Origin of the sequence: Arenibacter certesii DSM 19833 (genome assembly GCF_000429545.1) — a bacterium.
Classification (GTDB): domain Bacteria; phylum Bacteroidota; class Bacteroidia; order Flavobacteriales; family Flavobacteriaceae; genus Arenibacter; species Arenibacter certesii.
The window spans coordinates 57,672-115,342 of the sequence record NZ_AUCB01000004.1 but is presented as its reverse complement, the minus strand read 5'-3'; the positions used below and the strand labels follow the sequence as shown (position 1 = coordinate 115,342).

Below are 57,671 nucleotides of genomic sequence, written 5' to 3'. Positions count from 1 at the left end.
GCGACCCAAAAATATATTGGAAAGTCTGCAATTCCTACGGTTAGAGGTGCCTTTAACCTAAGTACAGGTTACAAAGGATGGGATTTAAGTGCACAGTTCCTATATAGCGTAGGAGGTTATGCTTATGACGCAGCTTATGCAAGATTAATGGGCAATGATCAAGCAGGTGGTAACAACTGGCATACAGATATCTTAAACAGATGGCAAAAGCCTGGTGACGTTACCTCTGTACCGCGTATTTCTAGTGACTACGACAAAAACGTGACTTCATCTTCAACTCGTTTCATCACTAAGTCAGATTTCTTAAACTTGAACAACATTAGATTGGGATATACTATTCCAAAAATGTATGTTGAAAAAATAGGGATGTCTAACTTAAACTTATGGGTTTCTGGAGACAACTTATGGTTGTTATCTAAAAGAGATGGTTTTAACCCATCTACAGATGAGGCTGGTACATCTGATATGTACCGTTATTCTCCATTATCTACCTTTACCTTTGGAGTCAGAGCTAAATTTTAATTATAAAAATTGAAACAACTTATGAAATCTAAATTATATATAACGATACTCGCTACAGGCCTATTAACATTAGGCTGCAGTGATGATTATCTAGAAACGAAACCTACTGAATTTATTTCCACTGAACAGATAAACGATGCTTCAGAGCTAAATCCAGATGTACTAGAAGCTAGTTTACGAGGCATATATGCAACCATGTACCAAACAGGATCAGGTGGAACCGATTTAGACCATGACGATTTTGGCCATAAGGGCTACGATATTTATGGCGACATGTTGTCTTCGGATATGGTATTGGCCGGGACTACCTATGGATGGTACAGTAGTGTGGCTGATATGACCTCTACGGTAGACTACACTAATAATAACAATTATAAAGTTTGGAGATTCTACTATAGAATTATTCTTTCGGCTAATATTGTTATTGAAGGATTAGGTGGAAACGATGCTGAACTTGAAACAGCTACTGAAAAACAAACAATGGGACAAGCGAAAGCATCTAGAGCCTTTGCTTATTTTTATTTAGCAAATTATTTTTCTAAAGGTTTTGAACCATCGGAGCCCATACTACCAATCCACATAGATATTGAAGCACCCAACCAACCTTTGAGTAGTGCTGAAGAGGTTTATAAAATTGTTATAGACGACCTTGGCAATGCAATAAATTTATTGGAAGGATTCTCTAGAAGTGCTAAACATGAAATCAACCAAGATGTGGCTAGAGGTCTTTTAGCCTATGCATATGCAGCTACAGGACAAGATGCAGAAGCTGCAATATTAGCTAATAAAGTGATCACCGGTGGCAACTTTAGCCTTATGACAAAAGAGGAAGTTACTGGTGGATTTAACGATGTAAACACCAATGGATGGATGTGGGGCGTAGATATTACCCTAGACAACGACTTAGACCTTGTATCTTGGTGGGGACAAATAGACCTATTCACCTATAGCTACGCTTGGGCAGGAGATCCTAAAGTTATTGATGTAGATCTTTATAATGCTATTCCTGATAATGATGTTAGAAAAGACCAGTTTGAGGATCAAGATGGAACAGAAAACAACAATGTATTATACCCTACTGGTAAATTTTATGCTCCTGAGCGTGAGATTGGTGGACAAAGAAGTGTTACAACAGACTACGTTTATATGAGAGTAGCAGAAATGTATTTGCTACATGCTGAAACTGCTGCTAAATCTGGAGACGAACCTGCTGCTAAAGCTTCCTTAAAAGCGTTATTGGAGGAAAGATTAGAATCTGCCTCAGATGCTGCTTATGTAGATCAGTTGGCCGGACAGGATTTACTGGACGAAATTTACCTACAAACCAGAATTGAACTTTGGGGGGAAGGAAAAAGCTACTTGGCTATGAAAAGGAACAAGGCAACCATTACACGTGGAGCTAACCACCTTTCGGCTGTAGGGGAGCCAATTCCTTACAACGATAGTAGATTAACGTTTGAAATTCCACAGAGTGAAATTCAGAATAACCCTAACATCAACTAAGTAGTTAAAAGTTGAGTTAATATTATAAAAGCCTGTCAAAATTAATTTTGACAGGCTTTTTTTTTAATATCAAAATAAGGATTAAGCAACTTTAACTCTTCATGTAACCACTAGAATACTTTGTACGTGAAGCCCACTTTTATATCACAAATTTTAACTCTTATCTAGCCAATAGATATTTAATAACGGTTTCATTAAAGAACAAGGGCTGCTCTACATTTACCACATGCCCACAATTCTCAACTACAACTAAGGAAGATACCCGGTGTTTTTCTACCATTTTCTTTACAGCAGGCAAGAACAAGTAGTCTTCCTCCCCCATTAAATATAAGGTAGGGATATTAATATCTACGCTTCTAAAAAATCGCAATAAAGGATTTATCTCTGAAGTTAGTTTAAACCATCGGATAAACTCCTTTTGATAAAGCTTTTTAGCTTCCCGAACAAATAAGGTGCGAGACTCTTTATGGTTTTTATTGGGCATAATAACAAATGCGAAGAACTTGTACAGCCATAGATAAGGAACTATGGACTTAAAAACAACCCCTAACCTTATAAGTACCTGAGACCTGAAGTTCAGCTTCATGATGGCACCACCCAAAATCATACTCTCTACTCGAGAAGGGTATTTTTCGGCCAAGTTCCGAATAAGAATAGTTCCCAAGGAAATGCCTACAAAATGGGACTTCGGAATCTTCTCATGGTCTATTACCTCAACTATATCATTAGTTATGGTATCAAAGGTATATTTATCTAAAAAGGCATCTTTTAAATGCAACTTGGAATTTCCGTGACCCCTAAGATCCAATAGGAGCACATTAAAGTGTTTTTTAAATTCCCGTAACTGTTTGTACCATATAGTAGAACTGCCTCCGGCTCCGTGCACAAAAGTGACCCATTTGTTAGACACCTTATGAAGGTGAGTAGTATAACTAATCAATGCTTATCGTAGTATTAAAAGAGAATTAAAGAGACACCTATGCCCTCAAAACACCGCAAAGATAACCAAACCCACATCACTAGTTTAAATAAAGGTTGCCAAAAGGTCAAATTATCTGATTTTTAACCACATACAACTAATTCACACTTTATAAACCCTCAATAAGAAGTATATTTGGGAAGAGAATATTAATATGTAACGTAGATATGAAAAATCAAAATTGCAAAGTAGGCTCCGTCACCCAGATGGCTAATGGCGTTGATACAAGACCCCTTTTAGAGGAACAATACCATAATTTTATGGAGAAGGCAGCTAATATAAAATACACCGATTCCAGACTTGCGGAATTCTTTGAACGAAAAGCGACAAAAATTGATAAAATATTGAAAGACCTATCCCAATAGGAGGTTACTGATGCTGCAACGCTAACCTCATGTGTAACTGCAGTTCTTTTGCCTTATCCGCAGCTGCCTCTGCAAAATCTACACCCTCGGAGGCATAGATAATACCTCTAGAGGAATTAATCAACAGACCAACATCTTTGGTCATACCATATTTACAAACCTCCTCTAAACTACCTCCCTGCGCCCCTACCCCAGGCACCAGCAGAAAACTATTCGGAATTATGGAGCGTATACCCTTTAGATATTCGGCTTTCGTAGCACCAACAACATACATCAGGTTCTCCGAGTTTTCATAGGTCTTGGACGTTTCTAACACGTGCTTGTACAACTCTTGCCCTTCTACCATTTTAGTCTGAAAATCAAAGGCTCCTTTATTAGAGGTCAATGCCAATAGAATGGTATGTTTATCTTTAAATGCCAGAAAGGGCTCAACGGAATCCTTGCCCATATATGGAGCTATAGTAACTGAATCAAATCCAAGGTCCTCAAAAAATGCTTTAGCATATCTTGTAGAGGTATTCCCGATATCTCCACGTTTTGCATCGGCTATGGTAAATTGTTCTGGAAAATGCATATTAAGGTACTCAATAGTCCGCTCCAAGGAACGCCATCCCTTTATACCATATGCTTCATAAAAGGCCAGATTTGGCTTATAAGCAACACATAAGTGATGAGTAGCATCTATTATTGCTTTATTAAAGGCAAAAATAGGATCTTCTTCTTTTAAAAGATGATTAGGCACCTTATCTAGGTCCGTATCCAATCCTATACAAAGAAAGGACTCCTTTTTACGAATTTGTTCAATTAAAAACTGGGTGGTCATTTATTTTAGAATGTCTCGGAAGCTTCTTTTAATTTTTCTGTATTTTCTACCATACTCAACTCATCTATAATACGCTGGATATCCCCGCCTATTATATTTTGTAGATCGTATAAGGTTAACCCTATTCTATGGTCGGTAACCCTTCCCTGAGAGTAGTTATAGGTTCTAATCTTTGCAGAACGGTCACCGCTACTGACTTGGGAGTTTCTTTTAGCAGCATCTTCCTCCTGTTTCTTGGCCAACTCCATATCGTATAAACGGGAACGCAATACTTTAAACGCTTTTTCTTTGTTCTTGTGTTGCGATTTTTGATCCTGGCATTGCGCTACCAAACCAGTTGGAACGTGAGTTAATCGTACGGCAGAATAAGTAGTGTTCACCGATTGTCCACCTGGACCTGAGGAACAAAAATAATCAATTCGCACATCCTTAGCCTCTATATGCACATCAAAATCCTCCGCTTCTGGAAGCACCATTACGGTGGCAGCACTAGTATGCACCCTTCCCTGAGTTTCTGTTTGTGGTACACGTTGTACACGGTGTACCCCTGCCTCAAATTTTAAGGTACCATATACATCTTCTCCGGTTACCTCAAACTGAATTTCCTTGTAACCACCATTGGTTCCTTCACTAAGATCTATAACATTGGTTTTCCAACCCTTGGATTCGCAGAACTTGGTATACATTCTGAACAGGTCTCCTGCAAAAATACTAGCCTCGTCCCCTCCGGTTCCGGCACGGATTTCAACCACCACGTTTTTAGAGTCTTCGGGATCTTTAGGTATTAGTAGAAATTTAATTTCTTCTTCCAGCCCAGGTAGTTTATCCTTGGCTTCTTCCAGTTGCATTTTAGCCATCTCGGACATCTCTGGATCACTTCCATCTGCCAGTATTTCCTCGGCTTCCTCAATATTATTGGTGATTTCTAGATAAAGCGTTCTTTTATCTACCAGCTTCTTTAGGTCTTTATATTCCTTATTCAACTCCACATATCGCTTCTGATCGGAAATAATCCCGGGCTGGATGATAAGGTCCGAAACCTCATCAAATCGCTGTTTTACTATATTTAATTTATCAATCATACACTAACTTCTATCGTTACGCGAATTTACGATAAATTTGTACATTTAACCATATCCAATTTGATTAGATGAAATCATTTCATCAGATTTCACACTACGTTTCCTATTTTTTTTACTATCAAGTCCCTTATACCAAACCGCTATATGCTTCTATAAATTCTTAATTATAACATACATAAAGCTATTTAAGGGGATATTGAATCCTCCTAAACGCCCATAAGTGTGATATTAGAAATTACTTGATCATAAAGATTTAAAGTAATTTTAGAGAATATACTTAGTGATAAGTTCAATAAAAGACCAGGAATTATATTAGAGAAATTCAAATCGCAAACTGATACCTTCCACTATGCACCTAATTTTAATATAGAAGAACAAAATTATTGGAAGCGTTGATTAGTCCAACAAAATACCCTCCGTTTTGTGCATCACATTATTGTTATCTACAATAATAACCTCTGTTCCATCCAATTGGCTAATTATGGCTAAGCCTCGTTCCACCCCAAGAACAAAAACCGCTGTAGACAAGGCATCACAAAGCTCTGCACTTTTAGAAAACACAGATACCCTATTAACCCCCACAGCAGGATAACCCGTCCTGGGATCCAATACTGATGAGAATCGAGTATTTTCAAGGGGGACAAAATCATTGCAACTCTCGGTGGTAGAAACCGAAGACTCCAATACGGGAATCCATGAGAACATTTTCGCAAAGCCGACAGGATTTGCTATCCCGATCATCCATTTTTCTCCATTTGCCTTTACTCCCCAGGTTGTAAAATCGCCAGCGCCATTAATTGCTCCGCCTAAGACTTGTTTTCTCACTAGAAGTTCTTTTGCCTTATCTACTGCATATCCCTTAGCAATGGCTCCAAACCCAATTTTAACCCCTTTTTTCTTTAAGAATACAGTGAGATCCTTGGCATTGAGGACAATATTTTGATATCCCACATTAGTTAAGCTCAATGACAACTCATCCTTAATAGATTCATTATCAACGTTGCTTTTAAAATCCCAAACCACGTCCATTCCCTCTTGACTTATATCAAATGCTCCATTAGTAAGCTTTGAAATCTCAATAGTCCGTTCTATAAGCCTAAACATCTCATAGCTCACCTTTACAGGCTTAATACCTGCATTGGAATTGATTAAATGTGTTTCAGAATTTTGGTCACCCGCATAAAGCATTTTATCTATTCGCTCTATTTCCGATATAGCTTCCTCTATATTGATATATCCCATCTCTTCATTATCCGCCACAACAGTAATATCGAATTTACTTCCCATTAAATTCACGGTACGATGTGCTGTAACGAGCTTTCTCCCCTTTAAAGGATTAAAAAAAGTAAAAAAGCAGAAAAGAATACCAACAAATATTTTCACTAAAGATATAATTAGGCAATGATTACCAAACTAATGGAATTGATCCTATATTGATGACAAAAGTCTACAGTAGCATCAATTTAATCTACCAAAGAATAAAAATCGACCTTAAGGGCTAGCGAACATCATGAATAAGAAGCTAATATAATGTATAAATTTGTTTAAAAGACTTAATTTAATTTCCCTCCGCTGATTTTTAAAACTTCAACAGTATATTATTGATAAACATACCGCTTAATTACTATTGAGAACCACCAGTTCATATCGAAAAAATCACCAATTCCACTAAGCGGCTTTTTTAACCTACTCAACAAAAAATGGTCTATTTAATACAAACCTTATGCCTCCTTAGCGCCTTAGTCAACAATTACATCTAACTGTACAAAGCTTCCATAATTAATAAGAGGCGAAACCTTCATGTAAAATGAAGCCCTAGGTTAGAGCGATAGGAACTCTCCCCCCTAACCTAGCGTTCCCGAAAATTAGATTTTTGCATTACCACCATACTTTATTATAAATTTAAAAAAGCCAGAAATAAGAGAATGCTGCTACCTAATAATCAAAAGTGCCAAACTCGCTTTTAATCGTGAGTTTTTTATCGGAACTAGCCTCTACCCTTCCTACGATTTTAGCCTCTACTCCAAAACTTTCCGAAATAGCAATAATTTCCTTCGCACTGTTTGGGTTTACATAGAGTTCCAATCGATGACCACAATTAAAGACTTGATACATTTCTTTCCAATCCGTTCCTGATTGCTCTTGAATTAATTTAAAGAGCGGGGGAATGGGAAACATAGTATCTTTTATAACATGTAAACTATCTATAAAATGAAGAATTTTTGTCTGCGCCCCTCCACTACAATGGATCATACCATGAATATCCCGAGCACCGAATTTATTTAAAATCTTTTTTACTATTGGTGCATAAGTACGTGTGGGCGACAATACCAATTTCCCCGCATCCAAGGGTGAATTGGGCACGGAATCCGTTAGCTTCACATTTCCAGAATAAACGAGCTCTTCAGGAACAGAAGCATCAAAACTTTCTGGATATTTTTCCGCTAGGTATTTAGAAAACACATCATGCCTTGCAGAGGTGAGTCCATTGCTGCCCATCCCTCCGTTGTACTCATCTTCATAAGTTGCTTGTCCAAAAGAAGCCAAACCTACTATAACATCCCCTTCCCTAATATTGGCGTTATCTATTACCTCACTTCTTTTCATCCTTGCGGTAACTGTGGAATCCACAATAATAGTACGCACTAAATCGCCAACATCAGCGGTCTCCCCTCCAGTAGAATGAATAGTAATTCCGTGGTTTGCCAAATCAGAAATCAATTCTTCTGTACCGTTGATGATTGCAGAAAGCACCTCCCCGGGGATTAAGTTTTTATTTCTTCCTATGGTGGAAGACAACATAATATTGTCCGTAGCCCCTACACAGATCAAATCATCTATATTCATGATTAAGGCGTCTTGGGCAATTCCCTTCCAAACGGAAAGGTCTCCTGTCTCCTTCCAATACATATATGCCAAAGAAGATTTTGTGCCCGCTCCATCCGCATGCATTACCAAGCAATGATCTTCATCATTAGTAAGATAATCGGGAACTATTTTACAAAAAGCCTGTGGAAACAGTCCTTTATCTATATTTTTTATCGCATTGTGCACGTCTTCCTTGGAGGCAGAAACACCTCTTTGACTGTATCGTTTACTATTAGATGAACCCATGATCAAAAGTTTGGGACAAAAATAGCAGATTCCACAAAAAAAAGCCCATTAATAATGGGCTTTTAATTCAACTCCTTTAAAAAGAGGTATTATTTAATAAAAAGAAGCTCTCTATATTTAGCCAAAGGCCAATATTCATCGCCCACTAATCGCTCTAATTTATCGCAATGGTAACGGATTTCATCAAAATGAACCCTCACTTTATCACAATAAGCATAGGCTTTTTTGTTTACGTCCACCATTTTATTAGCTTTCTTACGCTCTTCAACCATGGCATCCGTCTTTTCTTTTATAACCTCCATATGTTGAGATATACGTGAAACTATATCCAATTGACTCGCCGCCATTTTCTTATAGCTATCCCCATAAATTGACTTTAAACCGTTTATATTTTGCACTAATTTATTTTGATATTTCACGGCTGCAGGAATAATATAACTGTAAATCAACTCATTAAACACCCTACCTTCTATTTGGATATGCAGAATATACTCTTCCAACTCCACCTCTTGGCGCATTCTCACCTCCACATCACTCAGCACATTCATGGATTTAAAGAGCGAAATACTTTCTTTAGAAGTTAGCACCTGAAGAGCACTTGGGGTATTCTTATTGTTACTAAGTCCTCTTGCTTCGGCTTCTTTTTCCCAAGCTTCGCTATACCCATCACCTTCAAACCTAATTCTCTTGGAAGTTTTTATATATTCCCTCAATACATTAAATATAGCCTCGTCTTTCTTTAGCCCTTTCTTCTCTATTAAGGCATCTACTTCTTTCTTAAAGATTTGCAATTGCTTAGCCACTATAGTATTCAGCACCATCATTGGTTTAGCACAATTGGCTTTGGAGCCAACTCCCCTCATTTCAAACTTATTACCGGTAAAGGCAAAAGGAGAGGTACGGTTCCTATCGGTATTGTCTAGCAATATTTCTGGAATTTTACCCACTACGTTTAGCTTGAGGTCAGTTTTTTCTTCTGGCGATAATTTTCCATTAGTAACCCCTTCCAATTCATTAAGCACTTTATTTAATTGATCTCCTATAAAAATTGATAGAATAGCAGGGGGTGCCTCGCTAGATCCTAATCGGTGATCATTACTAGCAGAAGCAATGGAGGATCTCAACAATTCCTCATAGGTATCTACCGCTTTAATAGTATTCACAAAGAAGGTTAAGAACTGTAAATTCTTCATTGGGGTAGACCCAGGGCTTAAAAGATTTACACCAGTATTGGTAGCCAAGGACCAGTTGTTGTGTTTCCCAGAGCCGTTAATTCCTGCAAATGGCTTTTCATGAAAGAGCACTTTAAAGTTATGCTTATCAGATACTTTCTCCATTACATCCATTAGCAGAAGGTTGTGGTCTACCGCTAAATTGGTCTCTTCAAATATTGGAGCAAGCTCAAATTGATTTGGAGCCACCTCGTTATGACGAGCTTTAACTGGGATTCCCAATTTAGTACATTCCTTCTCCAATTCTTTCATAAAGTTTAGCACCCGAATTGGGATAACACCAAAATAATGGTCGTCTAACTGCTGCCCTTTAGCCGCAGACTGCCCTATAAGTGTCCTTCCAGTAAGACTTATATCTGGACGAGAATACCCCAATGCCTTATCTACCAAAAAATATTCTTGCTCCCATCCTAAGGTAGCATTCACTTTGGTTACACTCTTATCAAAATATTTTGCTACTGCCGTCGCTGCCTCATCCATGGCATTCAAAGCCCTTAATAACGGTGCCTTGTTATCTAAAGCCTCTCCGGTATATGCCACAAAAATAGTCGGGATACATAATGTAGCACCATAAAGGAATGCCGGTGAAGTAGGATCCCATGCCGTATAACCCCTAGCTTCAAAAGTATTTCTGATACCACCATTAGGAAAACTAGATGCATCGGACTCTTGTTGCACCAATTGTCCACCGCCAAACTTCTCCATCGCCTTTCCATCTAACGTTAGATCAAAAAAGGCATCATGTTTTTCTGCAGTAGCATTGGTTAAGGGCTGAAACCAATGTGTATAATGCGTAGCCCCCATGGAAATCGCCCAGGCTTTCATGCCCTCAGCAACCTGATCTGCAATTTTACGATCTATCTTAGTACCTGAATTTACCGATGCTTTAATTTGGTCAAAAGCTTCCTGAGTTAGGAACTGCCTCATTTTCTCCTCATTAAAAACATTCATTCCAAAATACTCTGAGCGTCTTGCCTTCTCCTTAATCTCTATCCTATTCCGCTTATTACTACGGCCAATGGCAGTAAACCTTTGTTTTGACATCTATTATTTTTTTTACAAAAATAGCAAATCCCTAAAATAAACCACCTAAAAAACAAAATATAATATTACACCCTTAAAAAATAGGGGGTCAAAATAAAAATCGTGTCTTTTTTTAAAATAACCCCTCCAAATAAAAGGGTGTTTTAATAAAAAACGTAAATTTGATAATCTAATTAAAACCAAAAAAAGATATTATGGGCAAGTCTAAATTAGAATATATTTGGCTGGATGGGTACGAACCCACCCAAAACATGAGAAGTAAAACCAAGGTAGTAGAAGATTTCAATGGTACGTTAGAAGACTGCCCAATTTGGTCTTTTGACGGAAGTTCTACCAGACAAGCAGATGGCAATTTGTCCGACTGCGTACTACAACCGGTAGCCATCTACCCAGATCCAGATCGTACTGACGGCTGGTTGGTAATGACCGAAGTTATGAATCCTGATGGCTCACCACATGCATCCAACGCGAGATCTAAAATTGACGATGACAATGACGATTTTTGGTTTGGGTTTGAGCAGGAGTACTTTATTATGGATGTAAAAACAGAACTTCCTTTAGGATTCCCAAGAGGAGGATATCCAAAACCCCAAGGAATGTATTACTGTTCCGTAGGCGGATTAAACACCCATGGTCGGGAACTCGTAGAAGAACATGCCGATGCCTGCATAAAAGCGGGTTTAAATTTCGAAGGCATTAATCAAGAGGTGGCTTGCGGACAATGGGAATTTCAATTGTTTGCCAAAGGTGCCAAAAAAGCCGGAGACGAAATATGGATAGCACGTTATTTATTGGATCGCCTAACAGAGAAGTATGATTACTATATAGAATACCACCCCAAACCTCTTGGCGACACCGATTGGAACGGTTCTGGTATGCATGCCAATTTCTCCAATACCACCTTAAGAACGTGTGGATCAAAAGAGGTATACGAAAAAATATGTGAAGCTTTTAGACCCGTTGTAAAAGAACATATTGCCGTATACGGGGCATTTAACGACCAACGTTTGACTGGAAAACACGAAACCGCATCCATTCACGATTTTTCCTATGGAATATCTGATAGAGGTGCTTCTCTTAGAATTCCGATTTACACGGTCTCCAACGGATGGAAAGGGTATTTGGAAGACCGTAGACCAGCATCTAACGGAGATCCATATAAAATTGCAGGAAGAATTATCCAAACAGTAAATTCTGCTGTTCTAGAGCCTCAATTATCCTAGTAATAAATATATATAAGAGAGCCGCTATTATATAATGTAGCGGCTTTATTTATGCACATTTATAAGGCTTTCTGGCCAATACCTACAAAAACCTTCACTATCTATTCCTGAAAATTACTTTCCAACTGTAAAAGTTACTATCTTAAAGAAGATTTGAAAATTCACCACTAAAAACCATGAGAAGATTTTAGATAAGGGTGACATACAAAAACACTGCATAGCTCCCAAGTAGAATTACTCCTTCTTTCCACCCCAGTCGCATTCTTTGAGGAAAAAATACTAATGGCAACAATAGGAACGATATGCCCAACATCCAGAAAATATCACTAGACAACAATCCCTGATCCATAACCTTAATAGGTTGTATCATTGCTGTAATCCCTAACACTGCCAAAATATTAAAAATATTGGAACCGATTAAATTACCTAAAGAGATGGCTTTTTCCTTTTTTACAACTGCAATTACCGAGGCTGCCAGTTCCGGAATACTGGTCCCTACAGATACAATGGTTATCGCAATTATTCGCTCACTAACCCCATAATATGTAGCCAGACCTACGGCTCCTTGGATCAACAACTCAGATCCTCCCCATAAGGCTGCACCTCCAATAACCAAGTACAAAAGCAGTTTATAAAGTGGCAATGGCAAATCATCTTCTGGCATTTCATCTACCACTGCAGTTTTCTGAAATCTCAATAGATATAACAAAAACAAGAATAGCAATACCATCATTGCAAGCCCCTCATAACGTTGAATTTCACCATCAAAATAAATGAACCCAAAAAACAAGGCAGAAGCGAACATCATAACGGGCCAATCCGTGACATAAAAACTCCTATTAACATCTATATTAGACAAGATTATGGTTATCCCTAGCACCAGTCCCAGGTTAGCGATATTAGAACCGACTACATTTCCCAGAGCCAAATCGGGGAATCCCTCCAAGGCAGCGTTTATACTCACTATTAATTCTGGGGCCGAAGTGGCAAAAGACACCACGGTCATCCCGATTACAATTTTAGGGATATTCAATCGCAACGACATAGCTACCGCCGCTTTTAAAAGCCAATTACCACCGAGAATCAACAATACTAAACCACCGATTATAAAGAGAATATCTTGCATCCAAAAAAATTTGACACAAATATAATAATCTCATTATGTTTTGCCCGTGTTTTATTAACCCAAACAAATATTAAAATTACGCCAATCCAATTGAGAATTCTAGAACAGGCTGTTTTGTTCCATCTATGTCACTATATTTGCAACTAGCTAGTATACAGACTATATAGTTGATGAAACAATACGTACCCTAATTAAGCAATGATGAAGAAGAATTTATTTAAGATTTTGGCCAAAATCAATAAGGTTATATTGCCTTCATTTACCAGGAAAAAATTAGATCTTGCCAAAGCCAGCAAATGGCAAATGGCAATTATTGGATGGCGGTATTATGTTACTACCAATGCATTGGATTAGGGCGCTTTCTCCTTTTCCCTAAAATTTCATCAGAGAAGCAATGGGGTAACCTGCTAACTTTTCGGCCCCATTTAAAAATTGCAGTTCCAATAAAAAATTACATTGCACAATCTCTCCCCCTAACCGCTCCACTAGTTTACATACTGCACTGGCAGTACCGCCAGTAGCCAGCACATCATCGTGAATAAGGACCTTATCCCCTTTTGAGATGGCATCTGAATGCATTTCTAGAACATCTTCCCCATATTCCAAGGAATAAGTTTCGCTAATTTTAGAAAAAGGTAATTTCCCTGGTTTCCTAACTGGCACAAATCCGGCATTTAAATCAATGGCAAGCATTGGAGCGAAGAAAAACCCTCTACTTTCCATTCCCACCACTTTATCGACCGTATTATCGCCCAGCATTTGCAATAATGCATTCTTGGCTGCAGCTAATGCTATAGAATCTTGCAATAATGGTGTTATATCCTTAAAAACAATGCCTTTTTCGGGGAAATCGGATACGTTTCTTATATAATTTTTAAAATTCATTTTTTTCGTGTGGGTTATTTTGCTGTAAAATTAAAAAGAAATATATTTGCAGCCCGAAACAAAGCAATTTAGTTTTATTTCAATCGGCCTCGTGGCGCAACTGAATAGCGCATCTGATTACGGCTCAGAAGGTTACAGGTTTGAATCCTGTCGAGGTCACATCACTTAAGAAACCACGCTCCTAGAGCGTGGTTTTGTGTTTTTAGGAACTTCAAAGCAAAATGCTTTCGAAAGGGAATAAAACCGGATCAAGTCCAATTTTTGGGTATTTGAATATTTATGCAAATAGTTGAGTGAACCTAAAGAGGAAGAATTTCGTATTCCTTACGCCTCTGAACTGTGCCCTAAAAGCTTTTATTTTTGCATTGAAGGATTATGCCGATGCATTTGTTATCTTTTGGTGATTTTCAAAGCGGAGCTTTATCAGGAAAGACAACGTCAACACTGTCGAGATCCCGGATAGATCTCAAAAAAGTAATGAGCTTTTTTTTATATCTTTCGAAAAGAACTATATAATTATGAAAAACCTTTTTCAGGCCTTATTCACCTTATCAACTATATCATCCATCTACGCACAAAGCACGGATGTTGTCTCTACCCTCGAAATTTACGATATTGAGACCAATAAACGCTCCGTTGTTTTATCTGAAGATGCTCATTTTGAAGCTCCGAACTGGAGCAATGACGGGAATTACTTCGTCATCAACCAAGAGGGCAGTCTATTTAAAATCTCTTTGGATGGAGAAAAAGAGCGAATCAATACAGGCTTCGCCAATAGATGCAATAATGATCATGGTATTTCGCCAGATGGTAAGACATTAGCCCTGAGTCATAATGTGGAAGATGGGAAAAATGGATGGCTTACTTCTTGCATTTTTACGGTTCCGATAGAAGGAGGAGAACCTACAAGGGTAACTGAAAACACCCCTTCGTTTTGGCATGGATGGTCACCTGACGGAAAAACACTCATCTATACAGCTAAACGCGACGATCATTTTAATATCTATGCGATCCCTTCTAATGGTGGAAAGGAAATTGCGTTGACCGATTCGGCCGGACTTGATGACGGTCCCGAATATTCCCCGGACGGAAAGTATATCTATTACAATTCCGTACAATCGGGAAAAATGGAAATTTGGAGGATGAGGGCCGATGGAACCTATAACAAACAACTTACAGACGACCCCTTCTCTAACTGGTTCCCTCATCCCTCCCCAGACGGAAATAACCTTGTTTTTATTTCCTATTTGGAAGACCAAGGAAGCACCCATCCGGCAATGAAAAATGTGGCATTGCGATTGTACAACATCAAGACTAAGACTATCCGAACGCTCTGCGAATTTATAGGCGGTCAAGGCAGCATAAATGTTCCCTCTTGGGCACCCGATGGAAAGCGTTTCGCGTTTGTCAGCTATACCTATAAATAAGGTTGTTTTAAACTTATTAATCCAGTACCACTCTACCAACTCTAACAAATACTATAATTAGTGATTCTTGCCTGGCAAGTTTAGAACAATATTGCTCCTGCCGCCCCTAGTATGCTCATAATGTATTAAGATGTTTTAAGCCGATCCACAATTAATTCGACAAAAGTGGAGAATAGCATAAGCTGTAAAACACAAGTCGATGTCATTTTATTTTGATGCAAAACGATCTTTTCTTGCTTTTAAAAATAAGCCTTTCTTAAAAAGATAAAATTATATGTACTTTTATTATTCAAGATAGCAAATGTCTTTTTTGTAGTACAGATCATATTACTGGAGCTTAGTTGAAGGGGAATACTTTTTACAATATAATTTCCAAAACCTAAAGAACAGCTACACCTAAAATTAACCACATGAAAAAAACATTACAGATATCAAATGCAATAGCTTTACTCATAACCATAGTGGTTAATTATCTTTCCAACACCGGGACCATCAATGGAAATACAATGAAAACCGTATCGGATATGTATTTTAATTATTTTACTCCGTCGGGATATGCTTTTTCTATTTGGGGCTTAATTTATATGGGATTGATAGGTTTTGTCATCTATACAGGACGCAGTCTTTTTAAAGGGGATTCTGATGAAGAAATAGTAGAAAAGATAGGATGGTGGTTTGTTATTTCCTGTATAGGAAATTCCCTTTGGGTTATAGCTTGGCTAAATTTGTATACAGGTACTTCTGTATTACTCATGAGCATTGTTCTTTTCTCCCTATTAAAAATCATAGTAAATACAAGAATGGAATTGGATACTCATCCCTTAAAAAAATATTTGCTGATTTTTTGGCCCTTTGCAATATATACTGGATGGATTTCCGTTGCCTTTATAGCCAATGTTGCAGCCTACCTCACCAAAACTAACTGGGACGGTTGGGGAGTTTCAGAAATTAATTGGACTATTATCATGATCATTGTTGCAGGCCTGATCAATATATTTATGATTTTAAAGAGAAATCTACGAGAATATGCCCTAGTGGGGATTTGGGCCTTAATTGCCATTGCTGTTTCCAATAAAGAAAATAGCAACTTATCCATAGTCTACGCTAGTTATATTGTAGCTGCCATAATTCTTATATTCATCAGTATTAGCGCCTATCGGAATAGCGCTTCATCCCCATCCGGAATGTAGATAAAGCCCCGAAATCCTGAAATAGCACGTCTATATATGTTTGAAAAGCATTAATTGAGGATTCGGTCTATAAAGGAAGTCTATTGTAATGAAAAAAAATTACACCGTATGCTATACTGTTGTAGACTATAAAATGTTATTGTCGCCTTATATTTTGATATCCATTCTCAAATAAAAATTCGGGACCTGAGTTTTTATAAAACCAGCCCCCGAATGATAGTTATAAGGCAAAAACGCTTACTTTACAAAAAGAGCAACCTTAAATTAATTGAACCCCAATTGTTTTATGCCAGCATGGCTAATTTTAATTGCCTCCAAAGGCTCTAAACCGTCAAAGGTCTGATCTTGCTCCACCATATAGTATTTCATGCCGGAAAGTTTCTTTTTCGCCAAAATCCGAGCAAAATCGATTGTGCCCTTTCCTACGGGAGCAAATCTCCCTTGGTCATCCATATCCTTTACATGCCAGCTTATAAAACGACCTGGGTATTTCTCAAAATAAGCAATTGGATCTAATCCAGCCTTGGTCACCCAATATAAGTCCATTTGAAAATTAACGTATTTAGGATCGGTATGTTCCAACAAATAGTCTATCGTAACAATTCCATCTTTATCTTTCATGAATTCGAAATCGTGATTGTGATAAAGTAACTTAAGTCCCGCTGCATGCGCCTTTTTACCCAATGTATTTATTATATCCGCCAGATTGGCTGCTCCGCCCGTCATCCCCAAGGACTTGGTTTCAGCGTCATATTTAAATAGACCCATTGGCGGTATGGGCACCACAAAATATTTAAATCCTGCCGCTTTTACATCTGCCATCATAGCATCAGCGTTCTCCAAGGTAACACTACCCTGATGCGCACTAAGGGGTCTTAAATTTATTTTCTTTAGGTACGCCTTAAAATCTGCAGGTGACATATTATAGAATTTACCGTCGGCATATCCTGCGGCCTCTATATTCTTATAACCGGCATCTGCTACAGCTTTAAGCGTAGCTTTAACATCTTTATTCATGTCGTTTCGCACTGTGTAAAGAGCCAACCCTCCAAACTTCTCTTGGGCATTGCCCATAAATATCCCAAGTAAAAGAAGAGACAATAAAAAGTTGTTTAATCTAGTTTTTATCATAGTAAAATGGTTAAAAAAATGGTTAATTCAATTATATTTTATTTTCAAATTTAATCAATTAAGATCTACAATCATCTAATAGTTGAATTATCCATAGGATGCGCATTAATATTTATTTTGAGTATGGTTAGCCCACAACCACATTTTTAGAAACTAATTAGCCTCCCGTCTTCTATCGCTATATTTGTTTAAATCTTCCTAACACCCTAGAACCTCATCTATCTCTGTCAAAACACTAAAATGATATAAAAAAAACTACCCCTACTCCTTTAATCTCATAACATCAAAAAAATAGATACCTAAGATTGTTGATATGGAGCTAATAGAAATAAAACACAATATAACCCATATTAAGAATTATTTCTCGTTATTTTAGCTAAGAGCAATAGCTATTCGCAATAGCCTCAAATTAGTATCGACTTAAAGTTGTAAGACTTCCCTTCCAATATCTTATCTAGATACCCCACTTTTATAGCCATAGTGCCTTTAGTTGATACCCAAGGCACAGTACGAGGATTATTATCGGTATCGGACTATAAATGTAAAAACTTAAATGCCAGGTGTTTAAACGGATTAAAACTACTAGCATAAAATACTGTTGCCTTTCTAAAGCATAAAAAAGAAGGGATAATTTCGCAAGGAAAATTAGCATCACAAGAAAATAGCAGACTAGGTACCTCTCCCTTTCTGGAAATTAATACAATCGGAGCGCCAACTAAAAAAATCGAACGACATTGCCAAATCAGGATAATACCACTTTATCACTTGTTGCCGAATATTCAAAAAATGATAAGGCAAAAGCCTATTTAAATAAGTGTAGCAAGAAAACTATTTTTAAAATATGGCGAAGGCCTTCCGAATATGGTTTGCAAAAGATCAAGCAATTGTAGTTTGGGATAGTATAGACCAGAAAGCAACCTTTAAAACAGACCCAGCAGTTGATACCTTTTGCCAACAAGCTTTATTGGGTATTTCGTTAATACATAATAATAAGGTTAAGGGCGTACTTGTTCTAGCTAACGAAAACAGTTCCAAAAGCCCCAAATTCTATGGGAAATTGTTCGGCTATGGATAATCCGAAAACAACAAGATGGGAATCAGAATACAGATACTTAAAAAATACGGGAGAGTATGCCCCTTTATGGGACAAGGGAACGGTAATACGAAATAAAGAGGGTAAAGCAATTAGGATGGTTGGGTCTATGGCAGAAATTACCCTCCGCAGGCGATATGAAGAATCTTTAAGACAGCTAAATCAAGAGTTAAAAGAACATGCCCTCAATGTAGAAACACAAAATAAAAAACTTAAGGATATCGCTTGGACACAGTCTCACGTCGTGAGGGCTCCATTGGCAAGATTTATGGGACTGATCTACCTTATTAAAGATGAGATAGTACCAGAGGAAGAGAAAAAAGAATTATTAGATCATATTTACACTTCAGCAATAGAATTTGACGAGATTATTAGAGTAATTGTTGAAAATTCACATTCCGTGATTTCAGATGTTAATTAATACAATTAAATTTCCCTAATAAATAAAACCTCGAGCGTATTTTCCCGAGGTTTTACAAATTAAAAAGGTAAGTAAGATAATTTATGCCTCACAACTTGCACAATCCTTTTTCTGCCTAAATTTCTGGGCGGCATTCATACTATGCTGATAATACAGCGATTTTAGACCTAATTTCCACGCTGTAACATGAATTTTATTAATATCCTTAACGGGCATATCCGGGTGAACAATAATGTTCACCGACTGACCTTGGTCAATATGGTTCTGACGATTGGCCGCTTGGTATATTATATCCATTTGATCAATTTCGGAATACGTTTTAAATACATCTTTTTCCAACTCTGTTAAGAAATCTAAATGCTGAACAGAGCCATCAAAATCCCGTATACTGCGCCATACTTCCTGGGTATTTTTCCCTTTCTCTTCCAACAAAGCTTCTAAATACGTGTTTTTTATAGTGGTTTTTATCTTAGCTATGTCCTTAACATATATATTGGACCAAATAGGTTCTATCCCTTGAGAGACCTGTCCAAGAATAAACGCAGACGACGTTGTTGGCGCTATAGCATTTAAAGTAGCATTACGTCTACCATATCCCTTAAGTACTTTTGGCTCCCCAAATTTAACAGCCAATTCACCTGAAGCTGCATACGATTTTTCCTTAACTAGCTTAAAGATCTCACTATTTAGGTTATAAGCTTCCTGACTGTTAAATGGCAGCATTTTAGACTGCAACAATGAATGCCATCCCAATACCCCTAGGCCTAAAGCCCTATTTTCCTTTGCAAAATTATAGGCACGCTCCATAAAAAGGAATGTTTGCCTATCTTCTCTTTCTTCGGAATCTCTAAAGGCTTCTAATTTATCTATAAATTCTGTAATTACTGCATCCAGAAAATAAACCATCGTTTCAACAGCATCGGTATCTTTCCATTTATCATAGTGCAATAAGTTCACCGAAGACAGCACACATACAAACGACCACTCGTCATTAGAAGGCAACATAATTTCCGTGCACAGATTACTTGCATAGATCGTATGGTTTTCATTTCGATATACATCTGCTGCTCCATTATTAGCATGGTCTTTGAAGAAAATATAAGGATACCCCATTTCTCCTCTTCTCTGCAATACTTTTGCCCAAATGGTTCTCTTATCCGTATCTCCATCTATCATCTCTTGCATCCATTTATCGGTTACAGTAACTCCATGAGTAAGCTCTTGGATAGGGTTTCCTTCTGTACCGATTTCCAAAAACTCCATGATATCTGGATGCTCTACTGGCAAGTAGGGTGAAAAACGACCACGTCTTACAGATCCTTGGCTCACTACGTCTACCATAGATTCAAAAAGCTGCATAATATGAACGGCCCCGGATGCCTGACCATTATTTTTAACTTCTGCACCACGATGACGGATCTTGCCAAAATATCCAGAAGTACCCCCTCCTAGCTTGGACATCATCCCCACTTCCGATTGGGTATACAATATATTCCCCATATCATCGTCTATATGAGAACCAAAACAACTTATAGGCAATCCTCTTTTCTTCCCAAAATTTGACCACACCGGAGAAGCTAATGAATAAAAACCTTCAGACATATATCCGTAAAATTTATCGGAGAATCCAGGAATCTGAAGTATCTCTTCTGCTCTATCCGCAATTTCACGAATTCGCTCTTCAGCACTCATTCCATTAGACAAATAGCCCATGGATAAGAAATTTCTGCTGTGCTCCGTTAACCACTCAAAGCTTTTACTCGCGTTTTGCTTGTTCTTCCCAAGCGCTTCTTTTCTTGAATCTACAAGCAAATCTGCCTCATTATTGTTCTGGACTTCGGGATCTAAAGTTAATTTATTGTCGTTCATTTTAAAAAAGGTCATCACTGGTTATACTTTGGGTTCTTTTGCTATAATTTATAGATCTCTTTACGAAGAAATCTCCGTGTTTGGTGCCTATAATTTCATCATCAAACCACTCTGTCTCTGCTAAAAGGGTTTGATCTATTTCAAATATTTTATTAATCCCGATACTTTCTAGCGATCTATTAAATCGGTCCTTAATAAATTCGTTTACCACTTTTTTCGGTAAAAAATCTAATTCTCCTTCCTCAAAGATCCAATCTACAATCTTGCTCTCTGCCTCAAAAGACTCACTACACATGTGTTGAATCATTAGTTGGAAATCTTCATCGAACCAATCTGGGTTCTCAGCCTTAATGATTTTTATAATATCAATACCAAAATCCCCATGGATCTGCTCTTCTTTAGAAGTAGCTTCAACTACATTGGATATCCCTTTCAACATGTTTTTATGCTTATTGAAGGCCATGATAATTAGAAACTGGGAGAATAGCGAAACATGTTCTATAAACAGAGAAAAAAGTAAAACAGATTCGGCATATTCCTTATTATCCTCACTTTTTGCGTTTTTAAGTGCGGACTCGAGATACTGCACTCGCTTCATGATTGCAGGTTTCTTTTTTAGATTTTTAAACTCTTCGTTTAAACCTAAAATCTCTAGTAAATGTGAATATGCATCATGGTGCCGCACCTCACTTTCCGCAAATGTTGCCCCCACAGAACCAATTTCTGGCTTAGGCATCCTATGGTAAATATCACCCCAAAAGCTTTTCACAGCTACTTCTATCTGAGAAATTGCCAACATGGTGTTTTTTATTGCACTACGCTCTGTATCGGAAAGCAAGGCCTTAAAATCTTGAATATCACTTGTAAAATTAAATTCGCTATGGATCCAATAGGAATGCCTAATTGCCGGAACATATTCATAAAGATCCGGATATTCGTAGGGTTTTAAATTGATGCGCTTCTCAAATATATTGCTCTTACGCTTTTTTGCTTGTTCGTTCCTATATAGAATATACGCTTTGGCCACATCAAAGAAACCATTTTCCATTAGTTTCGTTTCAACAAGATCTTGCACCTCCTCAACTGTGGGTATATAATCCTTATCCTGCTCTTTTCGCTCTAAAAGAAAAGCATGTACTTTAGTGGTTATGCGTTCTGCATCTACAGCATCTCCATGCTTTACAGCTGTCATAGCTTTTAATGTGGCATTGCTAATCTTCTTTAAATCAAACGATTCTGTCGCAAAGCCTCTTTTTACAATTGAGGTAATTTCCATGTGTATTAAATATTTAAAAATCTAAAATCATGTTAGACTATAAAGGTCTCCCTTTATTGCTTACGTTTATATATTCTGTTATTTGATTGTCCACAGGGTTATCAACATCTTGAATTTAGTGGGTATATTATAAACGCTCACAACTGATGCGACTATAAATACGTCTTCTATCCTTGTTAAAAATGCATCTCTCCTACAAGAAGAATAGCTGACCTTTTGCATGAAACTCTTTAGGATCAGGCAAAACACCTTACTTTTTTTCCCTTAGAATGGACTTAATCCATTAATCTGATTTATTCTTTTTTTTTCAACTTTTACTACCAATTCGCGGATAGCAAAATTATTTTATAGCCGCTTCTTTTAACTATTTAAACTAAAATAACACTTCGTTAAAAGCTCTTTTTTCGGAACTTCGCAATAACTTTATTGGATAAGAAATTTGATGAAATAAGTGACGTTAGAAAAACAAAGGGCCACCTTCGTAATTATAAGATAGTAACCTTGTTAAATACGTTCCCATTCGACTAAAACTTCAATCGCGAAAGCATTGTCAATTCGGAATAGGCAGGTCTCCTGACTTGTAACAACTTTCATCGTCCTTCCCGCTAATGCAGTGGATTCTCTTGGATGAAAGCTTTTGGTGTATTACTTACAGTTGCGCGACAGTCCGTGATTTTCACACGATTCCCTATTACTTACAATTAAGTAAAACCTTTTCCGGTTGATGAAGAATATTAAGAACTTACAAGGGCCAAATGTAGGCATAAATTTTACAATAACTAAGCTCCTCGATTGAGTTAACCCAAATACTTTTTTAAAGAATTAGCTATAAATAATCCTTATAATCCTATAACTTCTTTAGAGTTAAACGTATATTTATAATACACCGCTAATTAACAAGGGATTAAAATTGCTTATAGAGCTGTGATTATATTTCCCTCCGTTTATCATAGCTAAATTAAAGCTATCAGGTTTTTAATTTAGAGGCTTTTCACTAGGCAATTATCTTTTTATCGGAACATTGGACCAAAGAAATACAAAACCCAAGTTCCATTCACTGTTCAATAGCACCTAACAACATAGATTATGGCACAAATAAATTCGGTTGAAATCAAAAATGTCCCTGAATATATAGATGTAGGCGATAATGAGAGCGACATTGACGTAGAGGTGAAAATCACCTTTCATAAAATTGATATTAAATTAGAAATGGCGTATATTTTGGATGTTATCATTTATGATATACATGGCCCATTAGATGTCCCTGTGGTCATGGCAAATTGGAAAGATACCAAAGTGATTCCTATAACTCAGGGTAGAAAAGATAAATATATGGGCTTCGCCAAATTGGAATTGACTGTCAGTAAGGAAATTGAGATATTAATTCTTCCTGTCACCCTAAAATTAGGGAAACTAACCGAAAATGATTCTCATATTCTACGACGCCTAGATGTCTTTGCCACTCTCACCCCAGCAGTGGGAAGGTGCTCCAAATGGTCCGCGGAGTTTGAGTCTTATTTATTGCATTAATGGTCATCCCTACATTGCTATCATTACAGAAGTTCTAGTACAAGCAGGATATTTAAAAGGAGTCTAACAATTGTTTAAAATTAAAGAGGTATCCGTAGAAAATGAACTATACTAATTTCATAGGTTTTCAACCTATTTTAAATCCACTTTATAAATCACTCCATAAGCCTTCTTTTTCCCTTCAGTAGCTATATAGAGCGCTCCATCATCACTAAAATCAATTCCCTCTGGCTGAGGAAATTGGCGACTATCCAATGGATAAACTCCTTTAATTTCGCCATTATCCTTCATAATCATTAATTTTGGTCTAGTCGCTTCCAAGATATATAGCTCACCAGTATCAGGATGTATAGCCATACCTGAAGGTCTAAAAGTTTTATATTTTTGTTTTTGAATAAAAGGGGTTAGCTTGTCATCATCCAAGTATATTTTCAAGATAGGATCCGAAGCAATATCATAAGTATCCAAGGAAAAAGCATAGATCCCTTTATAGTTTTCAGATTTCATGGAACGGTCTTTAGGCAGTAATAAAAGGCTATTGCGTTCCTTATCGAAAACTAACGTTTCCATATTGTTCTTAGTTGAGAAGAAGGTGTTGTGAACAAAAACATTAGGCAGGGGCTCTTTAAACTTCTTCACTTCAAATATAGTTCCATCACTACGAAGCACATAGGCATCTTCACCATGGACCGCCAAGCCCTCATAATCTCCGGGACCAGCAAATTTAACTTCATCCACTATTTTGCTCTTTTGCAGGTCATATATAAAAATAATTCCCTCCTCATCCTGCACGGCGGCAATTTTGTCATTACCCAACCATGAAATTGCCGATATCTCGCGCAATACAGAAGGTAGCTCCCATTTCTGCACAATTTCAAATGGAGTATTAGTTCTTGTAACGGCTGTTCCTTTTCCATTAAACCCCACAAATATTACCACTAGCCCCAAAAGCAATCCTACTACTGTCAATATTTTAATCGTACCTATTTTTAGATTCTTGCCCATAACCCCATCTTCGTATTAATTATTACCTAATAAACTCTCCTATTGGATTAAAATTAAGGATTAAAAAAGAAAAAACTAGATTGCAAATAAATTAATCTGAGGAAGGCAGATACTAAAAACCGAAAACTTCCATCCTAGCAGTAATGAACCTTGGATGGAAGCTTAAAGTTAATATAAGATGATGTTTATAGGCTACCGTTAATAGACAATCCTAACCAACATTATTTCATTATTCTCGTTAATTTATAGTACCTTTTATAGTGCTCTGGAATAGTGTCAATTTTCAATAAGGAACCTTCTTCCATATAAGGATATATCTCATCATACGTACGCACATTATACATACCTATTCTTTTACTTATATGCTCACGACTTAGCTCATAAGGGCCATCCAAACCGGCAGCTGCAACCAATTCCAAGAAACTATGAATTGTTGCTTCATGATAATTCCTTACTCTAGGTGCCTTATCTGCCACAACCAATCCCTTCTCCAAGGATTTATTCTGCGTGGCTACCCCTACGGGGCAAGTATTTGTATTACATTTCAAAGCTTGGATACAGCCAATAGACAACATCATCGCACGGGCACTATTACAACCATCGGCACCTAAAGCAATCGCACGCGCCATACTAAAGCCAGTAATTATCTTTCCTGCAACAATTACTTTTATCTCTTTCCTTAAGGCAAAACCTACTAAGGTATCGTGTACAAATACAAGACCTTCCCTCAACGGCATTCCCATACTATTGGAAAACTCAACCGGAGCGGCACCAGTCCCTCCTTCACCACCGTCTACCGTGATAAAGTCTGGAGTAATCCCAGTATAAACCATGGCCTCACAGAAATCCATAAACTCCTGTTTCCTGCCAATACACAGCTTAAATCCAATAGGCTTACCATCGGAAAGATCGCGTAATTTTTTAATAAAATGCATAAACTGAATGGGATCGGCAAACGCGCTATGCGCCGGTGGTGAATGTACAGCTACATGAGGTTGAATGTGCCTAATTCGGGCAATTTCCTCGGTGTTCTTCGCGGCTGGCAGAATACCTCCATGCCCAGGCTTAGCACCTTGGGATAGTTTTATCTCTATCATTTTCACCTGTGGCCGTAAAGCATTCTCCCTGAAAGTTTCCTCATTAAAAGTGCCATCATCATTTCTGCACCCAAAATACCCAGTACCTATCTGCCAAATGAGGTCTCCACCTGGCTCTAAATGATAATCACTTATACCACCCTCTCCTGTATTATGGGCGAAATTCCCCATTTTGGCACCTTGATTCAATGCTAGAATGGCATTTCTACTCAACGAACCAAAACTCATTGCAGAAATATTTAATAAGCTAGAAGAATAGGGTTGCAAGCAATCTTTACCCCCAATAATCAATCTTGGGAATTCCCCAATTTCCTTGGGATTATGCTTGGCATACATGGAATGTTCCATCCATTCATAACCCGAGTGATAGAGATCCATTTGGGTACCAAATGGTTCTGTATCATTTTGTTTTTTAGCCCTTCTATAGATTAACGACCTCAATATTCTATTTAAAGGTCTTCCTTCTGTATCTGTCTCCACGAAATATTGCATGATCTCGGGTCTTACGGACTCTAACATATATCGGAATCTACCAATAAGAGGGAAGTTTCTTCTAATGGTGTGCTTTTTCTGAAAAATATCATACACACCCATTAAAATCAACGGAACAAATAACAATAACGTCCATAGAATAGGGGGCCAGAAAAAAGCAGTACCAGCAATAATAGCAATTACGATCACTGAGATAACTATAAACAGTTCACGAACTTTCATAAATTTTATTTAAGAGTTATTTATTATTCATTTGAATACCGAATCTACTATTCTTCGGCACCTAATTCAATTTTGTTAGCCCACAATTCAGGGAATAACAATATCTATTAAAATCAGGCTCTTTCCACCTTTATCACCCTTTCAAACTATCTTTTTCAATCTTTATTAAGGAGGATTAAAAACCTATCGAATTATCAATCCCTTAATTTTTATATTCTAAAATTCTTCGAGATTATGACATCCTTGATTAGCCGCCAAAATTCTTACAAATATCACATCTTTTTTGATTTCCTAAGAATTTTTAACGCACTTTTATCCATTTAACTATAAAATACTGAACACCACCCAATTTCAATGATTGCAAACAACCTCTTTTTCTATATTTAATTAATTGATGTGTTTTCATCTAGCCCATAAACTTATTTGCAGCCACGCCTACATAGCCACAATTACGAATTACAAATAGGGAGCCAGCCAAGGGTTGTTGCATTAATTTCTCATTATTAAGCCCCTTCCTTGCAGAAGTAATATAAAGATCATTTAATTTCTCACCCCCAAAAGTACAGGAGGTAATATTGGAGACAGGAAGTTTAAAGGAGGTTAATTGTTTCCCTGTTTTAGGATTCCACCTAGTCACTTGCCATCCTCCCCAATGCGCTATCCAAAGCATTCCTTCACTATCGATCGTCATCCCGTCTGGAAAACCTGCTTCTTTTGGGATACGGATGATCGTTCTTTTGTCTGCAATGGCCCCTGTAGCCATTTCATAATTGTACTGCACCACTTCTAAAGTAGGGGTATCTATATAGTAGAATGCCTTCTCCTTTAGATCCCAAGCCAATCCATTAGAAATAGTAACATTGTTTTCCCTCTTTTCTATTGATCTATCTTTGTTTAGCACATACAGGCTACCTGAAGGTTTATCTTCGGAAAGTGGCATGGTTCCTGCCCAAAACCGTCCTGCTGGATCGCATTTCCCGTCATTAAATCTATTCTCAGGCAAGTGTTCTTCGGGATTTGCGATTACATTTAGTGTTCCTGTTTTCCGATCAATAAATACGAACCCGTTGTGTACAGCAGCCACATAATTCCCATCGGCAGTAACCGCCATGGCACCGATCATTTGGCCTACATTTATGGTGTTCATAGTTTTATTTTCAGTTGCCCATTCATGGATATGCCCATTCAAAATATCTACCCAACAGATAAGTCCTCTTGCCTCATCCCATATGGGGCCCTCACCAAGTTCGCTTATATGGTCACAAACAACCTCAACTGATTTCATGTTTTTTTATTTAAGAGTGATTTATTTCTGATAGGGTGATGGACTTAAAGAAGTCCAGCCTCCATCCACGATAAGAGTTTGACCCGTTATATGTTTGGCATTATCCGATACCAAAAATAAAACGGCCTGCGCTATATCGCTAACATTTGCCGCTCTACCCATAGGAGTTAATCCCTGCCAGGTTTCAGAATAGTTCTCTTCTTGTAAAGTCCTTTCTGTTAAGGTAGCTCCTGGAGCAACTGTATTGACATTTATATTATAGGGCGACAATTCGATCACCAGATTTTTCGCCAACATCTCCAAAGCTGCTTTACTCATCCCGTATGCGGCCAAATTCTTATGTGCTTGATGTCCCGTTACCGAAGACATAAATAGGATGGCACCTCCCTTTCCCTGCTCCTTCATTTGTTTTGCCGCCGCCTGAGCCAAGAAAAAACTCCCTCCCAAATTAACTTCCATCACCTTAAAAAAGGATTCCGGCGAATAGGTGAAAAAATCTCCAAAATGGGTAATTCCTGCATTTAGTATTACCACATCTAGTTTTCCATAGGTATTGACCGCCTTATCTACCATTTCTTGGATAATGCCCATATTACTAGAATCCCCTACCACCGCCGTACAGTTTCCATTTGAACCCAAAGAGAGAATAGCTTTTTCTGCCAATTCCCCATCAATATCGTTTATGATTACCTTAGCGCCATGCACTAACAATTGCTTGCTAATCTCCAATCCTATTCCCTGCCCTGCTCCTGTTACAATGGCTACCATTTCCTTAAAATCCATACCCTAATATTTTACTCACTAAGTGAGATATGAATGCTACAACGCTTGTCTGCCCGTTACTTTTGAGCCGGCGTGATTTATTGTCCGTATTTTTCGCACCTGCCCCATGGACCTGCCCTGAAGTAGTTGACTTTAATGGGAGTCCCGAGGCACCTCTGCTCCCGATTTACCTTTTAAAAAATCCATATCGGCCCCTAGATGTGCCTGTTCTACATGATTTATATACAAGTTAACATACCCTCTCTCCGTTAATGGCGGACTTAATGTCTTATTGCTTTTACGTAATGCCAGGTCCTCATCTGAAACTGCTAGATGAAGGCTACGTTCATATACATTAAGGGAAATGATATCACCATTCTGAATAACCGAAAAATTACCTCCCATAGCAGCTTCCGGAGAAACATGGAGGACTACGGTACCAAATCCAGTTCCACTCATACGTCCATCTGAAATACGCACCATATCCCTAATTCCTTTTTCCAGAAGTTTTTTGGGCAAACCCATATTACCAACTTCCGGCATTCCTGGATATCCTTTGGGTCCAACGTTTTTTAGCACCAAAATGCTACTTTCATCAACCTCCAGATTATCGGTATCTATTCTAGCCTTATAATCCTCAATATTTTCGAAAACGACGGCCTTTCCAGTATGCACCATTAAATGAGCACTGGCGGCAGATGGTTTTATAACTGCACCATTTTCGCAAAGGTTACCGTGTAAGATTGCCAAGCCTGTAGCACTATTAAACGGTCTATCTATACTACCAATTACCTCTCTGTTGTAATTCTCAGAACTTTCATAATTTTCTCTTACTGTTTTTCCGTTAACGGTAATACTGTCATTGTTTAAACTATTTTTAAGCTCTTTTAAAACCGCTGGCAGACCACCTGCATAGAAGAGGTCTTCCATAAAATGTTTCCCGGACGGCTGTAAATTCGCAAGTAGCGGAATATTCCTGGAGAGGCTATTAAAATCATCTAGTTTTAGGGGCACCCCTACCCTTCCTGCAATCGCTAGAAGGTGGATCACAAAATTTGTAGAGCCACCAATAGCTGCATTAACCTTAATCGCATTTTCAAAAGCTTTAATGGTTAAAATATCTGATGGTTTTAAATCGTCACTTACCATTTCTACAATCCTTCGTCCAGAGAGCTGTGCCAACACCTTTCTACGAGCATCTGCAGCAGGGATAGCCGCATTTTCTGGCAAGCTAAGACCAAGAGCCTCTACCATACAAGCCATAGAAGATGCAGTACCCATGACGGCGCAATGCCCATCGCTCCTACACATAGCTGCTTCAATGTTGCGCAGTTCAGAAGTTTCTAGCGTACCTTCTCTAACATCATCATGATATCTCCAAACATCGCTGGTCCCAATATTTCTCCCTCGGTATTTCCCTGTCAACATTGGTCCACCAGATACCACAATGGTAGGAATATCTACACTACATGCGCCCATAACCAATGAAGGGGTAGTTTTATCACATCCGCACAACAGTACAACGCCATCTAAAGGGTTTGCCCTTATACTCTCCTCCACATCCATGCTAGCCAAGTTTCTATATAACATGGCGGTGGGTTTCATTAGGGTTTCACCCAATGACATTACAGGAAATTCTACTGGAAAACCTCCTGCTTCCCATATTCCTTTTTTAACTGATTCGGCCAATTCCCTAAAATGACCATTACAGGGCGTCAGTTCGGACCAAGTATTGCATATTCCTATAATCGGTTTCCCATTAAACTCAGAATCCGGGATTCCCTGGTTTTTCATCCAAGCGCGATATATAAATCCATCCTTACCACTACGGCCAAACCAATCACTGCTTCGGAGTCTTGTCTTTCTATCTTTCATACCGTTAAAAATTATAACCCACCCTACCTCTCGGACTTACAACTGAGGGTCAACTAACATCTCTCCAAGATAACAAACTTTTTTTGTAAGAAAGGAGCATTTTATAAAATGCCTTAGGACTGCAGTATTTCTTTAGGAAGCACTATTTTAGTAAGGGAAAGAATTTTCCCTGCATTTTTTCTCCCTTGGGTATGGCAGGCACACCGTGTAGCAGTTCCTCATCGGTATTGCTTAAGGTACCGTCTGCAAAAACGTTGAGCACAAAGGCACGTCTACTTCTTTCGGATTTGTTGGCATAGGAGCCATGGACCATTAACGGGTGATGAAAAGTGGCATACCCTCTTTTTAATTCTATAGGTACAGGTTGAAAAGCTTTTTTTTGTGCTGGAGAAAGAAATTGTTTTAGTCCATCCATCTCGCCAGCCAGAGCAGGTTTTTTCAACAAGCCCCATTTATGGCTTTTAGGAATATAATGAAGACATCCATTACTTAGGTTCGCATCATCCAAAGCTGTCCAACACGTTAGGTGCTGCATGGCCACGGTTCTGGTCCAGTAAGAATAATCCTGATGCCATGCGACTACCCCACCATGCAGGGCAGGTTTACAAAAAAGTTGATCGTGCCAAAAACGAACTGCCTTGTTCTCCAAAAGTTGATGAGCGGCCATTACAAAAGCGGGATTCCATAATATATCATGGAACCCCTTCGAAATTCGCCAATGCCCTAAAGAATGGAACAAAACAGAATTGGGATCTTCGGATTCATTACTGTGAAACTCGTAGAACAGATGATGGGCAGGATTAGTAGGATCCATTACCTGATTCAACTCTTCCCGAAGCACATCCACTTGCCACTCGTCCAGCATTTTAATGCCCGACACATATCCAAATTCACGATAATGGGCAATCTGATCATCTGTTAACTTGTACTCTTCCCATTCATTGGCATTTTTAGGCCATTGAAAAAGGTCTGATACCAATTGATGATAATCTGCAAGATCTTTGAAAGTTGACATGGTTTTCGGGTATTATAATTTTAGACTCTCAATTACTATTTTACTGAACTTAAAGGATTAGATTAAACAATTTTCTCCATCTAAACATTTTTATTTTAGTGTTAATTTAAACAAATTATAGAGATAAGCAAATTGAAAAAATTTAAAAAGGCTGCCCCGAAAAGGACAGCCTTGTTTAAAACGTAATCATTAAAACTTAATTCTTCGGTCCTTCCCCATAATTAGGATTATTTTTATCGAACCAAAGTCTTTCGGCATTTAAAATATTTGGATCGTTGGTACCAGTCGTAAAGCCTTGATCTTCGATAGCTTTCTTTACATTCGCAAAATTAACATTGTCCTCTGTAGGAGCACCAATTTCAAAACGTCTTGGGACTGTTAATGGAGTCCCTGCTGAAAGTATGGGTTCCCATGCTAAAATTGAACTACCTAGCATTGGTACACCTGAACGCCTTACGGTGGTATAGGTGTCATTAGGAGTTATAGCGAAGTTTATATATTGTTGAATATATACCTTTTCTATACCGTTGGTAGAAAGATCGTAATCTGGCAGTGCCAACAAAGCAGCAATTTCATTAGCTTTTAATTTAGTTGACGCCATATCAGCCATGGCTTCATCTTGGTAAACCGGATCGTTTTCATAATAAAAAGTACCCGAATTTTTGGCAAGAATATCCATTCGCTGAATTGATAATTCAACACCGCGATTAAAATAATCTTGGGCACTTCCTGGAACATTAGCCCCTAATAATTTAAATTCTGCTAAATAGAGATTCGTCTCTGCTGAAGATCCTAGAATTACCTCAAGTGGAGGGTGGTTGCCTATCTGCTGTATGAACCTACCTCCCGGTCTTGTGGGATAGGTAAAATCGAATCCCGTCCGAGTATTTTTTTCAGCAAAAGAGGAAGTTGAAGTATAGTTCTTTTCCACTCCATTCAAGCTTATTCTATTTCTTGATGCCTGCTTAAAATAATCATCAAAGGCTCCGTCTTGCTGTTTATCTGGAGAAACTGGAGCACCATGATATCTTACCCATGGTTCTCCCGGGCCAGACCAACTTTCAAAGTTACCACTTCCATCAAATACAACGTATTGCTCTACGTAACTTGGAAGTGGTTTTCCGGCATCAATAAATGCTTGTACCACCTCGGCATTAAAGTCATTTTTATCAAATAAGAATCGCACCCGTGGATCCTTATTTTCCCTTAAAAAGTCTATAAGGTTTAAGCTCCCTGTACCAGGTTGAGTACCATTACCAGTTCCTCGGTAATTAATTCCTCTTTTATATATAAAATCCTCATCCAATGAATTCATAAAACCAGCAGGGGAATTAGCCACTTCTTGAACGATACCTAAAGCCCGGTTTCTATCCGCATTTATCAACCTTGCAGCAATCCGCAACTTTAATAGGTTACAGTATTTTGCCCATTTGCCATAGTCACCATTATAAATAATATCTTGTGATCCAAGGTTAAATTGATCAGCTGCAGTTAAATCTGCAATGGCACCATCCAATTCGCCTAGCCAAGTATCAAATAATATAGCTTGCTGATCGTATGACGGGGTAATTAATGGTGGCGTAGTATATGGCGCCAAACCTGCTTCTATATACACCATAGATCCAGTAAAATCTGTTTGTGTTAAAGCCGTTGCTATTTGGGCAGCATAGGTGATCCCTACAATAGCGCGCATAGTAGCTTTCTCCTCCTGAGGTAACGCGTCTACCTTAGCCCTAATATCTTTGGCATTCGGGATAATGCCATATACATTTTGAGAACCACCTTGAGCAGCCATTTCAACGAATGTTTCCGCATTACCAACTCCAGTACCTGTTATCTGGGTCCATGGGTATACATAATCAAAATTGGTGTAAAACCAATTAGTATAATCATTAGTATACATATTATTGATAACCTGAGCGGTAGAATATCTTAGATCCGGTTCAGATAGAGTAGATGGATCACTGTTCAATTCGGCAAATTCATCCTTATCGCATCCTGTGATGACAACTGCCAAAAGAATTAAAATAATTTTATATGCTTCTTTCATCTTTTTAGTTATTTATTATTAAAAGTCTATAGCAATTGAAAAGGTATAACTCGCCATATATGGACTAAATGAACGCTCCCGGAATGAATCCGAGCTTGTGGTTCCCCTAAAACTTTCTGGATTGATATTATTAGGCAAAGAGTTATATAAGTAGACCACATTTCTAGCATTTATCCCTAAATATACATTCCTTGCTCCCATCTTATTTGCAGCCATTTTTGGTAAATTATACCCAAGAGATATATTCCTTAAAGCAATATATTTCACCTCTGCAAACCAGTCGTCGTTTACCACTCCATTACCCCAAGAATTTAGGCGATAATTATAATAACTGGCATGTGTAGGTTCCACATGACCTGCGTCAAAAGCTTCTTGATAAGTCATACCACCTACATCCACTGTTGAGCCATTTGGTGCGGTAACAGTTTGTCCTTCAGCAAATACCCCGTCAGGAATAATTCCGTCACTAAATTGGGTGCCTTGGATATCGCTATACCCAGAAGTCCAGGTTACACCACCATGTTCGGGGTCTCTACCACGTAACGATCTTTCCGTATAACCATAAGCAGTTCCATATCTGCTGGAGTAGGAAGCCATGTGTCCTCCATAACGAGCGTCCAATAATATAGACATATTAAAGTTTCCAATATTAAACTCATTATTCCAAGACCCTTCAAAATCTGGCTGAGCTTTTCCAACTTCTTCAGGCTTTCCACTTCTCTCAAAATAAGCTCCTCGTCTAGAATCTACCCAAATCAACTGTTTCTTTCCATTATTCGGATGATTTGGATCAGAAGACTCAAACTTTTTAGGTGCACTATCGGAATATAATACACCATATTCACCACCTTCAAAAGCAACAGACCCAACTCGGAAGTTACCATAAGAAATGTCTCCACCTAAGCTCTTATATTCTCCAAAATCTGGATGCACCTTATCTATCTTAGTAGTATTGTCCCAATAATTAAAGGTTGTATTCCAACTAAAATTATTCGCTTTAATTGGAGTTCCCGTAACGGATAACTCAAGACCTGTATTGGTCAGGGTTCCTATATTGGTAAGAAGACTATTATACCCCGATTCACTAGGTAGGGGTACATTTCCAATTTGTTCGGAAATAGTTTCATCATAATAGGCAACATCTATACCTAATCTATTATTAAAAAACCGAACATCTGCTCCAATCTCATAAGAATCTTTTAGTTCGGGCTTAATACTTCTATCTACTAGAGTGGTATTGACCGAATTGGTGTAAATAAAACTACCACCGTTATCTATACTGCCTTGACCATAACCTCTGTTGATGGTATATGGACTGGTATCCGAACCAACTTGTGCCCAAGAAGCACGTAATTTCCCAAAGGTGAACCAGTCTGATTTTCCTATAGTCTCACTAAAAATCCAAGAACCAGAAACAGAAGGATAGAAATAAGAATTATTTCCTGAGCCATCAGTATATACTAAAGCGGAAGACCAGTCATTTCGACCGGTAATATCCAAATATAATTGTTCTTTATAGGATAAGTTGGCTAAGAAATAAGCAGAATTAAGTTGTTTAGTATCTGAAACACCTCCAGAACCCTTTTGTGTCCTAATAGAGTTACCCAAGTAAAATCTACCTGGAACAATTAGCCCACCATCGGTCCAACCACTTGTGTACGACTGCTCATGTGACCAAATTTCACCACCAAGCAGCAAACCTGCCGAAAGATCTGGACTAATATCTTTATTAAAATTAAAAGTTAATTTACCCGTTTTACTAACATCTTTGTTATGTCTTAATTCATAAGATCCACCTTCATTGGCGAAACCACCACCCAAGTTTTTTGCTTCAAACTCCGTGGTGAAGTGATTCATATTTCCTTCTGCCGTAACCGTTAACCAGTCGGTAACATCAGCTGCTAGGGTAACAATAGGCCTTACGACTGTTTCTTTGTTGTAGTTATTGTCATTTTCATAAGCAAACCACAGACCTCTATTGGGGACATCTGTAAAATCATCTCCAAAATTTGCATTGGGGACACCTCCATGGGAAGCTTGCCAATATTTGTTTTGCTTATATTTTGATGTATTATAGGTTCTTTCAAAAGTACCATCAAAAAAACCTTGTGAAATATCATTTCTTGGGTTATGGGAGTTTGAATTTGTAAAGGAAACCGATGCACTTGCACGTAACCAAGAGGCCAGATTATAGGACCCCCTAAAGAGCAAGGAATTTCTTTTGAAAGAGTTGTTAGGCAAAGTTCCTGTTCTGTCATTATAGGAGTCTGAGAGATAGAAATTTCCGTTTTCATTTCCTCCGCTTAATGCCACTGAAGTATTCGTGTTAATACCCGTACTATAAGCATCCAACATATTACTCTTTTGCGCTACGTAAGGAACCATTGTTCCATCGTAATCTTCTATAAGTCTACCATCAAATTTGGGACCATATCCAAGACCTCCACCCGCATGGTTTCGTAGCGATGGAACACCATCAGAATTATAATAAAACTGTTGTGTATCCCAATTGTAATAATTATTATCACCATCCTGCTCTCCATAATCTACATACCCTGCCAATGTACCTGGACCGTACTCATTTTGCAAGTCAGGCCCTTTATAAGCAATATCAAAACCTACTGATTGCCTTACTGTCACCCCAATACCTTTGGTTCCAGATCCATCCTTGGTAGTAATTAATACCACCCCGTTTATACCTCTAGACCCATATAAAGCAGTTGCCGCCGCCCCCTTAAGTATGGAAATGGTCTTATAGTCATCTGGATTAAGGTTTTTAAGCATATTACCATAATCATTAGAGGAACTGTTCCAGTCAGCACTTGCACCAGATGTCCCATTTTCTAGGATTACACCATCTATAACAAATATGGGTTGGTTATTACTTGAATTTAACGTTGATACACCACGTATTTGAATTTTGGAATTCCCAAACAATCCCCCATCAGAAGAACCGATACTAACACCAGGAGCCTTTCCTTGCAACGATTGAACAGGGTTAACGACATTGATTCTTGCCAATTCTTCACCTTGAACTTCCGTCATAGCGTATCCAAGAGCTTTGGTCTCTCTTCTTATACCCAAGGCTGTAACGACTACTTCGCCCAATTGCTCGGCATCTTCAGATAGCGTTATATTGATTACTTTTTTTCCCCCTACAGCCATCTCTTTAGTTGTAAATCCTAAAGATGAGAATACCAACGTTGCAGCACCGGGCACATTAATGGAATAGTTTCCATCAAAATCAGTGGAAGTACCGTTTGTTGTACCTCTTTCTACCACATTCACCCCTGGGAGGGGAACACCTAAATCATCGGTTACCGTACCGGTAACGGGAATGTTTTGCGCCACGCTCACCTGAATGAGGAGCAATGCGAAAAACATTAAGTAATAATGAAGTCTTTTGTTCATTCTAATAAATATTTAAGTTAGTTAAAGTGAGCCATTAGCTCTAGCCAGTTGTTAATTTAATCTTAAAAAATTAATCAATTCACGAAGAAATAAGAGTTAAACGCCACTATTTACGTTTAACTACACTTAATATCGATGAATGACTCTAATCAATTAACTATTTATTAAGAAAAACTAAGGTTTGAATAAGGGCTAATTTTGCGAAATTAGGTTTGAATGTTGCTATCAAATCTGGCAATTTAACTGAGGAGGTAATTGAGTTTAGGAACAAATAAAAAAAGGAAGATTTTATTTGTCAGATTCCCCACAAAGGTTTTGAAATAGACGACCATATAAATGTACCACTAAGAGGGGGGCCAACATTGATGAAACTATATCAGTAAAGGATTAGATTTAGCCTAAGTGTACTGTGGATTATAAAAAAAAAGCCATCCTTTCGGACGGCCTTTTTATTAAAAGTGTTTAAATATTAGTTTTGTTTTGCCCACCAAAGTGGCGTAAACACATCATCAGATCCACCTAAGTGGCCAACAGCCTGTTGGTAACCTTCAGGAACGTTATTTTCCAGGCTAGATGGATACTTCAAACGCTGAGGAAAGAAATTCACACTATTTGTCATGTAATTGGACTGCGTAATTGCCGGTAAACTAGGCAATGCATTTTCTATTGCTGGGTTTTCAAAGAATGGAAGTCCTAACCTTCTATGATCATTCCATGTCTCCAATGGCAACCAGGGTGTTTGTGCGATGAATTTCTGGGTAATAATCTTGGTTAACAAGTCATTCTTTACACTTCCTCCTTCATATATGTCATTTTTAGGATAAGTAAAGGTAGTTACGCCAGGAACACCAGAATAACCATCAACATACGTCATGGCCTCTGAAGTAGGCTCAACGGTGTGATTCCAACTTACAGAAGTACCTGCTCTGTTGTAATCCTGAGAGGTAATATAATCACCATAAAACTGCGTAACATTCCAATATGCAAAACTTTGCTCAATTCCAGCTTCATAAGCAGCTTGTCCACCCACTGGAGTGCTCCAACCTCTTACAGCAGCTTCAGCTAGTAAAAATTGGGTTTCCCAAGCAGCAAAGAATATACGCTCAGAACTACCATTCCTAAATTTATTGGCCAAGCGAGGTTGTGTTCCACCCCAGCCTCTAAGTTCATTTTTACCACCTTTATCTCCCCAACTACCTAGTGAAAATGCATTCCAAGTAAACGCAGCTTCTACTTTTATATCATCTGTCTCCCCGTTATCCTTGGTATCTTTAGCTCCAACAATTAAACTTCTCTCTGTAATTGAAGTAAAGTTAGCATCCCAAGAAGGATATGTATTCATTTCTGGGTTATCAAAGTAACCTGGTATGATAAATGCCTCGTACGCTCTTGGATCGATGGTTTCATGCAAACCATCAAACCAAAATCCTGCAGATGGATCATTCGTCAAATTGGTAAAGTGATTGTTAAATTTAAGCCCCATATAACCCGCCGGCTTAATATGTGAATGCAAATCTGTTGGTAACTGATCAGAAGAAGATACCCCTCCTAGACCAATCATTAGGTTATTCATGGTAGAAGACAACCACTGGTGATTCCACTCTCTAGTCATTACACCAGTAAGATCATCCCAACCACCTTTTTCAGCTACCTTAAAGTTATCCGCATTTGTAGCGATAAAAACACTACCAGCAGCTGCATCTTCAAACTCATTTTGTGCCTTAGAAGGATTTGCTTCTGATAGACGCATTGCCAAACGCATTCTCATAGAGTTGGCATATTTTTGCCACTTAGCAAAATTATACCCGTAAGCAGGATCTAATTTACTCACGTTATCTGGAACTGAAATATCTGTATCCAATTCGGCCACAGCATCTTTAAGTTCATCTAACATATAAGAGTATACCTCTTCCACGCTGTTAAAGTCTGGATTCACTCCTTGGAAACCATTTATAGGCATTGGTCCAAAGTTATCGGACATTTCGCTCATTAAATAGGCTCTCCAAATTCTAGCGACTTGTTTTAAGTTATTAGTATACTCTTTTACCGTACCCGCTTCAATCTGCTGATCAGCGACTTGGATAGCGGTATAGGTATGTTTCAACCAGTCTGATATAGCGTTATAATAATCACCTGACCAACCATCATTATAACTACCTACTGGCAACGTATTGGTCATATCTTGTCTTCCAGCAGCCTTCCAGTATAATACAAACGCTCTTTCAGCAACGTGAGGATTCTGTTGTGCACCAACTATGGAGTTGTTAATAAAGTACTCCACTTGCACCTGCTCCGCAGTTGCTGCTGTGGGACTTTGGTTTATTTCCTCAAAGTCCGAACAGGAAATAACGGAGACTGCCATTGTACATAGCAACCCAAGCTTTATAGTTATATTCTTCATTTTTATCATTTTTTATATTTTTTTAGAAACTAATTGCTAAGTTTAAAAATACCGATCTAGAAGTAGGAGAGGTAAGATTCTCGAATCCTACGGCGTTAGAACTGGTTGCGTACACTGATTCAGGATCCACACCATTTAAGTTACTATGAATCATCCAAACATTATTTACAGATACGCCAATTTTTGCGTTTTGCACAGACATTCCGTCCAACCATTTTGAAGGTAAATTATAATCTAACTGTACACTTCTTAAACGAATATTAGTTGCATCAAAAATATTAGCTTCAGTAATTCCTAAGTTACCAGATCTATCACTTAAAGTTGTCCAGTAATCCTGAGCAGAAACAGCTGTTGTATTTGCTACAAACCCACCATTTCCATCTTCAACAACTCCGTCAAAGACGATATCTGCTCTTTCACCATTAACAACGGTTTCAGCACCGGTTCCGCTTCTACCAATTGCCAAGTTGGTTCCAGAGAATATTTCTCCTCCTAATCTTGCATCCACCAAAAAGCTTAAGCCAAAGTTTTTGTACCTAAAGTTGTTCGTCCATCCGATCATGGCATCAGGCTGTTGGTTTCCAAGTTTAAACCTACCATCTGCTGCCAAAGGAATACCAGCACCATCTACAATAATTTTATTATAATTAGGACTGGAAGCATCCTCTACCCTGCGGTATTTTGTACCGTATATCTCACCATATAATTCACCTGCTACCGCAAGAATAGATATGTTATCATATCCACCTAAACCATACTGAGTAACCTCATCGGTTAATTCTACTACGGTATTCTCATTCTTAGAATAGTTTATTGAGGTATCCCAGTTAAATCCGTTAGGATTATCAAATATCCTCGCATTCACCATTAACTCTATCCCTTCGTTCTGAATATCACCTGCATTGGCTTTAACTGAATTATATCCACTTAAAGGGTTTAATGGCAAGTCTATTAATTGACGGGTTGCATTGGATTTGTAGTAAGCAAAGTCAAAACTAAGTCTGTTCTGGAAAAAACGTGCTTCCAAACCTACTTCATTAGATTTAATCAACTCACTTTTTACGTCAGGATTATATAATGTCCCTCCACTTCCAGCAACAGTATTGCCGTTTGGATCTTTGTTGATATTATAAGTATTATATAACTGATATGGACTTAAGTCGTTACCTACCTGCGCATGTGAAGCTCTTAATTTAGCATAGGTAAGCCACTCTGGTATATTACCTCCATTGTTTTGGATCAAATCAGAAACTACTAGTGAAGTACTTATAGATGGGTAAAAGAAAGACCTATTTTCCTTGCTTAATGTAGAGGACCAATCATTACGGCCAGTTACATCAATAAAGAAATAACCATCATAATTTAACTGCAGGGTTCCGTACAAAGAGTTGATTCTCTTTTCGCTAAACCCCTGACTTACAGTAGCCTTATCTTTTCCATTGTTTAAAGAGAAAAGGTTTGGCACTTCCAATTCCCCTGCATTAGCACCTAAACTACTATTTTCTTGCGCCATAAGATTTCCTCCCAAGGTAAGAGCTCCTCCAAACTTTCCAAACAAGTTATCTTTAGATGCGGTCAATAAGGCACTATAATTACTTTCTACGAAGGTTTCCTTGCCCATAGAAAAACGTCCGGTAGTCCCAAGTGGGCTCCCAGCATAAAGCTTAGACTCCGTATTGGTGGTATACAAATCAGCTCCTGCTCTAACTTCTGCACTTAACCAATCGGTAATTTCGTTCTTAATAGCACCACTTAGTAAGAATCGGTCTCTAGAATCGGTGTTTAAGTTATTACTGGCTGCCCAATATGGGTTAACTCCATTTCCACCTGGTTGATACCATATCATATTACCAAATTCATCACTATTATTTCTTAGCTCGGTAATATCTAAAGATCTTGGCAGTAGATATATAGTGCCAAAAACGTTAGAGTTATTAATACCACTCACCGGTCTATTTTGTGCAGTAGTTTTCATGTACTGTACCTTTACATCTGTAGACCAATTCTTATTATCTCCAAAAGTAGAAACTGCACGGGTTAGCAAGTTTAATCTATCCAATGAAGCTCCAGGAATCTTACTGTCATCACTAAAATAAGTTGCGGAGGTATATAAGGAAGTAGCTTCACTTACTTGCTGCTGAAAAGCAAGGCTATGATTAACGCTGAAGCCAGTTTTAATATAGTTGTCTAAATTGTTATAAGCCCTTAAGTTAGTTTGCTCACCATTCCAATTCTCTACGGACTGGCCAGCAATTTTAGGACCCCAACTAGAACCAGACTTAGGATCATGAATACCATCCATACCTTGTCCAAATTCATTTTGCAACTCAGGAGACATAAAAATAGTTTCGAAACCTGTAGTAACAGAATAGGTCACTCCTAAACCTTTCTGGGCTTTACCTGTTTTTGTAGTAATTAAAATAACACCGTTACCAGCACGGGATCCGTACAAAGCAGCAGCAGATGCCCCCTTTAGTACAGACATGCTCTCTATGTTGTCTGGGTTTAGATCACCAAGACCATTTCCCATATCAGCAGCAGGATTCCAAAAATCGTTGTTGTTAGATCCTGTAAAGTTATCCATAGGTACCCCATCAACAACAATTAAAGGTTGGTTATCCCCAGTTAAGGAGTTATTACCTCTTAGTACAATTTTGGAAGAACTAGCAGGCCCATTACTACCTTTAACCACCTGTAATCCAGCCACTTTACCTGAAAGGGCATTAGTAACGTTAGATTCACGTGAGTCAACAATATCACCTCCCTTAATTTCTTGTAAGGCGTATCCTAAGGATTTTCTCTCCCTTTTAATACCTAAAGCAGTTACTACTACTTCACCTAACTGCTCGGCATCTTCAGATAATGATACATTTATTGTTGATTGTCCACCAACCGCAACTTCTTTAGTTGTAAAACCTAAAGAGGAAAAAATTAAAGTAGCGGTACTAGGAACATTGATACTGAAATTACCATCAAAATCTGTGGAAGTACCATTTGTTGTACCCTTTTGCACCACATTTACCCCTGGCAAGGGGGCACCTAAATCATCGGTAACAATTCCTGTAACCGGATTGCCCTGCGCCATTATCCCCTGAACAGAGAGAAATGCGAAAAGCAATAAAAAGTAATGAAATTTCTTACTCATACTTCTGAATTTTAATTAGTTAATAAGTTGTTAATTATAGCATAAAACTTATGCTTATTGGACAAAAGAAAAAACTAATTCGACCAACAACAATGCCCACTTGCCCAAGGACAATTTCCGCAAACGTTTTCGCGAATTCTATCGACGGCTCCCTGTCGAAAAAAGCATAAAACGTATCGTTAAATAGGCAAATACTATCAATACAAACCAGATATTTTACTTATATAGGTCCGGCGGCAAACATAACAACAAGATTGTAATAAAAAAAGAGAATTATTAGCACTTTTATTTCAGCTCTGCTTTAATGAAATCAAAGGTTATTGGTTAATTGTAGGAGCAACCACTACCCTAACAAATACCATTAAATAAAAAAGAATTAAAATAGTAAAGCTGGACAATAAGTGTATTGTCCAGCTTTACTATTTTAATGAAATCCTTTAAAAATCTTTATGGATTGTTGAAGATTAGACGTCTTATTTGCTCTCCAATTCTTTTTGCTCCAATAGGAAATCTATAGTCTTCGCGTTCACTAACTCCTGATGATCAATAAAATAGCTCAAATGAGGTTTTCCACTCACTGTTACTCCCTTAATAAACCTATTTTCAGATGAGGCATTGGAGGTAATCACCAGTTTCTCCTGACCGTAATAATTGGGATCCAAGTGAATGGTTACCTTCTTAAATTTGGGAGCCGTAATAGCATAATTGGTATTAGCTGGGCTCACAGGATAAATACCCATCATAGAAAACACGGCCCAAGCAGACATAGTTCCCGTATCATCATTCCCTGGTAGCCCGTCCGGACTATTGTTAAAATAGGAATTCAGTAAATTAGCGACCGTTTCTTGAGTACGCCTTTCTTCTCCCGGCACATAGTTGAATAGGTATGGGTAGGCTATATCGGGTTCATTGGCCATATCAAATTGCCCCTTATCAAAAACATCCTGCAACCTGTCTACAAATGGTTTTTCTCCTCCCATAAGCTTCATCAACCCCTTAACATCATGAGTCACCATAAAAGTATATTGCCAGGCATTCCCTTCAATAAAGCCTAAATTCATTTCAAAATTGGCTCCTGTTTCAGGGTTATACGGGCTTAACCAACTACCATCATCATTTTTTGGGCGTAGGAGGTTAATCTCCTTATCCAATAAATCCCTATAGGATATGGATCGTTTTGAAAATCGCTTATAGTCTGATTTTTTCCCAAGCGTTTTAGCCAGTTGAGCGATGGCATAGTCGGAAATATTATATTCTTGTGTGCTAGAAACAGATCCGCTATTTGTGGTTTTGGTAGTTAAATATCCTTTTTCTAAATAATCCTTCAAGCCAGGCCGGAGCGGATTGTCTTCTAGTTGATCTGCACTTTTTACCATTGCGCCATAAGCCTTTTCCACATCAAAATCCGTAATTCCTCTTAAATAGGTATCTGCAATAACAATTCCTGCAGGATCTCCCACCATAGTAGTGGTTTCCGTAGCATTTAGCTCCCACTTTGGCAACCATCCACTTTCATCGTAGATCTGCAACATACTTTTTATCATATCCGACTGCTGGTCCGGATATACCAAACTCATCAACTGATGCAGGTTTCTATAGGTATCCCATAACGAAAACACCGTATAGCGTGTATCTTCCGTTTTTAAGGTTTCCCTAGTTTTCATTTTGGGATATTCCCCATTATAATCATTCAAGGTATTTGGGTGAATTAAGGTATGGTACAAAGCGGTATAGAAATTCACCTTGTCGTCCTTGGTTCCCCCTTCAACTTCAATTTTCGACAAGTGTGTGTTCCAAATATTCTGAGCTTCCTCTAAAATCCGATCAAAGCTCCTAGTACTGGTTTCCTTTTCCAGATTTTCACGTGCATTCTCGATACTCACATAAGACACTCCAATTTTCATCTCCACTTCGGTAGGGACCTTAAAATTGTAGCGCATATACGCTCCTATACTATCCCCTACGACTTCCTTAGCATACCCCTTCATTATTCTTGACTGGCCATTGTACCCCATCCATTCTGCTTCTACTCCTTTATAGGTGGTAGGCTTCTTCCACACACCAAAAGCGGCTGCAGGTTTAGAGAAACGAGCTACAAAATATACAGGATATGCTTCCTCCGGTTTGTAATAACAGAAGGAACCTACACTCCGCACTCCTTCAATTTCGGTAGGGGAAACTACCTTTACAGAGGCACCCTGCTCATTGGTAAGTCCTAGCCCAAGGTTAATTAATATGTTAGCATCACCTTCAGGAAAAGAATATTTACTTACCCCAACCCTTGTTGTAGCAGTTGCTTCCACACCTATTGCGTATTTATCCAATGTATTGGAATAATACCCCACCTTGGCTTTTTCTTGAGAGTAGGATGAACCATATTTTAAATGATCCACTTCCAAGTCTCCCGTGGTGGGCATGGCCAATATTACCCCTAGTTCTGGGCACCCAACACCACTTAAATTAACATGGCTAAAGCCAGTTAAAAAGGTATTCTCATGCACATAGGGAGTAGATAACCACCTACTGTCTTTTTCTAGTGGCACGTTTTCTGGTCCGGCTACATTAAAGGGAGATACACTCACCATCCCCCTCATTGCAATAGGCCCAGGATTAGTAGTTCCATAATTGGAGGTCCCAATAAATGGATTCACATAATCTACTGGTTTGTCTTGAGAAAATAGTTGAGTTGAAAATAAAACAACCCATAAAATAAATTTATACTGCATTACTTAAATGTGATTTTTATTATATTTTTTTGAGAAGGCTACTATGTTCTAAAGCTCAACTACTGCATGATAATCTCATCAATAAACATCCAAGATCCTCCGCCAGTAGGAGGCGTGCCCAAATTGATAGCTTCAACCTTTACAAATCTAGTGGTTTGCTTATTAAGGTCGATGACAAAATCTTTTAGTTCGGATTTAATGTTTGCAGCGAAATCCCGTTTTAATGTGCCTTCCTTTTTATAGGTTTTTCCATCATCGGACAGTAAAACATTTATTTCCACAGGAAAATAGATCCCAGAACCTTGATTTTCCAAAGATCCAACACTAATTTCCTCTATTTCGGTTGGCGTTTCCATATCGATCACCAATATCATATTATCACCTAACCAGCCTTGCCACTGTCCGTCGTGAAAATTTTTAGAACCCCGCACCACGTTCACCATCCCAATTTCCTTTGCTCCTTGGTAATTATCGTGATATTTATTTAAATAAGTTACCGGTTTTCCCGCTGCTTTATGAAAGTTGATCGTTTTTTCTAATTGTACCCCTACAGGCTCCTCATCCTTAAAAACTTGCGCTCTTATTTCAGTAGTTTTAGCTATTTCAATTGGGCTATCATATTGTTGAGAGCTCGTCGTAATATCATTCCCATCCAAAGCATAACGTATATCTGCATTTGGAAATTCATTTTTAAGTGCGATAGAAATTGTACCGTTTTCCGGATCAACAGACACATCTGTAGTTACTTGGTAGGCACTTTTAGCGTAATTAATCCCCATAGCATCGTATCTATTAAACAGGGCATCGATCCTAGCGGAGAAGTCGGACCAATTCTTATTTTCCTTAGTGCTCCAAACCGACTCAGCCAAGGCCGCCAAACGAGGATAGGTCATATATTGTGCTTGCGCAACAGTAGGTACAAATTCGGTCCACAAGTTTGCTTGTCCGCCCAAAACGTGATTTTCCTGTTTTGGCGTCATACCTTCAACCACAGGGTCAAATTCATACACCTTACTCAAAGGGGTATGCCCGCCCCAAGCCATAGGTTCAGTATCTTGATTGCCTTGATAATAATCAAAATAAGCGTGTGACGTTGGCGACATCACCACATCGTGTCCCGATGCAGAGGCTTCCAATCCCCCCTCAAAGCCGCGCCAGCTCATAACCGTAGCACCAGGTGCCAAACCACCTTCCAATATTTCATCCCATCCAATTAGGGTTCTACCCTTGGAGCTGATAAAACGCTCCATTCTTTTTATAAAATAACTTTGTAGCTCCTCTACGTTGGCCAAGCCTTCTACTTTTACCCTCTTACTACAATCTGGGCATTTTTCCCAATTAGTTTTGGTTGCTTCATCTCCCCCAACATGTATATATTGTGAAGGGAACAAATCCATTACCTCTATCAATACATTTTCCAAGAACTCGAAAGTTGACTCTTTCCCTGCGCAATAAATTTCTGTTATTGGCCAAACCCCACCAGATGGTACCATGATAGGGTTCTGTAAACAGGATAATTCCGGATAGGCTGCTATAGCGCTCATAACATGTGCTGGCATTTCTATTTCTGGAACCACATTTATTCCTCTGCTCGTTGCGTATGCTACAATTTCCTTTATATCCTCTTGGGTATAAAATCCGCCATAAGTAGCTTGCTCACCCAATTTTGGGGTTTGTCTAGCATCCCAATGTTTATCTTCTTGATCTACTCTAAATGCGCCTACTTCTGTAAGTTTTGGATATTTTTTGATTTCTAACCTCCAACCTTGGTCATCTACCAAATGAAGGTGCAGCGTATTCATTTTCAAAAGCGCCAATTGATCAATTGTTGATAAAATATATTCTTTATTAAAGAAGTGTCTAGAAACATCCATCATAAAACCACGCCATTTAAAACGTGGGCTATCAGTAATTTGAACGGTAGGAATATCCCATTTTACATCAACAACTAAATTGTCACTTTCTATCGCCACAGGAAGCAATTGTCTTAAGGTTTCCAAACCATATAAAAAGCCAGCATATCCATTTGCGGTTACTTCTACTTTATCACCTGTTATTATCACGTTATAAGCCTCATTTTCCAAGGCGTCGTCCAAGACCAATTGCACATAATTATTAATTGGTTCGGTATCAACGACCCTTAAATTCCATCCTGCCGCTTTGCTAAACTTATCGAGTAGCACTTCGGCTACCTCAGCATACTCTAAGGGAACTACAAATTGGGTATCTTTGGTAAATCGAAATGCCCCCTCTTTAAATTGTACTTTATCCGGTTGGGGAATGATGTTAATATCACTTTCTTTAAAAACAGTTTTCCCTTCGTCCGCACAACCAAAAATGGTCAAAAGCATAATTAAGCTTAACCATAGTCCCACTTTCTTTTTCATTCTACTTTTTATCTCTATTTAATTTTCTACTATTTATCCTCTAAGCTCTGAAATTGCCCATCTTCCTTAACTAATAGAATCTTACCTGTAAAAGGACTCTTAACCCAAATATTGTAACCTGATTTATGTTTTTCCATAGCTGGTTTCAGCACGCTATCCAAAATCTTCTTGGGCTTTGCAATTTGTTTCTCAGCATCCTTATCGTTGTGCAATACTGCTCTGTGAAGTGAATACAAATGCCATTTAATATAATCGTCCTTAGGAATTGTAAACTCCACCTTACCCCCTACTGGTTCAGAAGAGAAATAAACATAACCCCAATGCTCAGGCTCATGCATGTTTATAACGCCTTGCGGGGACCATACCCAATTGTATTCTGGAAGGTAATTGCCATCATCACCTTTTTTTCTTGAATAGCGACCGTCGGTAAGATCAAAATCCCAGTTCACCCTAGAAAAGTTAAGTCGCCAAAAATCATTTTCTGGTATTTTCCCATCCTTAGATGCCTCTGTGATTACACTCCAAGGAAGTGCAATCTCCACGGACCACCCTTCATCCATATCCGAAGCGTCATTAAGGGTACCTCTAATATCAACAGCAGATTTAACTCCCTGAATATCCCAACTGTCTATTACCTTATTACCATTATTTCTGTAGGGTTTGGTGAGAAAAAGGTCCCATATCGTATTATGGGCGTTCATTTCAAATTCATAATAATTATGGGTATCTCCTTCCGCATCAATGAAAATCTCAAAATCGTTATTATAGAAGATTACCGTATCACGCTGCTTTAAAGTAGCCCAAACATGAGGTTCTTCCATTTCTGCCAAAACATACAGATAATCACTATCCCATAACATTTTCATTCTCGTCCTATAAGTAGGGGTAACCTTTCCTTCAATGTCGATATAATCCTGAGACCAAGGAGCCAATTTCCAAGCATTTTCATCCATTTTCCCATCTATTACCATTGCTTCGTCGGTTTTATGCGCAATATAACTTCTTGGAATATTTTGAGCGTATGACTCACAAATTCCAGAAAGAGCAATTAAAATAAACAAAGCCCATCTACCTTTACTTTTTACTAAATTCATCATCCTATTTATTATTATTTACTTAATTATAAGTTACTTCGCCAATTATGTATAAAACCAATTTCAAAAGCCGCAAAAATATGGTCTTTCCTAGTTAGAAATAAAGGCTGCATTCTCTAATTTTTGCTAAATTTCGTGGATTTTAAGGACTAAACCTTCCCGAATTCAAAAATTAACTATCAAAATCAGAATCGGTTTGAAATATTTGACATTTTTTAATCGAACTAAAATAAAATTAGACCAATAACCGTTCAATGCGGTTTAAGGTAACATCCAAGAATAATATTAAGGGTTATAAAATATGTCATTAAACGGTCATTTAGATCAATTGCTCAAAGTTAATGAGTCTAAGGATTACACAATCACTTATAAACAGCATCTCGTATTTTGGTTAGTTTACTTTATTTTTAACACCCTTCGCTGGACCAGTTTGCACAACGATTTTGAATACTCCCTTAAAACTAATTTATTAGGATTTCCTATCCATATGGCGTTGGCTTATTTTAACGTTTATTACTTAATGCCCAAATTGGTGTTTACCAAAAAATACATATTATATACCTTGGCCATAATGGCATCCCTGTTTATAATGCTTTTGGTGAAATACAACCTCACTTATTATTTAGTAAGCACTAATGTATGGCCAGAAGGACCGGAGAATATAGAAGGGCTAACCTTAAATTACGCCATCACCTCTATGCTAGGGGAACTTTATGTAATTGCCTTCGTCACTGCAATAAAAGTCACTATAGATTGGCTCAATGAAAGCAATAAACTCCATGAGTTGGAGAAAAGACAGCTTACTACCGAACTTAAGTTTCTTAAATCTCAGGTTTCCCCGCACTTTTTCTTTAATACATTGAACAATATCTATGGCCTGAGCCTAGAAAAATCGGATAAAGCGCCACAGGTAATTTTAAAACTATCCGAACTAATGCGATATTTGCTTTACGGCACTAAAAAGAAACAACAGGAGCTGACCAAAGAACTGGAATGCATCCAGAATTATGTGGATCTGGAAAGAATCCGATTTGACGAATCACTCTCCATTAACCTAAAGGTTTCTGGGGATCTGAACAATAAAACCATCGCTCCAATGTTATTGATTCCTATTGTAGAAAACTGCTTTAAACACGGGGCAAACAAAAATATTGGTAAGATGCTCATTTCCATAGACATCAATATCGAAGGATCGTACTTAAATTTTAGAGCGGTCAATACCATTCCCCAGAATAAACAATTCATTCCCGTTGTCCCCAAAGAAGGAGGGATTGGACTTGCCAATGTAAAAAAACGATTGGAATTGGGTTATGATCAAAAAGATTACCATCTTTCAATATATGAGAAAGACCAAACGTTTAATGTTATTCTTAAATTAAAGGTACAATGAGTTATAAGGTAGCCATAATTGACGATGAACCTCTAGCCGTAAAAGTTATAAAGAACTATGTGGAACAGATTAAGGAGTTACAGTTGGTAACCACCTTCACAAATGCTGTGGATGCCTCCTCATTTTTTCAAAAGGAGGAGGTAGATATTGTATTCTTGGATATTAACATGCCCGTTATGAGTGGTTTGGACTTACTAAGCACTATTAATTCCAACGCCATGGTGGTAATAACTACCGCACATGAAAACTATGCATTGGAAAGTTATGAATTACAGGCCATAGATTATTTAGTAAAGCCCATCCCCTTTCCTAGATTTCTAAAAGCGGTGAATAGAATTATCTCCCTTAAAGAAGGGGCAAAAAAACTGGAATCCCCATCCGCAGTGGAGAATCCGAGTATTTTTGTAAAAGTAGATAAGAAAAAATTACAAAAGGTCTATTTAGATGATATTACCGTCATTGAGAGCCTTAAGGACTACATCCGAATAAAGACTAAAACCAATCAGCACATTGTCCATAGTACTCTTACTAGCTTTACGGAAGAACTCCCTCAAGAGAAATTTTTAAGAATCCATAGATCCTACACTATAGCCATTGATAAAATAGATGCAATTGAAGGCAATAGTATAGAGATTGGTGGGACAAGATACACCATTGGCAGGTCCTATATAAACGAGGTAAAAAGCAAGATTTTACAAGACAGTTTTAACTAAGACTATTTTTGGCCTAAACTATTGCACTCAAAATTCTTTTTAAATTCTCTTTTTTAACTCCAATGTTTCGTTGTTTGTCGAAATTAAATGTTAACTTATTATTTAAAAGCTAATTTAGAAGAAGTTTTACAATTAATAATACAAACCGATGCCTAGGCTAAACAGATTTCTTCAGACATTAGTTATCCCCTTAAGTCATAGTCTTTTAGCTCTATGGTCTATTTTTTTAGTTACTTCTTGTAATTTATCGGGTCCAAAAAAGGAAATCAGCCTGCTGAATTCTGAAAAAGGCGCAATTCCCGAAAAAATTGATTTTACCTTTCACGTTAAACCTATTCTCTCCGATCGCTGCTTTAAATGTCATGGCCCCGACAAAAATGCTGTGGAAGGCGGACTTTCCCTAAATACGCCTGAAGACGCCTATATGGCTCTAGGTGAAAAGAAAGACCATTATGCCATTGTCCCTGGTGATGTTAAAAAGAGTGAATTAGTTAACAGGATTTTTTCCACAGACAAATCCCTAATGATGCCACCAACAGAATCGAATCTAGAACTTAAAGAACACGAAAAAGAAATTCTAAAAAAATGGGTTGCTCAAGGGGCCGAGTACAAAACACATTGGGCATTTTCACCACCAGAAAAACAATTGATTCCACAAACTACCAATACAGATTGGGGACATAATGAAATAGACCAGTTTGTATTAGCAAAATTGGAGAAGCTAGGCGTAACCCCTAATGCCAAGGCACAAAAAGAAAAATTAGTACGACGTGTTTATTTTGATTTTACTGGGCTACCTCCAACGGTAAAACAAATTCAAACTTTTGTAGACAACAACTCTCCAACAGCTTATGAAGAAATTATAGATTCGCTTTTAACTACTACGGATTATGCAGAACATATGGCTACAGAATGGATGGATATTGCGCGATATGCAGATACCCACGGTTATCAAGACGATTTTGAACGGATAATGTGGCCGTGGAGGGATTGGGTAATCCACGCCTTTGAAAATAATATGCCCTATGATCAATTTGTGACTTACCAATTAGCCGGAGATTTATTGCCCGATGCCAATGCAGAACAGATTCTTGCAACTGGCTTTAACAGAAACCATAAGATCACTTTTGAGGGAGGCGTAATCCCTGAAGAATACCGCGTAGAGTATGTAGAGGACCGTGCAGTGACCTTTGGGACCGCTTTCTTGGGGATGACCCTGGAATGTGCCCGATGTCACGATCATAAATACGACCCTATTAGCCAAAAAGAACATTTTGAACTATATAGTTTTTTTAACAATATAGATGAAGTGGGAATCACTCCCGGAGGGGCAGGCAAGATACCATCACCCTTTATGGTAATTACCGAAAAAGAAAAAAATGACGTGTTGAGTTTTGTTCAGTTGCAAAAATCAGAGATGAAGGAAGTTCCTGTTATGATCATGGCTGAAATGGAGCATGTAAGGCCTTCCTATATTTTAAATAGAGGAGTTTATGACCAACCAACTACTCAGGTCTACCCAAATACCCCAGAAGCCATCTTACCTTTTCCACCAGACTACCCCAAAAACAGATTGGGTTTAGCAAAATGGCTATTCCACAGAGAAAATCCCCTTACGGCAAGAGTTACTGTGAACAGATATTGGCAGCGCATGTTCGGTACGGGACTGGTGGCCTCCTCCTTCGATTTTGGTAACCAAGGATCCCTACCTACACACCCCGAGCTATTAGATTATTTGGCTGTAAAATTTAGGGATGAAGGTTGGGACTCAAAAAAGATCTTAAAATATATAGCACTCTCTGCAACCTATCAACAAAGTACTCATGTTACGAAGAAAATGCAGGAATTAGATCCGGAAAACCAACTACTAGCAAGGGCACCGAGAATTAGGCTTACCGCAGAACTTATAAGGGACCAAGCTTTACAAATCAGTGGTCTACTAAACAAAGAGGTAGGTGGTCCCAGCGTAAAACCATACCAGCCAGAGGGGATTTGGGAGGCCACAACCGGCGGTGGCGGAGGAAGCACGGCTACTTATGTTACCAGTACTGGGGCAGACCTTTACCGGAAAAGCCTCTATACCTTTTGGAAAAGGACGGTACCCCCACCAAGCATGATGACCTTTGATGCTGCCTCGAGGGACCTGTGCAATGTAAAGCGGCAAGAGACCAACACTCCCTTACAAGCCTTGGTGCTTCTAAACGACCCACAGATTATTGAGGCATCTAGGATAATTGCAAAAAATGCAATGGACCAAGAATCCTCCACAACCGACAGAATCCAATATATTTTTCACCAAACTACTTCTAGATTACCTGATGAAGAAGAATTAGCGCGCTTAAATACGTACTATACCAGTATGCTTATAAAAGTGGAATCCAAAGAAATTAACACTGAGGAATACCTCAGCATTGGAACCCAGAAATTGGATGGGAATTATCCTAAAGATCAATTAACGGCACTTGCCCTTACTGCACATACCATTTTAAATTTAGATGAATCCATAACCCGGGGCTGATCATGAGCGAAAAGAAAATAATAGAAGAGCGATCATTGATCCTAAATCGAAGATCCTTTCTGGGAAAAACGGCCCTAGGCGTAGGTGGTGTGGCCCTAGCATCCCTTTTGGGAGCTAATTTATTCAGAAAGGATAAGAATGGCATCCTTACCAAAGAGAATAGTCTAAATGGCGTAAAGGGAATTCTAGATTCCCTGCACCATCCTGCCAAAGCAAAACGGGTGATCTATCTTTTTCAGAGCGGGGGACCATCGCAATTTGAGTTGTTCGATTACAAACCATTGCTAAATCAGCGGCGTGGGGAGGACCTTCCAGAATCCATCAGGAATGGACAGCGACTAACAGGTATGACTTCTGGTCAAGACAGCTTTCCCTTGGTAGGTTCTAATTTTAAATTTGACCAATACGGAAAAAACGGCACCTATATTAGTGAACTACTACCGTATACCGCTAAAATAGTTGATGAGTTATGTATCATAAAATCAATGTATACGGAAGCCATTAATCATGACCCAGCTGTAACATTCTTTCAGACCGGATCTCAGCAACCAGGAAGGCCTAGCATGGGTTCTTGGTTAAGCTATGGGCTAGGTAGTGAAAATGAAAACCTACCTGCCTTTACGGTTTTGCTGTCTAGAGGTTCGGGTAGGCCCAATGGACAACCCTTATATACTAGGCTGTGGGGAAATGGATTTTTACACTCCCTACATCAGGGAGTTCAATTTAGAGCAGCAAAAGACCCAGTTCTTTATCTAAATGATCCAAAAGGAATTACCAAGGAAGTGAAGCGGGAGATGTTAGATAATCTAGCCGCCCTAAACGACAAACATTATCAAAAATCCGGAGATCCAGAAATTAAAAGTAGAATAGCCCAATATGAGATGGCCTATAGGATGCAGACTTCTGTCCCTAATGTTATGGATACCGGAAAGGAACCAGATTACATTTATGAAATGTATGGGGCAGACGCCAAAATCCCCGGTACGTATGCCGCCAACTGTTTACTAGCTAGAAGATTGGCAGAACAAGACGTAAGATTTATTCAGTTATATCATATGGGCTGGGATCAGCATGATAACCTACCCGGAGCAATTGCAAAACAAGCTAAAGATGTGGATCAAGCTTCTGCAGCTTTAGTTGCCGATCTTAAGCAAAGGGGACTTCTAGAAGACACTTTGGTAATCTGGGGCGGGGAATTTGGAAGAACAAATTACTCCCAAGGATTGTTAACCGATACCAGTTACGGTAGGGACCACCATCCAAGATCATTTACAATATGGATGGCAGGAGGTGGTATAAAACCAGGAATGGTCTATGGAGAAACTGATGATTTTGGATATAATATTGTAAAAAACCCAGTACACGTTCATGATTTTCAAGCTACTATGTTACACCTTCTTGGCATAGATCACGAAAAATTTACCTATAAATATCAAGGAAGAAGATTTAGACTAACGGATGTGGAAGGGCACATAGTAAAAGATATATTAACTTAAATACAACAAATTAAAAAATGAAACGAAGAACATTCATACAAAACACCAGTCTTGCCACTATAGGTATTATGGCAACCACACCAATTTTAAATGCTATGGAAAAATATAGGGATGTTGTAATAGGTCATGGCACGCATAAGTATAAGGTAGACTTAAACTGGGGAGCGCTAAATTCTAGTTACTACCCCGTTAACGATTGCCACGAAATGGTCCAAGACTCCAAGGGGCGCATTCTCTTGCTTACCAATCATACCAAGAACAATGTAATAGTTTACGACAAATCGGGGAAGCTAATAGAGGTATGGGGGACCGATTATCCTGGAGCTCACGGTCTCACTCTAAAGAATGAAAACGGCACGGATATGCTATATATTTCGGACAATTCCAGGCACGAGGTGATAAAAACTACCATAGACGGGAAGGTTGTAAAAATTTTCCCTTACCCTAAAGAGTCAGGAAAATACGCCTCTAAGGATTTATACATTCCTACCGAAACAGCTGTAGCCGACAATGGCGATGTGTATGTAGCCGACGGATATGGGGAACAGTACATAATGCATTATAATGCACAAGGAGAATTATTAAATGTATTTGGCGGAAAGGGATCTGAAGACCACTTATTTAATAATGCCCATGGTATTTGCATAGATACGAGGAATAACCAAGCCCCAACCTTATTGATTACCGCCCGCCAACAGAACAAATTAAAGCGCTTTAGCATGGACGGCGATTTTATAGAGAGTTATAACCTACCCGGCGCATTTATCTGTAGACCAGTGATTTCTGGTAACCACATATATTTAGCTACCATCTGGTCTGGTGACGGGGGGGAAGGAACAGGATTTGTTTCGATTTTGGATGAAAACAATCAACTTATATCGGCTCCTGGAGGCGCTGCTCCTACCTATGAGAACGGAATATTAAACAAGATGCATCAGGAACTAAAAATATTCCATCATCCCCATGATGTATGTGTAGATGATGAAGAAAACCTGTATGTAGCACAATGGAACTCGGGAAAAACGTATCCAATAAAATTAAACAGGGTTTAATAGTTATCAGTTTAACATTAATAATAAACAACAATAATTAACCAACAAGATAAGGTGTAACATCTTTGGAGATCACATGAGGAAATGATGGTATTGATAATTGATTTGGGCCGCTTACATCCACTCCTAGTCCATTTGCCTATAGGCATGCTAATTTTAACCTTTTTCATTGAAATATATGAACGTAGGAAAAATAAGGAAGCCAACAGTGATATGGTTCGCTTCGCCCTAGGAATTGCAGCTATAAGTTCCGTAGCTGCAGTGGGCAGTGGTTGGCTATTGGGCGAAAATGGCGGGTATGATCAAGTCCTGCTATTTAGACATCGTTGGATGGCGGTAGCACTCACAGCTGGTATCTGTATCCTTTATTATATTAAACGCAATCCTCGCTCGTGGAATAGAAAGTTTTATATACCGTTTTTTATCCTAGTCTTGTTTCTTTTAAGCTTCACCGGACATATGGGTGGCAGCATGACCCATGGTGAAGACTATCTTTTTAAAGATGCACAAACTAAAGAAGTCATCATAACAGATGTCAGCAAGGCGGTTGTTTTTACGGATATTGTACAACCAATTTTAGATAACAAATGCGCTAGTTGCCACAATTCCAATAAGGTGAAAGGCGGATTAATAATAACCTCTAAAGGCCACCTTTTAGCAGGTGGTGATTCTGGAAGTATTTTAGAGGCCAAGGAAGATGAAATACCAAGATTGATCCGCAATATAAAACTCCCACTAGAACATGAGGATCATATGCCACCAAAAGGAAAAACACCGCTTACCGCGGATGAAATTAGTTTATTGGAATGGTGGATCAACAATAAAAACTGTTTCGATTGTGTTGTAGAAACTCTAGATAAACCAGAGGAAATCAACACCATTTTACTTTCCCTTGAAGAAGATACCTCCCCACGGGCGCTAATAGCAAAGACGGTAGATCCAATTTCCACACCGTGGTTAACAGACATTAACATCAATGGTACGATAGCCACAAGGGTAGCCGAGAACAACCCGCTAATAATTATCAATTTATCAGGACATACTAATCTAACAAAGGAACATTTTAAGAAATTAAAAAAACAGGCAGATAATATAATAGAACTAAACCTAAGTAAATCTAATTTTAACGACACCCTTTCCTCCTATCTCTCCCAATTTAAGAATATCACTAAACTACAACTGCATAACACCACTATCACGGACAACACCTTAAAACAACTTGCACGATTGAAGCATTTAGAATCATTAAATCTCTATGGTACTCATGTTACCAATGCCGGTATAGAAAAATTACATAACCATCCCAGTTTAAAAACCCTTTACACGTGGGAAACCAAGATTTCTGAAGAGGCACTAGAGAATTTTGAGCGTCGTAATCCCAAGATTAACATTGTCCGTATAGATCGTAAGATTTTTGCCGCTACGAGTTTGGATCCGCCTACTATAATAGGAAGTGATGAATTTTTCAAAGATTCCCTAGAGGTTAGGTTAGACTATATTTTTAAGGATGCCGATTTTTTTTACACTTTGGACGGTACTACTCCAGACACCATTTCCCTTAAATACACCAAGCCAATAATAGTTACAAATTCTGTCCAAATAAAAGCCATTACCCATAAAAAAGGATGGAAGCCTAGTGATATTGCTTCTAAGAGCTTTAAAAAATACAATCTAGATTATTCAGACGTCCAACTCCTTAA

Annotated in this window: 40 protein-coding genes, 1 tRNA gene, 1 pseudogene and 1 riboswitch (2 of these 43 cut by a window edge); of the genes and pseudogenes, 17 read left to right on the top strand and 25 right to left on the bottom strand. The window is 38.3% G+C overall.

All coding sequences use genetic code 11. The annotated features are described in order from the left end of the window. A protein-coding gene (locus G466_RS0101525) for a SusC/RagA family TonB-linked outer membrane protein (protein WP_026812052.1) crosses the window boundary here: on the top strand, nt 1-522 show its end. Its footprint begins 2,691 nt before the window's first position; only the last 522 of its 3,213 coding nucleotides appear in the window; the start codon falls outside the window, past its left edge; its stop codon occupies nt 520-522. A gap of 21 nt (nt 523-543) precedes the next feature. Continuing rightward, nucleotides 544-2,025 carry a RagB/SusD family nutrient uptake outer membrane protein gene (locus G466_RS0101520; RefSeq protein ID WP_026812051.1) on the top strand — a complete coding sequence of 494 codons (1,482 nt, stop codon included), beginning with the start codon at nt 544-546 and terminating at the stop codon, nt 2,023-2,025. Between the two features lie 160 nt (nt 2,026-2,185). Here the strand turns inward: G466_RS0101520 and G466_RS0101515 are convergent, their stop codons facing one another. Next, entirely contained in the window at nt 2,186-2,965 is a 780-nt protein-coding gene (locus tag G466_RS0101515; protein ID WP_026812050.1) for an alpha/beta fold hydrolase, read from the bottom strand. 206 nt (nt 2,966-3,171) lie between these two features. Between G466_RS0101515 and G466_RS0101510 the strand changes: the two genes are divergently transcribed. Beyond that, nucleotides 3,172-3,369 (top strand): hypothetical protein, encoded by a 198-nt coding sequence (locus G466_RS0101510; RefSeq protein ID WP_026812049.1) that lies wholly within the window; start codon nt 3,172-3,174, stop codon nt 3,367-3,369. A gap of 4 nt (nt 3,370-3,373) precedes the next feature. Here the strand turns inward: G466_RS0101510 and pyrF are convergent, their stop codons facing one another. The 5 genes from pyrF to G466_RS0101485 all read right to left on the bottom strand — a co-directional run bounded on the left by pyrF (nt 3,374) and on the right by G466_RS0101485 (nt 10,664). Then, entirely contained in the window at nt 3,374-4,192 is an 819-nt protein-coding gene (gene pyrF / locus G466_RS0101505) for an orotidine-5'-phosphate decarboxylase (protein ID WP_026812048.1), read from the bottom strand. Between the two features lie 5 nt (nt 4,193-4,197). Continuing rightward, nucleotides 4,198-5,274, bottom strand: coding sequence for a peptide chain release factor 1 (gene prfA, locus G466_RS0101500; protein ID WP_026812047.1), 1,077 nt, complete (start codon nt 5,272-5,274; stop codon nt 4,198-4,200). 396 nt (nt 5,275-5,670) lie between these two features. Beyond that, entirely contained in the window at nt 5,671-6,657 is a 987-nt protein-coding gene (locus G466_RS0101495) for an FAD:protein FMN transferase (protein ID WP_051315487.1), read from the bottom strand. A 552-nt stretch (nt 6,658-7,209) separates the two neighbouring features. After that, a complete protein-coding gene (locus G466_RS0101490; RefSeq protein ID WP_026812045.1) occupies nt 7,210-8,388 on the bottom strand; it encodes an AIR synthase related protein in 1,179 nt (392 codons plus the stop codon). An 89-nt stretch (nt 8,389-8,477) separates the two neighbouring features. Continuing rightward, a complete protein-coding gene (locus tag G466_RS0101485) occupies nt 8,478-10,664 on the bottom strand; it encodes a glutamine synthetase III family protein (protein ID WP_026812044.1) in 2,187 nt (728 codons plus the stop codon). 194 nt (nt 10,665-10,858) lie between these two features. Between G466_RS0101485 and G466_RS0101480 the strand changes: the two genes are divergently transcribed. After that, nucleotides 10,859-11,887, top strand: coding sequence for a glutamine synthetase beta-grasp domain-containing protein (locus G466_RS0101480; RefSeq protein WP_026812043.1), 1,029 nt, complete (start codon nt 10,859-10,861; stop codon nt 11,885-11,887). A gap of 187 nt (nt 11,888-12,074) precedes the next feature. Here G466_RS0101480 and G466_RS0101475 read toward each other — a convergent pair whose 3' ends face one another. After that, nucleotides 12,075-13,013, bottom strand: coding sequence for a calcium/sodium antiporter (locus tag G466_RS0101475; RefSeq protein WP_026812042.1), 939 nt, complete (start codon nt 13,011-13,013; stop codon nt 12,075-12,077). A gap of 201 nt (nt 13,014-13,214) precedes the next feature. Between G466_RS0101475 and G466_RS0101470 the strand changes: the two genes are divergently transcribed. Beyond that, nucleotides 13,215-13,367 carry a hypothetical protein gene (locus tag G466_RS0101470; RefSeq protein ID WP_026812041.1) on the top strand — a complete coding sequence of 51 codons (153 nt, stop codon included), beginning with the start codon at nt 13,215-13,217 and terminating at the stop codon, nt 13,365-13,367. Between the two features lie 18 nt (nt 13,368-13,385). On the opposite strand, the gene G466_RS0101465 is transcribed toward G466_RS0101470, so the two are convergent. After that, nucleotides 13,386-13,898 (bottom strand): adenine phosphoribosyltransferase, encoded by a 513-nt coding sequence (locus G466_RS0101465; RefSeq protein ID WP_026812040.1) that lies wholly within the window; start codon nt 13,896-13,898, stop codon nt 13,386-13,388. A gap of 85 nt (nt 13,899-13,983) precedes the next feature. Between G466_RS0101465 and G466_RS0101460 the strand changes: the two genes are divergently transcribed. Beyond that, nucleotides 13,984-14,057, top strand: a tRNA-Arg gene (locus tag G466_RS0101460). Nucleotides 14,058-14,175: 118 nt separating this feature from the next. On the opposite strand, the pseudogene G466_RS24665 reads toward G466_RS0101460, so the two are convergent. Then, nucleotides 14,176-14,289: pseudogene (locus G466_RS24665) on the bottom strand (ISAon1 family transposase); the annotation flags it as partial. 127 nt (nt 14,290-14,416) lie between these two features. Between G466_RS24665 and G466_RS0101455 the strand changes: the two are divergent. Next, a complete protein-coding gene (locus G466_RS0101455; protein WP_026812039.1) occupies nt 14,417-15,325 on the top strand; it encodes a TolB family protein in 909 nt (302 codons plus the stop codon). A 410-nt stretch (nt 15,326-15,735) separates the two neighbouring features. Beyond that, nucleotides 15,736-16,515 (top strand): hypothetical protein, encoded by a 780-nt coding sequence (locus G466_RS0101450; RefSeq protein ID WP_026812038.1) that lies wholly within the window; start codon nt 15,736-15,738, stop codon nt 16,513-16,515. Nucleotides 16,516-16,779: 264 nt separating this feature from the next. On the opposite strand, the gene G466_RS0101445 is transcribed toward G466_RS0101450, so the two are convergent. After that, on the bottom strand, nt 16,780-17,646 hold the full coding sequence (locus G466_RS0101445; RefSeq protein WP_026812037.1) for a sugar phosphate isomerase/epimerase family protein: 867 nt from the start codon (nt 17,644-17,646) through the stop codon (nt 16,780-16,782). Nucleotides 17,647-18,487: 841 nt separating this feature from the next. On the opposite strand from G466_RS0101445, the gene G466_RS0101440 reads away from it, so the two are divergent. After that, nucleotides 18,488-18,721 carry a hypothetical protein gene (locus G466_RS0101440; RefSeq protein ID WP_026812036.1) on the top strand — a complete coding sequence of 78 codons (234 nt, stop codon included), beginning with the start codon at nt 18,488-18,490 and terminating at the stop codon, nt 18,719-18,721. After that, nucleotides 18,714-19,160: a PAS domain-containing protein gene (locus G466_RS0101435; RefSeq protein WP_026812035.1), complete on the top strand. Its 447-nt coding sequence runs from the start codon at nt 18,714-18,716 to the stop codon at nt 19,158-19,160. Before G466_RS0101440 ends, G466_RS0101435 begins: the two co-directional genes overlap by 8 nt. An 81-nt stretch (nt 19,161-19,241) precedes the next feature. Here the strand turns inward: G466_RS0101435 and G466_RS0101430 are convergent, their stop codons facing one another. Continuing rightward, a complete protein-coding gene (locus G466_RS0101430; RefSeq protein ID WP_026812034.1) occupies nt 19,242-21,029 on the bottom strand; it encodes a ribonucleoside-diphosphate reductase subunit alpha in 1,788 nt (595 codons plus the stop codon). A 1-nt stretch (nt 21,030) separates the two neighbouring features. Further along, nucleotides 21,031-22,305, bottom strand: a complete 1,275-nt coding sequence (locus tag G466_RS0101425; RefSeq protein WP_026812033.1) for a ribonucleotide-diphosphate reductase subunit beta — start codon at nt 22,303-22,305, stop codon at nt 21,031-21,033. Between the two features lie 546 nt (nt 22,306-22,851). Further along, a riboswitch (cobalamin riboswitch) is annotated at nt 22,852-23,036 on the bottom strand. A gap of 355 nt (nt 23,037-23,391) precedes the next feature. Between G466_RS0101425 and G466_RS0101420 the strand changes: the two genes are divergently transcribed. Next, entirely contained in the window at nt 23,392-23,835 is a 444-nt protein-coding gene (locus G466_RS0101420; RefSeq protein ID WP_026812032.1) for a hypothetical protein, read from the top strand. A gap of 132 nt (nt 23,836-23,967) precedes the next feature. Here G466_RS0101420 and G466_RS21245 read toward each other — a convergent pair whose 3' ends face one another. The 13 genes from G466_RS21245 to G466_RS0101355 all read right to left on the bottom strand — a co-directional run bounded on the left by G466_RS21245 (nt 23,968) and on the right by G466_RS0101355 (nt 48,805). Beyond that, the gene (locus G466_RS21245; protein ID WP_051315486.1) at nt 23,968-24,840 is read right to left on the bottom strand and encodes an SdiA-regulated domain-containing protein; all 873 of its coding nucleotides are present in this window, start codon (nt 24,838-24,840) and stop codon (nt 23,968-23,970) included. Between the two features lie 221 nt (nt 24,841-25,061). After that, nucleotides 25,062-26,651 (bottom strand): FMN-binding glutamate synthase family protein, encoded by a 1,590-nt coding sequence (locus G466_RS21240; protein ID WP_034234366.1) that lies wholly within the window; start codon nt 26,649-26,651, stop codon nt 25,062-25,064. A gap of 406 nt (nt 26,652-27,057) precedes the next feature. Beyond that, nucleotides 27,058-27,936: an SMP-30/gluconolactonase/LRE family protein gene (locus G466_RS0101405; RefSeq protein ID WP_026812031.1), complete on the bottom strand. Its 879-nt coding sequence runs from the start codon at nt 27,934-27,936 to the stop codon at nt 27,058-27,060. 21 nt (nt 27,937-27,957) lie between these two features. Further along, the gene (locus tag G466_RS0101400) at nt 27,958-28,719 is read right to left on the bottom strand and encodes an SDR family NAD(P)-dependent oxidoreductase (RefSeq protein WP_026812030.1); all 762 of its coding nucleotides are present in this window, start codon (nt 28,717-28,719) and stop codon (nt 27,958-27,960) included. A gap of 132 nt (nt 28,720-28,851) precedes the next feature. Continuing rightward, the gene (locus tag G466_RS0101395; RefSeq protein WP_026812029.1) at nt 28,852-30,573 is read right to left on the bottom strand and encodes an IlvD/Edd family dehydratase; all 1,722 of its coding nucleotides are present in this window, start codon (nt 30,571-30,573) and stop codon (nt 28,852-28,854) included. Nucleotides 30,574-30,715: 142 nt separating this feature from the next. Continuing rightward, a complete protein-coding gene (locus tag G466_RS0101390) occupies nt 30,716-31,588 on the bottom strand; it encodes a phytanoyl-CoA dioxygenase family protein (RefSeq protein ID WP_026812028.1) in 873 nt (290 codons plus the stop codon). 196 nt (nt 31,589-31,784) lie between these two features. Then, nucleotides 31,785-33,638, bottom strand: a complete 1,854-nt coding sequence (locus G466_RS0101385) for a SusD/RagB family nutrient-binding outer membrane lipoprotein (protein ID WP_026812027.1) — start codon at nt 33,636-33,638, stop codon at nt 31,785-31,787. Between the two features lie 18 nt (nt 33,639-33,656). After that, complete coding sequence (locus tag G466_RS0101380; protein ID WP_026812026.1) at nt 33,657-37,049, bottom strand: SusC/RagA family TonB-linked outer membrane protein; 3,393 nt, start codon at nt 37,047-37,049, stop codon at nt 33,657-33,659. Nucleotides 37,050-37,518: 469 nt separating this feature from the next. After that, nucleotides 37,519-39,450, bottom strand: a complete 1,932-nt coding sequence (locus G466_RS0101375) for a SusD/RagB family nutrient-binding outer membrane lipoprotein (RefSeq protein ID WP_026812025.1) — start codon at nt 39,448-39,450, stop codon at nt 37,519-37,521. 22 nt (nt 39,451-39,472) lie between these two features. Next, on the bottom strand, nt 39,473-42,595 hold the full coding sequence (locus G466_RS0101370; RefSeq protein WP_026812024.1) for a SusC/RagA family TonB-linked outer membrane protein: 3,123 nt from the start codon (nt 42,593-42,595) through the stop codon (nt 39,473-39,475). A gap of 473 nt (nt 42,596-43,068) precedes the next feature. After that, nucleotides 43,069-45,321, bottom strand: a complete 2,253-nt coding sequence (locus tag G466_RS0101365; RefSeq protein ID WP_026812023.1) for a GH92 family glycosyl hydrolase — start codon at nt 45,319-45,321, stop codon at nt 43,069-43,071. A gap of 59 nt (nt 45,322-45,380) precedes the next feature. Then, entirely contained in the window at nt 45,381-47,708 is a 2,328-nt protein-coding gene (locus G466_RS0101360) for a beta-N-acetylhexosaminidase (RefSeq protein ID WP_026812022.1), read from the bottom strand. A gap of 29 nt (nt 47,709-47,737) precedes the next feature. Continuing rightward, on the bottom strand, nt 47,738-48,805 hold the full coding sequence (locus G466_RS0101355; RefSeq protein WP_026812021.1) for a carbohydrate-binding family 9-like protein: 1,068 nt from the start codon (nt 48,803-48,805) through the stop codon (nt 47,738-47,740). A gap of 298 nt (nt 48,806-49,103) precedes the next feature. On the opposite strand from G466_RS0101355, the gene G466_RS0101350 reads away from it, so the two are divergent. The 6 genes from G466_RS0101350 to G466_RS0101325 all read left to right on the top strand — a co-directional run. Continuing rightward, nucleotides 49,104-50,192, top strand: coding sequence for a sensor histidine kinase (locus G466_RS0101350; protein ID WP_026812020.1), 1,089 nt, complete (start codon nt 49,104-49,106; stop codon nt 50,190-50,192). Further along, nucleotides 50,189-50,905, top strand: a complete 717-nt coding sequence (locus G466_RS0101345) for a LytR/AlgR family response regulator transcription factor (protein WP_026812019.1) — start codon at nt 50,189-50,191, stop codon at nt 50,903-50,905. Before G466_RS0101350 ends, G466_RS0101345 begins: the two co-directional genes overlap by 4 nt. A 148-nt stretch (nt 50,906-51,053) precedes the next feature. Next, nucleotides 51,054-53,423: a PSD1 and planctomycete cytochrome C domain-containing protein gene (locus G466_RS0101340; protein ID WP_051315485.1), complete on the top strand. Its 2,370-nt coding sequence runs from the start codon at nt 51,054-51,056 to the stop codon at nt 53,421-53,423. Between the two features lie 2 nt (nt 53,424-53,425). Next, nucleotides 53,426-54,919, top strand: a complete 1,494-nt coding sequence (locus tag G466_RS0101335; protein ID WP_026812017.1) for a DUF1501 domain-containing protein — start codon at nt 53,426-53,428, stop codon at nt 54,917-54,919. A gap of 17 nt (nt 54,920-54,936) precedes the next feature. After that, nucleotides 54,937-55,971, top strand: a complete 1,035-nt coding sequence (locus G466_RS0101330) for an NHL repeat-containing protein (RefSeq protein ID WP_026812016.1) — start codon at nt 54,937-54,939, stop codon at nt 55,969-55,971. A gap of 84 nt (nt 55,972-56,055) precedes the next feature. Beyond that, nucleotides 56,056-57,671, top strand: the 5' portion of a protein-coding gene (locus G466_RS0101325; RefSeq protein WP_026812015.1) for an FN3 associated domain-containing protein. The gene runs 442 nt beyond the window's last position; 1,616 of the gene's 2,058 nt are visible here — the first part of the coding sequence; the start codon lies at nt 56,056-56,058; its stop codon lies beyond the right edge, outside the window.

Coding starts and splice junctions, on each gene's coding strand:
- G466_RS0101390 (WP_026812028.1), bottom strand. CDS start 31,588: ATGTCAACTTTCAAAGATCTTGCAGATTATCATCAATTGGTATCAGAC.
- G466_RS0101345 (WP_026812019.1), top strand. CDS start 50,189: ATGAGTTATAAGGTAGCCATAATTGACGATGAACCTCTAGCCGTAAAA.
- G466_RS0101440 (WP_026812036.1), top strand. CDS start 18,488: ATGGCGAAGGCCTTCCGAATATGGTTTGCAAAAGATCAAGCAATTGTA.
- G466_RS0101435 (WP_026812035.1), top strand. CDS start 18,714: ATGGATAATCCGAAAACAACAAGATGGGAATCAGAATACAGATACTTA.
- G466_RS0101405 (WP_026812031.1), bottom strand. CDS start 27,936: ATGAAATCAGTTGAGGTTGTTTGTGACCATATAAGCGAACTTGGTGAG.
- G466_RS0101360 (WP_026812022.1), bottom strand. CDS start 47,708: ATGAAAAAGAAAGTGGGACTATGGTTAAGCTTAATTATGCTTTTGACC.
- G466_RS0101400 (WP_026812030.1), bottom strand. CDS start 28,719: ATGGATTTTAAGGAAATGGTAGCCATTGTAACAGGAGCAGGGCAGGGA.
- G466_RS0101385 (WP_026812027.1), bottom strand. CDS start 33,638: ATGAAAGAAGCATATAAAATTATTTTAATTCTTTTGGCAGTTGTCATC.
- G466_RS0101420 (WP_026812032.1), top strand. CDS start 23,392: ATGGCACAAATAAATTCGGTTGAAATCAAAAATGTCCCTGAATATATA.
- G466_RS0101470 (WP_026812041.1), top strand. CDS start 13,215: ATGAAGAAGAATTTATTTAAGATTTTGGCCAAAATCAATAAGGTTATA.
- pyrF (WP_026812048.1), bottom strand. CDS start 4,192: ATGACCACCCAGTTTTTAATTGAACAAATTCGTAAAAAGGAGTCCTTT.
- G466_RS0101510 (WP_026812049.1), top strand. CDS start 3,172: ATGAAAAATCAAAATTGCAAAGTAGGCTCCGTCACCCAGATGGCTAAT.
- G466_RS0101480 (WP_026812043.1), top strand. CDS start 10,859: ATGGGCAAGTCTAAATTAGAATATATTTGGCTGGATGGGTACGAACCC.
- G466_RS0101520 (WP_026812051.1), top strand. CDS start 544: ATGAAATCTAAATTATATATAACGATACTCGCTACAGGCCTATTAACA.
- G466_RS0101335 (WP_026812017.1), top strand. CDS start 53,426: ATGAGCGAAAAGAAAATAATAGAAGAGCGATCATTGATCCTAAATCGA.
- G466_RS0101395 (WP_026812029.1), bottom strand. CDS start 30,573: ATGAAAGATAGAAAGACAAGACTCCGAAGCAGTGATTGGTTTGGCCGT.
- G466_RS0101475 (WP_026812042.1), bottom strand. CDS start 13,013: ATGCAAGATATTCTCTTTATAATCGGTGGTTTAGTATTGTTGATTCTC.
- G466_RS0101465 (WP_026812040.1), bottom strand. CDS start 13,898: ATGAATTTTAAAAATTATATAAGAAACGTATCCGATTTCCCCGAAAAA.
- G466_RS0101450 (WP_026812038.1), top strand. CDS start 15,736: ATGAAAAAAACATTACAGATATCAAATGCAATAGCTTTACTCATAACC.
- G466_RS0101445 (WP_026812037.1), bottom strand. CDS start 17,646: ATGATAAAAACTAGATTAAACAACTTTTTATTGTCTCTTCTTTTACTT.
- G466_RS0101430 (WP_026812034.1), bottom strand. CDS start 21,029: ATGAACGACAATAAATTAACTTTAGATCCCGAAGTCCAGAACAATAAT.
- G466_RS0101350 (WP_026812020.1), top strand. CDS start 49,104: ATGTCATTAAACGGTCATTTAGATCAATTGCTCAAAGTTAATGAGTCT.
- G466_RS0101375 (WP_026812025.1), bottom strand. CDS start 39,450: ATGAAGAATATAACTATAAAGCTTGGGTTGCTATGTACAATGGCAGTC.
- G466_RS0101490 (WP_026812045.1), bottom strand. CDS start 8,388: ATGGGTTCATCTAATAGTAAACGATACAGTCAAAGAGGTGTTTCTGCC.
- G466_RS21245 (WP_051315486.1), bottom strand. CDS start 24,840: ATGGGCAAGAATCTAAAAATAGGTACGATTAAAATATTGACAGTAGTA.
- G466_RS0101355 (WP_026812021.1), bottom strand. CDS start 48,805: ATGATGAATTTAGTAAAAAGTAAAGGTAGATGGGCTTTGTTTATTTTA.
- prfA (WP_026812047.1), bottom strand. CDS start 5,274: ATGATTGATAAATTAAATATAGTAAAACAGCGATTTGATGAGGTTTCG.
- G466_RS0101365 (WP_026812023.1), bottom strand. CDS start 45,321: ATGCAGTATAAATTTATTTTATGGGTTGTTTTATTTTCAACTCAACTA.
- G466_RS0101380 (WP_026812026.1), bottom strand. CDS start 37,049: ATGAACAAAAGACTTCATTATTACTTAATGTTTTTCGCATTGCTCCTC.
- G466_RS0101370 (WP_026812024.1), bottom strand. CDS start 42,595: ATGAGTAAGAAATTTCATTACTTTTTATTGCTTTTCGCATTTCTCTCT.
- G466_RS0101485 (WP_026812044.1), bottom strand. CDS start 10,664: ATGTCAAAACAAAGGTTTACTGCCATTGGCCGTAGTAATAAGCGGAAT.
- G466_RS0101425 (WP_026812033.1), bottom strand. CDS start 22,305: ATGGAAATTACCTCAATTGTAAAAAGAGGCTTTGCGACAGAATCGTTT.
- G466_RS0101455 (WP_026812039.1), top strand. CDS start 14,417: ATGAAAAACCTTTTTCAGGCCTTATTCACCTTATCAACTATATCATCC.
- G466_RS0101340 (WP_051315485.1), top strand. CDS start 51,054: ATGCCTAGGCTAAACAGATTTCTTCAGACATTAGTTATCCCCTTAAGT.
- G466_RS21240 (WP_034234366.1), bottom strand. CDS start 26,651: ATGAAAGTTCGTGAACTGTTTATAGTTATCTCAGTGATCGTAATTGCT.
- G466_RS0101330 (WP_026812016.1), top strand. CDS start 54,937: ATGAAACGAAGAACATTCATACAAAACACCAGTCTTGCCACTATAGGT.